Source organism: Aeromonas sp. S16(2024) (genome assembly GCF_041403065.1).
In the GTDB taxonomy this organism is placed as follows: domain Bacteria; phylum Pseudomonadota; class Gammaproteobacteria; order Enterobacterales; family Aeromonadaceae; genus Aeromonas.
Genome location: NZ_JBGLQX010000024.1, coordinates 1 through 57,671 on the forward strand (window position 1 = coordinate 1; position 57,671 = coordinate 57,671).

Annotated in this window: 45 protein-coding genes and 1 pseudogene (1 of these 46 running past the window's edge); 30 read left to right on the forward strand and 16 right to left on the reverse strand. The window is 63.9% G+C overall.

The annotated features are described in order from the left end of the window. From ACB030_RS16550 to ACB030_RS16560, 3 genes are all read left to right on the forward strand, one after another. The coding region (locus tag ACB030_RS16550) for a beta strand repeat-containing protein (RefSeq protein ID WP_371161282.1) at positions 1-3,073 on the forward strand (3,073 nt) is incomplete at its 5' end. Positions 3,074-3,159: 86 nt separating this feature from the next. Then, the gene (locus tag ACB030_RS16555) at positions 3,160-3,717 is read left to right on the forward strand and encodes a hypothetical protein (RefSeq protein WP_371161284.1); all 558 of its coding nucleotides are present in this window, start codon (positions 3,160-3,162) and stop codon (positions 3,715-3,717) included. Positions 3,718-3,773: 56 nt separating this feature from the next. Beyond that, a complete protein-coding gene (locus ACB030_RS16560; RefSeq protein ID WP_371161286.1) occupies positions 3,774-4,475 on the forward strand; it encodes an SIMPL domain-containing protein in 702 nt (233 codons plus the stop codon). 222 nt (positions 4,476-4,697) lie between these two features. Here ACB030_RS16560 and ACB030_RS16565 read toward each other — a convergent pair whose 3' ends face one another. After that, positions 4,698-6,074 carry an amino acid permease gene (locus ACB030_RS16565; protein ID WP_371161288.1) on the reverse strand — a complete coding sequence of 459 codons (1,377 nt, stop codon included), beginning with the start codon at positions 6,072-6,074 and terminating at the stop codon, positions 4,698-4,700. A 358-nt stretch (positions 6,075-6,432) separates the two neighbouring features. On the opposite strand from ACB030_RS16565, the pseudogene ACB030_RS16570 reads away from it, so the two are divergent. Beyond that, positions 6,433-6,721 (forward strand): annotated as a pseudogene (locus tag ACB030_RS16570) (hypothetical protein). Between the two features lie 110 nt (positions 6,722-6,831). Here ACB030_RS16570 and ACB030_RS16575 read toward each other — a convergent pair. Beyond that, positions 6,832-7,644, reverse strand: a complete 813-nt coding sequence (locus ACB030_RS16575) for a pyruvate, water dikinase regulatory protein (RefSeq protein ID WP_025327362.1) — start codon at positions 7,642-7,644, stop codon at positions 6,832-6,834. 307 nt (positions 7,645-7,951) lie between these two features. On the opposite strand from ACB030_RS16575, the gene ppsA reads away from it, so the two are divergent. Then, the gene (gene ppsA / locus ACB030_RS16580; protein WP_371161291.1) at positions 7,952-10,336 is read left to right on the forward strand and encodes a phosphoenolpyruvate synthase; all 2,385 of its coding nucleotides are present in this window, start codon (positions 7,952-7,954) and stop codon (positions 10,334-10,336) included. Between the two features lie 118 nt (positions 10,337-10,454). Continuing rightward, positions 10,455-11,915, forward strand: coding sequence for a molybdate ABC transporter ATP-binding protein ModF (gene modF / locus ACB030_RS16585; protein ID WP_371161293.1), 1,461 nt, complete (start codon positions 10,455-10,457; stop codon positions 11,913-11,915). A 29-nt stretch (positions 11,916-11,944) separates the two neighbouring features. On the opposite strand, the gene ACB030_RS16590 is transcribed toward modF, so the two are convergent. The 3 genes from ACB030_RS16590 to ACB030_RS16600 form a co-directional block, all read right to left on the reverse strand. Continuing rightward, on the reverse strand, positions 11,945-12,115 hold the full coding sequence (locus ACB030_RS16590) for a hypothetical protein (RefSeq protein WP_371161295.1): 171 nt from the start codon (positions 12,113-12,115) through the stop codon (positions 11,945-11,947). 17 nt (positions 12,116-12,132) lie between these two features. Then, positions 12,133-12,672 carry a hydrolase gene (locus ACB030_RS16595; RefSeq protein ID WP_371161297.1) on the reverse strand — a complete coding sequence of 180 codons (540 nt, stop codon included), beginning with the start codon at positions 12,670-12,672 and terminating at the stop codon, positions 12,133-12,135. Between the two features lie 84 nt (positions 12,673-12,756). Further along, positions 12,757-13,143, reverse strand: coding sequence for a VOC family protein (locus tag ACB030_RS16600; RefSeq protein ID WP_371161299.1), 387 nt, complete (start codon positions 13,141-13,143; stop codon positions 12,757-12,759). 342 nt (positions 13,144-13,485) lie between these two features. On the opposite strand from ACB030_RS16600, the gene ACB030_RS16605 reads away from it, so the two are divergent. Further along, positions 13,486-14,307, forward strand: a complete 822-nt coding sequence (locus tag ACB030_RS16605) for a MetQ/NlpA family ABC transporter substrate-binding protein (RefSeq protein WP_247626476.1) — start codon at positions 13,486-13,488, stop codon at positions 14,305-14,307. Positions 14,308-14,382: 75 nt separating this feature from the next. Here the strand turns inward: ACB030_RS16605 and ACB030_RS16610 are convergent, their stop codons facing one another. Continuing rightward, positions 14,383-15,105, reverse strand: a complete 723-nt coding sequence (locus ACB030_RS16610; protein WP_371161302.1) for a phosphatase PAP2 family protein — start codon at positions 15,103-15,105, stop codon at positions 14,383-14,385. Positions 15,106-15,397: 292 nt separating this feature from the next. Here ACB030_RS16610 and ACB030_RS16615 point away from each other — a divergent pair, with 292 nt between their 5' ends. The 7 genes from ACB030_RS16615 (at position 15,398) to dedD (ending at position 24,254) form a co-directional block, all read left to right on the forward strand. After that, on the forward strand, positions 15,398-16,519 hold the full coding sequence (locus tag ACB030_RS16615) for a 4-phosphoerythronate dehydrogenase (protein WP_371161304.1): 1,122 nt from the start codon (positions 15,398-15,400) through the stop codon (positions 16,517-16,519). A 154-nt stretch (positions 16,520-16,673) separates the two neighbouring features. Further along, positions 16,674-17,690, forward strand: coding sequence for an aspartate-semialdehyde dehydrogenase (locus ACB030_RS16620; RefSeq protein ID WP_139439503.1), 1,017 nt, complete (start codon positions 16,674-16,676; stop codon positions 17,688-17,690). A gap of 315 nt (positions 17,691-18,005) precedes the next feature. After that, the gene (locus ACB030_RS16625) at positions 18,006-20,084 is read left to right on the forward strand and encodes a FimV/HubP family polar landmark protein (RefSeq protein ID WP_371161307.1); all 2,079 of its coding nucleotides are present in this window, start codon (positions 18,006-18,008) and stop codon (positions 20,082-20,084) included. Positions 20,085-20,244: 160 nt separating this feature from the next. Beyond that, a complete protein-coding gene (gene truA / locus ACB030_RS16630) occupies positions 20,245-21,054 on the forward strand; it encodes a tRNA pseudouridine(38-40) synthase TruA (protein WP_205641980.1) in 810 nt (269 codons plus the stop codon). Between the two features lie 118 nt (positions 21,055-21,172). Further along, positions 21,173-22,036: an acetyl-CoA carboxylase, carboxyltransferase subunit beta gene (accD, locus tag ACB030_RS16635; RefSeq protein ID WP_025327347.1), complete on the forward strand. Its 864-nt coding sequence runs from the start codon at positions 21,173-21,175 to the stop codon at positions 22,034-22,036. A 2-nt stretch (positions 22,037-22,038) separates the two neighbouring features. After that, positions 22,039-23,298 carry a bifunctional tetrahydrofolate synthase/dihydrofolate synthase gene (gene folC / locus ACB030_RS16640; protein WP_371161310.1) on the forward strand — a complete coding sequence of 420 codons (1,260 nt, stop codon included), beginning with the start codon at positions 22,039-22,041 and terminating at the stop codon, positions 23,296-23,298. Between the two features lie 170 nt (positions 23,299-23,468). Then, positions 23,469-24,254: a cell division protein DedD gene (gene dedD, locus ACB030_RS16645; RefSeq protein ID WP_371161312.1), complete on the forward strand. Its 786-nt coding sequence runs from the start codon at positions 23,469-23,471 to the stop codon at positions 24,252-24,254. A 110-nt stretch (positions 24,255-24,364) separates the two neighbouring features. Here dedD and ACB030_RS16650 read toward each other — a convergent pair whose 3' ends face one another. The 4 genes from ACB030_RS16650 to ACB030_RS16665 all read right to left on the reverse strand — a co-directional run bounded on the left by ACB030_RS16650 (position 24,365) and on the right by ACB030_RS16665 (position 27,991). Continuing rightward, complete coding sequence (locus ACB030_RS16650) at positions 24,365-24,721, reverse strand: TusE/DsrC/DsvC family sulfur relay protein (RefSeq protein ID WP_043132186.1); 357 nt, start codon at positions 24,719-24,721, stop codon at positions 24,365-24,367. Positions 24,722-24,865: 144 nt separating this feature from the next. Then, positions 24,866-27,001: a YccS family putative transporter gene (gene yccS / locus ACB030_RS16655; RefSeq protein WP_371161314.1), complete on the reverse strand. Its 2,136-nt coding sequence runs from the start codon at positions 26,999-27,001 to the stop codon at positions 24,866-24,868. Between the two features lies 1 nt (position 27,002). Next, entirely contained in the window at positions 27,003-27,254 is a 252-nt protein-coding gene (locus ACB030_RS16660) for a hypothetical protein (protein WP_234570201.1), read from the reverse strand. An 80-nt stretch (positions 27,255-27,334) separates the two neighbouring features. Continuing rightward, complete coding sequence (locus ACB030_RS16665) at positions 27,335-27,991, reverse strand: Bax inhibitor-1/YccA family protein (protein WP_111874565.1); 657 nt, start codon at positions 27,989-27,991, stop codon at positions 27,335-27,337. A gap of 329 nt (positions 27,992-28,320) precedes the next feature. Here ACB030_RS16665 and ACB030_RS16670 point away from each other — a divergent pair, with 329 nt between their 5' ends. Then, positions 28,321-28,572, forward strand: a complete 252-nt coding sequence (locus tag ACB030_RS16670) for a DUF6719 family protein (RefSeq protein WP_371161317.1) — start codon at positions 28,321-28,323, stop codon at positions 28,570-28,572. A 134-nt stretch (positions 28,573-28,706) separates the two neighbouring features. On the opposite strand, the gene prpF is transcribed toward ACB030_RS16670, so the two are convergent. The 4 genes from prpF to prpB form a co-directional block, all read right to left on the reverse strand. Further along, a complete protein-coding gene (gene prpF, locus ACB030_RS16675) occupies positions 28,707-29,894 on the reverse strand; it encodes a 2-methylaconitate cis-trans isomerase PrpF (RefSeq protein WP_371161319.1) in 1,188 nt (395 codons plus the stop codon). A 123-nt stretch (positions 29,895-30,017) separates the two neighbouring features. After that, positions 30,018-32,648 (reverse strand): Fe/S-dependent 2-methylisocitrate dehydratase AcnD, encoded by a 2,631-nt coding sequence (acnD, locus tag ACB030_RS16680; protein WP_371161321.1) that lies wholly within the window; start codon positions 32,646-32,648, stop codon positions 30,018-30,020. Further along, positions 32,648-33,805, reverse strand: coding sequence for a 2-methylcitrate synthase (gene prpC / locus ACB030_RS16685; protein WP_371161323.1), 1,158 nt, complete (start codon positions 33,803-33,805; stop codon positions 32,648-32,650). Before prpC ends, acnD begins: the two co-directional genes overlap by 1 nt. A gap of 64 nt (positions 33,806-33,869) precedes the next feature. Next, positions 33,870-34,769: a methylisocitrate lyase gene (gene prpB / locus ACB030_RS16690; protein WP_371161325.1), complete on the reverse strand. Its 900-nt coding sequence runs from the start codon at positions 34,767-34,769 to the stop codon at positions 33,870-33,872. Positions 34,770-35,137: 368 nt separating this feature from the next. Here prpB and ACB030_RS16695 point away from each other — a divergent pair, with 368 nt between their 5' ends. From ACB030_RS16695 to ACB030_RS16750, 12 genes are all read left to right on the forward strand, one after another. Continuing rightward, positions 35,138-36,118, forward strand: coding sequence for a quinone oxidoreductase (locus tag ACB030_RS16695; RefSeq protein WP_371161327.1), 981 nt, complete (start codon positions 35,138-35,140; stop codon positions 36,116-36,118). 73 nt (positions 36,119-36,191) lie between these two features. Beyond that, positions 36,192-37,040, forward strand: coding sequence for a TauD/TfdA dioxygenase family protein (locus ACB030_RS16700; RefSeq protein WP_371161329.1), 849 nt, complete (start codon positions 36,192-36,194; stop codon positions 37,038-37,040). Positions 37,041-37,121: 81 nt separating this feature from the next. Continuing rightward, a complete protein-coding gene (locus tag ACB030_RS16705; protein ID WP_371161331.1) occupies positions 37,122-38,174 on the forward strand; it encodes a 3-keto-5-aminohexanoate cleavage protein in 1,053 nt (350 codons plus the stop codon). Between the two features lie 190 nt (positions 38,175-38,364). Beyond that, positions 38,365-39,687, forward strand: a complete 1,323-nt coding sequence (locus ACB030_RS16710; RefSeq protein WP_371161333.1) for an MFS transporter — start codon at positions 38,365-38,367, stop codon at positions 39,685-39,687. Beyond that, complete coding sequence (locus ACB030_RS16715; RefSeq protein WP_371161334.1) at positions 39,684-40,664, forward strand: DsbA family protein; 981 nt, start codon at positions 39,684-39,686, stop codon at positions 40,662-40,664. The genes ACB030_RS16710 and ACB030_RS16715 overlap by 4 nt, the downstream gene beginning before the upstream one ends. Further along, on the forward strand, positions 40,652-41,671 hold the full coding sequence (locus ACB030_RS16720) for a YeiH family protein (protein ID WP_371161336.1): 1,020 nt from the start codon (positions 40,652-40,654) through the stop codon (positions 41,669-41,671). Before ACB030_RS16715 ends, ACB030_RS16720 begins: the two co-directional genes overlap by 13 nt. A gap of 183 nt (positions 41,672-41,854) precedes the next feature. Beyond that, positions 41,855-42,550, forward strand: a complete 696-nt coding sequence (locus ACB030_RS16725) for a CoA transferase subunit A (RefSeq protein WP_371161338.1) — start codon at positions 41,855-41,857, stop codon at positions 42,548-42,550. Positions 42,551-42,647: 97 nt separating this feature from the next. Beyond that, on the forward strand, positions 42,648-43,277 hold the full coding sequence (locus ACB030_RS16730; protein WP_371161340.1) for a CoA transferase subunit B: 630 nt from the start codon (positions 42,648-42,650) through the stop codon (positions 43,275-43,277). 452 nt (positions 43,278-43,729) lie between these two features. Continuing rightward, positions 43,730-45,655, forward strand: a complete 1,926-nt coding sequence (locus ACB030_RS16735) for a DUF1302 domain-containing protein (protein WP_371161342.1) — start codon at positions 43,730-43,732, stop codon at positions 45,653-45,655. Positions 45,656-45,683: 28 nt separating this feature from the next. Beyond that, the gene (locus ACB030_RS16740) at positions 45,684-47,042 is read left to right on the forward strand and encodes a DUF1329 domain-containing protein (RefSeq protein WP_371161344.1); all 1,359 of its coding nucleotides are present in this window, start codon (positions 45,684-45,686) and stop codon (positions 47,040-47,042) included. 149 nt (positions 47,043-47,191) lie between these two features. Then, positions 47,192-48,250 carry a WD40/YVTN/BNR-like repeat-containing protein gene (locus ACB030_RS16745; protein ID WP_371161346.1) on the forward strand — a complete coding sequence of 353 codons (1,059 nt, stop codon included), beginning with the start codon at positions 47,192-47,194 and terminating at the stop codon, positions 48,248-48,250. Positions 48,251-48,319: 69 nt separating this feature from the next. After that, positions 48,320-50,827: an RND family transporter gene (locus ACB030_RS16750; RefSeq protein WP_371161348.1), complete on the forward strand. Its 2,508-nt coding sequence runs from the start codon at positions 48,320-48,322 to the stop codon at positions 50,825-50,827. Between the two features lie 76 nt (positions 50,828-50,903). Here ACB030_RS16750 and ACB030_RS16755 read toward each other — a convergent pair whose 3' ends face one another. Further along, the gene (locus tag ACB030_RS16755) at positions 50,904-51,956 is read right to left on the reverse strand and encodes an AraC family transcriptional regulator (RefSeq protein WP_371161350.1); all 1,053 of its coding nucleotides are present in this window, start codon (positions 51,954-51,956) and stop codon (positions 50,904-50,906) included. Between the two features lie 316 nt (positions 51,957-52,272). Here ACB030_RS16755 and ACB030_RS16760 point away from each other — a divergent pair, with 316 nt between their 5' ends. The 3 genes from ACB030_RS16760 to ACB030_RS16770 all read left to right on the forward strand — a co-directional run bounded on the left by ACB030_RS16760 (position 52,273) and on the right by ACB030_RS16770 (position 56,250). Then, entirely contained in the window at positions 52,273-52,857 is a 585-nt protein-coding gene (locus tag ACB030_RS16760) for an RBBP9/YdeN family alpha/beta hydrolase (protein ID WP_371161352.1), read from the forward strand. A 59-nt stretch (positions 52,858-52,916) separates the two neighbouring features. Further along, entirely contained in the window at positions 52,917-54,575 is a 1,659-nt protein-coding gene (locus ACB030_RS16765; RefSeq protein WP_371161354.1) for a fatty acid--CoA ligase, read from the forward strand. A 121-nt stretch (positions 54,576-54,696) separates the two neighbouring features. After that, positions 54,697-56,250 carry a methyl-accepting chemotaxis protein gene (locus ACB030_RS16770; RefSeq protein ID WP_371161356.1) on the forward strand — a complete coding sequence of 518 codons (1,554 nt, stop codon included), beginning with the start codon at positions 54,697-54,699 and terminating at the stop codon, positions 56,248-56,250. Between the two features lie 102 nt (positions 56,251-56,352). On the opposite strand, the gene ACB030_RS16775 is transcribed toward ACB030_RS16770, so the two are convergent. Continuing rightward, positions 56,353-57,671, reverse strand: the 3' portion of a protein-coding gene (locus ACB030_RS16775) for an ABC transporter substrate-binding protein (protein WP_371161360.1). The gene runs 274 nt beyond the window's last position; the window shows 1,319 of its 1,593 coding nt (coding positions 275-1,593); its start codon lies off the right edge, out of view; its stop codon occupies positions 56,353-56,355.

Consider the following 57,671-nt stretch of genomic DNA (forward strand, 5'->3'; position numbering starts at 1 on the left):
ACTCACCCCGCCGGCAGCCATTGGTCATTTCGATGACATTGGCAATGGCATCACGGTGACTGGGGTGAGTGGAGTCAGCTCGGCCTCGGTGGACCTGCAGATCCGTATCATCGACGATACGCCGCTGGCGGTAGATGATAGCGACAGCATTAAGGAAGGTCTGGGTAATGTGGCTGACGGTAACGTATTCACTGGTATGGGGGGGGCGGACAGCAATTTAACTGATGGCGTCTCTGACTCTATCGGTGCCGACACTGTGGCTGCTGGGACGGCCGTGACAGGCGCACGTACAGGCCTGGAAGGGGCGGGTGGTGCGCTATCTACAGTGACTGCGGCGGGTGTGTTGATAAGCGGTACATACGGCAATCTGTTGATCAAATCCGATGGCAGCTACACCTATACGCTGAAGACGGCCTCAATTCCGAACAATATTACGAGCGAAACCTTCACCTACCAGATTACTGATGGTGATGGTGATAACGACTTGGCTCAATTGAGTGTTGATTTTGTTCAAGATACGCGTATCCCAGTGCTTACCATCGGCAATACGACGGTGGACGAAGAGGGTCTGCCGGTGCGTGGCAGCGAGCCGGCAGGTTCGGCGGCGGCAGGCAACTCCGAGATATTCACCGGCAGCTTCACCGTCAACACGCAAGGTGAGAACCTCACAGCACTGACTATTGGCAGTGGGACCTACAACCTGGTCAGCGGCGGCAGCCAGACTCTGATAAACGATCCGCAGGGTACACTGATCGTGACCGGGGTGAGTGGCCCGAGCGCCGGTGTGTTCACGGTGAACTACACCTACACGCTCAAGGACAATGTGCTCACGCACAGCGTGCAAGGGGATGATGATACGGTCAATGGCCCGAGCTTCGTGGTGTCTGCCACGGATGCCACTGGTGACACTGGTACCGGCACCCTGCAGGTGGTGATCAGTGACGATGCCCCGACTGCGAATGCCGTGACCAACGCAGGCCAGGCTACGCAGGTCCAGAATACTAACCTGATGCTGATCCTCGATATTTCCGGCAGTATGGGCGATCCATCGGGGTATCAAGGCATGACCAGAATGCAGGTCATGCAGAAGTCGGCACTGGAGCTGCTCGATAAATACAGCGCCTATGGCAATGTGATGGTCAACATCATCACCTTTGCCACCTCTGCGGCCAACGCGACAGGTGTCTGGGTCACTGTCGATGCGGCCAAGACGATCATTCTTGGCCTCTCACCGACTAATTCAACCAACTACGATGACGCACTGAACGAGGCAATCAAGGCCTTTGGTGACAGCGGCAAACTCGTTGGCGCGCAGAATGTCTCCTACTTCATGTCCGATGGGTTGCCAAACGCGAATGCACTAAGCGGCGGCCCCGCCACGGTTCCCGACGGCAACAATTCTCTGGGAGGAGGAAATGGGATCGATGGTGATGGGGCGACGCTGAGTGGAGAGGCGAAGGATTGGGCTGACTTCCTGACGGCGAACAACATCAACTCCTTTGCGCTCGGGATGGGGTCTGGGGCTACTCAGTCGGCGCTCAATCCGATCGCCTACAACGGTGTCAGTGGTGCAAGCCCGGCGAACACCACCGCCGTGGTGGTGACGGACTTCAGTCAACTGGCGGCAACGCTCTTGAGCACTGTTGTGGCTCCGCCACTGGCCGGACAACTGATCGATGGGATAACAGCGACTACCGGGGCTGACGGTGGCTGGATCAATTCCATCACGGTTGCGGGCGTTACTTACACCTACAACCAGAAGACTGACTCAGCCAGCTCAAACACTGCAGCCGGTACCTTTAATACGGCGACCAACGAATGGTCCATTACGGTTGCCGGAGGCATCCTCAAGGTGGACATGGACAACGGTGTATATACCTATACTCCGCCGTCATCCATTCCGGTCGGTGGTATCAATCAGAGCTTTGGCTACAGCGTGATCGATAACGATGGGGATACTGCGTCCAGCACCTTGTCCATCATCGTCAATCCGGCGGTAGGTCCCACTGTGGTGCGTGATGACTTCATCATCACCAATCAGGATCCCTCTACCATCCCGGATTGGGCCCTGTTGGTGAACGATACGGGGCCGCTGGCGGCGACCCAGACGATCACCGGGGTCTCGGGGGCGCTCAGTGGCACGGTGACCGACAATGTGGGCTCGGTGACCTTCGACGATACCCCGGGCAATATCACACTCAGTACTTACGAGGGCTCGTTCAACTACACCAACAGCACGACCTCGGATACTGCCAAGGTGTTTGTGGATGTGCAGAGCGGTTCAACACTCACCGGGAGCTATCTCGACGAGATCCTGATTGGTGGATCTGGCAATGATACGCTCAACGGCAATGCCGGCAACGACATCCTGCTCGGTGGTGGCGGCAACGATGGGTTGAGCGGTGGAGATGGCAACGACATCCTCGTCGGCGGCGCAGGCAACGACACCTTGAACGGTGGCGCTGGCAACGACACTGCCAGTTACATCGACATCACAGGTGGCGTCGGTGTCACTGTGATGGTCAATGGCAACAACCAGGATACTGGTGGCGCTGGCACCGACAATCTGAGCAACATGGAGAACCTGGTCGGCTCGATGTTTGGTGACACTCTGACAGGTGATGGCAGTGCCAATATCCTCAGCGGCTTGGCTGGCAATGACACCTTGATAGGAGGCGGTGGCGACGATCTGCTGATAGGTGGTACTGGCAGTGACACCCTGACAGGCAGTGCTGGCAAGGATACCTTCAAGTGGCAGACGGGAGATGCCGGTGGTACCGACACCATCATGGACTTCACGACTGGGGTCAACGGAGATGTACTGGATCTGAGCGAACTGCTCAGTGGCGAGCACGCCAATGCGGCTACACTGGACCAATATCTTACCTTTGTATCATCAGGCCCGGGCACCAACAAATCGACCTTGACGATCGATCTGGATGGTTCGGGGAGTGGTACCACGACTCACAGTATCTTCTTTGACAATGTGGATCTGACGGCCAATTCGACACGGACCGATCTGCAAATCATTCAGGATCTGTTGAACCAGGGCAATCTCAAGGTCGACCCTTAATCAAACAATGGGGTCGGGTTTGCCCGGCCCCTGTTATTTGATGAAGTGGACGGCTAAGATAGCGGCAGTATCAGGAGAGGGTCACCATGCAGTCATTCAACTGGGTCGACATCGATGGCATTCGCTATAGCTGGGACGGGCAGGACAACATCGTCTGTACCGGCCGCTTTGGCTATCAGGCCGTGATGACGGGTGACAAGCTCAATGGTCTGGAGCTGGAGAGCGAAGATGGCGATGTGGCGGGGTTGCTCAATGTGGACTTTGCCGCCTCCAGCATCAGCTTCACGCCGGCAGAGGATGCCCCTTTGCCTCACATGGTGGTGCTGGTTGGCCATGAGTGGGGGCAGCAGGAGTATTCACTGCAGAGCCTGAGCGACAGCTCCTTGCAGGGGCTGCTCAGCCATGGTGAAGAGCTTGACTGGAGTAGCCTGGCGGTGGTGACGGCTTCCGAGCCTAGCATGCCATCGCAAGGTCACGTTCTGTCGTGGGATTCATTCCATTTCGAGGATGAGTCTCTGCTCGGGGCCGAGATGCCGTCGTCCGTGATCGCGAGCCACGGCAATCTGCTTGGAGGAGAGATCAGCATCAATATCGACATGACCAATCAGGTGCTGGAGCAGATCCCCCCATTGCACGATATATGAATCCCAATCGACGATGTGCATAATGGCCTCCATCTAATCGATGGAGGTTTTTTTCTATGTGGCGTTCCCTTCTTACCTTGTCTGCGCTCGTTGTCAGTGCTCCGCTGTTTGCCATCGAGGTGCCCGAGGCTCCCCATCTGGTGGTCAGCGGCTACGCGGAGCAGAAGGCTGAGCCCGATATGCTGACGCTCAACGTTGCCGTGACTGCGCTGGAGAAACAGGGCCTCAAGGCCAAGCAGCAGGTGGATACCAAGGTGGCCGCTTTCTTTGGCCAACTGGAGAGCCTCGGCATCAAGCGCAGCGATGTGGAGGCTGGCAATCTGGTGATCTCCCCCGAGTACCAGTATCCGCAGAACAAGCAGCCCGAGATGGTGGGTTACCGTGCCCAGCGCCAGTTGGCGGTCAAACTCTACCAGCTCGACAAGCTGAGCCAGCTGATGGATACCGCCCTCAAGGCGGGTCTGGAATCTGTCTCCCAGATTGAGTACGGCCTCAAATCGCCACAGGTCATCAAGGAGCAGGCGCGTCTTGGCGCTGTGGCAGATGCCACCAGCAAGGCGGAATCCCTGGCCAAGGCCTTTGGCATGAAGCTTGGCAAGGTGTACAGCGTCGAGTACCGCAACAGCTCCCCCATTCCTGTGTATAGCCGTGCCATGAAGGCGGCCGCGGCTCCCGCCGCCGACATGGCGGAGAACAGCTACCAACAGCAGCAGATCAGCATCACGGACAACGTGGAAGCCGTCTTCCTGCTGGAATGATGGACCCTTCAACCGGCCCTGACTTCTCCAAACCCGAGGCATCTGCCTCGGGTTTGTTGTTATAGGGCCTGTGCATGGACTCTGGGTGAACGCGCACAAGGGGGCGCGTCTTGTCTTTGCAGGTCAGGTGCGTAATGGGTTGTTTCATTCATGCCACAGGGAATTGGCGCATAAAAAAATGCCGGTCACTGACCGGCATTTTCGTAAGAGGAGCGGGGAGGCTTAGCCCAGATTGGTGGCCACTCGACCCTGGCGCTTCTGCTTGAACAGATAGCCCAGACCCAGCACCAGTACCCAGGCCGGGATCAGCTCGACCGAGATGCGGGTGCCGTCGTTCATGTACATGATCACCAGGATGGCGGCCATGAAGGCGAGGCAGAGGTAGTTGCCAAACGGGCTCCACAGCGCCTTGAACTTGGTGGTCACCCCCTCGGCAGCCTTGACCTTGCGGAACTTGAGGTGCGCCAGGCTGATCATGGCCCAGTTGATGACCAGGGCGGAGACCACCAGGGACATCAAGAGGCCGAAGGCCTTGCCCGGGATCAGGTAGTTGATCAGCACGCACAGCAAGGTGGCCGCCGCCGAGATGGTGATGGCGGTCAGGGGAACACCGCTCTTGTTGGTCTTGAGCAGGGCCTTGGGGCCGTTGCCCTGCTTGGCCAGGCCAAACAGCATGCGGCTGTTGCAGTAGACACAGCTGTTGTAGACGGAGAGCGCGGCAGTCAGCACCACCAGGTTGAGCACGTTGGCCACCAGGTTGCTGTCGAGCGCATGGAAGATCATCACGAACGGACTGCCGCCTTCGACCACCTTGCCCCAGGGGTAGAGGGAGAGCAGCACGGTCAGGGCGCCGATGTAGAAGATCAGGATGCGGTAGATCACCTGATTGGTGGCCTTGGGTATGCTCTTCTCGGGATTGTCCGCTTCCGCCGCCGTGATGCCGACCAGCTCCAGACCGCCGAAGGAGAACATGATGAAGGCCATGGCCATTACCAGGCCGCCCACCCCGTTGGGGAAGAAGCCGCCCTGGGCCCACAGGTTGCTGACCGTGGCCTCGGGACCGCCGGTGCCGGAGAACAGCAGGTAACCACCGAAGCCTATCATGCCGAGGATGGCCACCACCTTGATGATGGCGAACCAGAACTCCATCTCGCCGAACGCCTTGACGTTGGAGAGGTTGATGGCGTTGATCAGCACGAAGAAGAAGGCCGCCGACATCCAGGTCGGGATCTCGGGCCACCAGTACTGCACATAGATGCCGACTGCCGTCAGCTCGGCCATGCTCACCAGCACATAGAGCACCCAGTAGTTCCAGCCGGAGGCGAAGCCGGCGAAGTCACCCCAGTACTTGTAGGCAAAATGACTGAACGAGCCGGCCACCGGCTCTTCCACCACCATCTCGCCGAGCTGGCGCATGATGAGGAAGGCGATGAAGCCGCCGATGGCGTAACCAAGCAGCACCGAGGGGCCTGCCATCTTGATGGTGTCGGCAATGCCGAGGAACAGGCCGGTACCTATGGCACCGCCCAGTGCGATGAGCTGGATGTGGCGGTTTTTCAGGCCGCGCTTGAGCTCTTCGCCGTCTTGTTGAAGATCCATTCTTCCTTCCTTACGTCGCTGAATTCACTCGTCTCGCGCCTCGTCTGCCATGGCACCTCCTGTGCCCGGCGTGGCATCTTGTGCCGAAAACGTGACGAAATCCGTATTAATATCGTTACGGTTGGCCGCTAGCTGTTTTTTGTGGCGGCTACCAACCCGAGCAGAATAGTGATAATCGACCGCTTGTGCACCTGTTTTCCTCATCATTGGTTTGCTTTGTGGCCAATGTTCAGGTTTTTCATGATCTGGGAAGGGGTTTTGGAAGCGATTGCTGGTTTTATGGTCGATTGGTTTTGGTGCTATTGACCTGGAGGTGGTTTGGTGTGCTAGTAGCCTCTTTCAAGGAAGGACTCACATGATCGAAGGTATTGTCGGTGGCTTGCTGCTCGCCGCGCTCTGGCTGGGAGTCTGGATCTCCCATGTTGTTGACCATGGCAGCGGCCTGCTTGATGGTCTGGGGATGGCAGGGGGCAGATTATCTGGTGAACAACATCGCCATGGTGCTGGCGCTCGCCGCGGGGCTTGGTCTGCTACCCGCCTGCTGGTTGAGCGAGCGGGTGCGCAAACGCCACGGTTTGCTGCGTTTTCATGGCATCTTGATGAACAATAGAGAGCTCAACAAGCTCGGCTCCCGCACTCGCCCCTGATCCTCCTGACGCCGGCGGATCTGCTGGCGTCATTTCTCCCAGTCTTTCTGTTTCGTTATCTTGCCACTTGGCTATCGTTTCGCGCGTTTATCCTGCCTCTTTTATGTTATCTAGCAGAGTTGGCGGCGAAGACCGGTTGCCTCCAGTATCTTGGCGCTGATCTCCTCCACCGAGTGGGAGCTGGTGTCGAGGAAGCGGATCGCCTCCTGGCGAAACAGCCGCTCCACGCTCGCCAGCTCCTGCTCGCACTGCTCGAGAGAGGAGTAGCGACTGTTGGCGCGGCGCTGGTTGCGGATCTCGTGCAGCCGTTGGGGGGCTATGGTGAGACCGAACAGCTTGTGGCGGTTGGCCTTGAGCGGGGCGGGCAGCTCCAGCGAGCCCATGTCCTGCTCGATGAAGGGGTAGTTGGCGGCACGAATGCCAAACTGCAGCGCCAGATAGAGGCTGGTCGGTGTCTTGCCGCAGCGGGAGACCCCGATGAGGATGATGTCAGCCTCGTCATACTCCTTGGTGGTGATGCCGTCGTCATTGCTCAAGGCAAAGTTCACCGCCTCGATGCGATCGTCATAGAGCTTGCGGTTCTCCATGCCGTGGGTGCGGTGGAGCCTGGGCTCGGCCTTGATCCCGAGCTCCTGCTCGAGAGGGCTCACGAAGGTGTTGAGAAAATCGTGGCTGCTGGCCTGGGCCTTGAGTACCTCTTCCCGCACCAGGGGGTCGACTATGGTGTGAAACAGTATGGGACGCACCCCGGTCTGGCGAAATTGCTCATCGATGCGGGCCCGCACCTGGCGTGCCTTTTCCTGGGTCTCCACGAAGGGGATGGTGACCTGTTCGAAGACCAGCGGAAACTGGCTCAACACGGCATGACCGAACACCTCGGCGGTGATGGCGGTGCCGTCGGATACATAGAATACGGTGTGCACAGCGGACTCCTGTGGTGTGCTCCTGGGGGGTTGCGAGCATTCAGTATCTCTCGAAACCATATCTCTTTTGTCAACAGGTCTGCCATTCCCAAGTTGTGAACTCGCTTGCAAACCTGAGTCGTTACCTTTTTGTGTCGCCATTGTAGAATGTCTGTGTCAGACGGCCATCCCCAAATCTTGCTTGGGGATTTTTTTGACAATAAGTAGAAAACGTTTTCATGGTCGTTGGCAACACACACATACAAAAACACATGATTTGGCACAGCAGGTGCTCGGCACCCTGGCCCACCAACCTGGAGACATGCAAATGCAACAGTACGTACTCTGGTACGAACAGCTCGGAATGCAGGACGTTGAGCGCGTTGGCGGCAAGAATGCATCCCTTGGCGAGATGATCAGCAACCTCTCAGGTGCCGGCGTGTCCGTGCCGGGCGGCTTTGCGACCACCGCCTTTGCGTTTAACGAGTTTCTGGAGTTAAGCGGCCTCAACGGCAAGATCCACGACCTGCTCGACAGCCTGGATGTGGACGACATTGCCGCCCTCAACCGGGCCGGTCAGCAGATCCGTGACTGGGTGATCGACGCCCCGTTCCAGCCCGAGCTGGAGCAGGCGGTGCGTGATGCCTATGACAAGTTGAGCGCCGGCTTGGGTGATGGCATGAGTGCCTCCTTTGCGGTGCGCTCCTCCGCCACCGCCGAGGACATGCCGGACGCCTCCTTCGCGGGTCAGCAGGAGACCTTCCTCAACGTGCGCGGCATAGACTCTGTCATGACCGCCATCAAGCATGTGTTTGCCTCCCTCTTCAACGATCGCGCCATCTCCTACCGGGTGCATCAGGGCTATGACCACAAGGGTGTGGCCCTCTCGGCCGGGGTGCAGCGCATGGTGCGCTCTGACTTGGCCGCCTCCGGTGTCATGTTCACCCTGGATACCGAGTCCGGCTTCAACGATGTGGTCTTCATCACAGGCGCCCAGGGCCTGGGTGAGATGGTGGTGCAGGGGGCCGTCAACCCGGACGAGTTCTATGTCCACAAGCCGACCCTGAAGTCGGGTCGCCCCGCCGTGGTGCGCAAGACGCTCGGTTCGAAACTTATCAAGATGACCTACTCCGAGGATGCCGGTCACGGCCGTCAGGTGAAAATCGTCGACACCGTGGATGCCGAGCGCAACCGCTTCTGCATCACGGACGAGGAAGTGATGGCGCTGGCCAAGCAGGCACTCATCATAGAGCAGCACTATGGCCGCCCGATGGACATCGAGTGGGCCAAGGATGGTCAGGATGGCAAGCTCTATATCGTCCAGGCCCGTCCGGAAACCGTGCGCAGCCGCCAGGAGGCGAACACCCTGGAACGCTTTGCCCTCAAACAATCTGGCAAGGTGCTGATCGAGGGGCGTGCCATCGGCCACAAGATTGGCTCTGGCCCGGCGCGGGTCATCTCCTCCATCAGCCAGATGGACGAGGTGCAGCCCGGCGATGTGCTGGTTACCGACATGACGGATCCGGACTGGGAACCCATCATGAAGCGGGCCTCCGCCATCGTCACCAACCGGGGTGGCCGCACCTGCCACGCCGCCATCATAGCCCGTGAGCTCGGCATCCCGGCCGTGGTCGGCTGTGGCGACGCAACCGATCGCATCGAGACGGGTCAGCTCATCACCGTCTCCTGCGCGGAAGGGGATACCGGCTTCATCTACGACGGCGAGCTCGACTTCGACGTGGCGGTGACCGAGGTGGGCAACATGCCGCGCCTGCCCATCAAAGTCATGATGAACGTCGGCAACCCGGACCGCGCCTTCGACTTCGCCCAGTTGCCCAATGCCGGCGTGGGTCTGGCCCGTCTCGAGTTCATCATCAACCGCATGATAGGGGTGCACCCCAAGGCGCTGCTGGAGTTTGACAAGCAGAGCCCGGAGCTCAAGGCCACCATCACCAAGATGATCGCCGGTTACGACAGCCCCCGTGAATACTACGTGGCCAAGCTGAGTGAAGGGATCGCCACCCTGGCCGCCGCCTTCTGGCCGGAGCGGGTCATAGTGCGGATGTCGGACTTCAAGTCCAATGAATACGCCAACCTGGTGGGGGGCCGTGGCTACGAGCCCCACGAAGAGAACCCCATGATCGGCTTCCGTGGCGCGTCGCGCTACATCGCCGACAGCTTCCGCCCCTGTTTCGCGCTGGAGTGCGAGGCGATGAAACGGGTGCGCGACGTCATGGGCCTGACCAACGTCGAGGTGATGATCCCCTTCGTGCGCACCCTGGGCGAGGCGGAGCAGGTGGTGGAGATCCTGGCGGAGAACGGCCTGCGCCGTGGCGAACGTGGCCTGAAAGTCATCATGATGTGCGAGCTGCCCTCCAACGCCCTGCTGGCGGACAAGTTCCTCGAGCACTTCGACGGCTTCTCCATCGGCTCCAACGACATGACCCAGTTGACCCTGGGGCTGGATCGGGATTCGGGCCTCATCGCCCACCTGTTCGATGAACGCAACGAGGCGGTCAAGGCGCTGCTGGCGATGGCCATCCAGGCCGCACGCAAGGCGGGCAAGTACGTGGGCATCTGCGGCCAGGGGCCGTCTGACCACCCGGACTTCGCCGCCTGGCTGGTCGAGCAGGGCATAGATTCTGTGTCGCTGAACCCCGATACCGTGGTCGACACCTGGCTCTATCTGGCCGAGCAGCACAAGGCCGGCTAAGCCCGTCCCCCGCTTTTCAATGACACGGCGCCGCAATGGCGCCGTTTTTTTGATAGCGCCATTTTCTGGTACAAGGGAGAGGGAGCAAGGTGCTCCGCACGAATCACAGGACGACCCCATGACCTCATTGCAGTGGCAATCCGCCGCCCTGGCCCTTCGTGGCCACCACACTCTGGTTATTCCAGAACTTTGTCTCACCCCGCAGGACTGCTGGGCCTTCGTCGGCAGCAACGGCAGCGGCAAGACGGCGCTGGCCTCTGCCCTGTGCGGCGAGCTGGCCGTCCTTGCAGGGGAGGTGACTGGCCGGGTGAGGGCCGAGCGCCTCTCCTTCGAGTCGCAGCAGCGGCTGGGGGAGCTGGACTGGCGGCGGCGCAACACCGACATGCTGGGGGAAGAGGAGGAGGCAGGCTATCGGGTGTCGACCCTGATGCTGGAGGAGGGGGGAGAGGAGGTGCAAGCCCGCTCGCTGCTGGCGCGCTTCGGCATCGAGTCCCTGTGGGATCGTCCCTACCGTTACCTCTCGAGCGGGGAGGGGCGCAAGCTGCTGCTGGCCCGGGCCCTGCTGGGGCGGCCCGAGCTGCTGGTGCTGGACGAGCCCTTCGATGGCCTGGATCAGGACTCTCGCCAGGAGCTGATGGGGCTGCTGGCAGAGCTGGTCGGGGAGGGGCAGCGGTTGGTGGTGATCGTCAACCGCTTCGACGAGATCCCCCCCTTCGCCACCCACCTCGGCTTGCTCGGGGAGCTCAGCCTGCTGCTGGCGGGGGAGCGCGATGCCGTGCTCGGCAGCCGGGAGGTGGTCCAGCTGGCACGGGCCGAGGGGCAGAGTCCGCAGCTGCCCCCTCCGCTCCAGGCGCCCACGCCTTTGCCCCCCGGCCCCCGGGTACAGATGCGCGCCCTGCGCGTCGCCTACGGGGAGCAGGTCATCATCGACGGGCTCGACTGGACCATAGAGGAGGGAGAGCACTGGCAACTGGTGGGGCCCAACGGCGCCGGCAAGTCGACCCTGCTCGCCCTCATCACAGGGGATCATCCGCAAGGCTACAGCAATGATCTGCGTCTGTTCGGGCGGCGTCGGGGCAGTGGCGAGAGCATCTGGGAGATCAAGCGCCACATCGGCCTGGTGAGCCCGGCGCTGCACCTGGACTATCGCGTCAATTGCTCGGTGCAGGCGGTGATCCTCTCCGGCTTTTATGACTCCATCGGTCTCTATACCCGCCCGGGGGATCGCCAGCTGGCGCTGGCCAAGGAGTGGCTGGCCCTGCTGGGGCTGGCAGAGCAAGGGGCGCAGCCCTTCCACGCCCTCTCTTTTGGTCAGCAGCGCCTGGTGCTCATCGCCCGGGCCCTGGTCAAGCATCCGCCGCTGCTCATCCTGGACGAGCCCCTGCAGGGGCTGGATCCCTTGAACCGCCATCTGGTGCGGGAGATGGTGGTGCGCCTCATAGGGGAAGGCACCCAGCTGCTGTTCGTCTCCCACCACCCCGAGGATGCGCCCCCCGGCCTCAGCCACCGGCTGAGCTTCGTGCCAGATGGCGTGGGGGGTTATCGCTATCTGCAGGAGCGGTTGACGCAACGCGTGTAGGCTCTTCGGCAGACCACTTGGAAGATTTATCACGCACCGGACAGCAGAGGAGGGTAGCCCAGCAGCAGCCACCAGAGTACGTAGAAGAGCAGGCTCCCCAGCCAGAGCCAGGCCAGATAGTGACGGGTTGCCGCCATGCCCGTCACCGTCACCATGAACGCCGTCCCGAACGCCATCAGGGCAAACAGAAAGGGAGCCATGTTGTCCATCATGGCGCTTATTTCACCAGAGAGAGGACCTCCCGAAACGCCGGATGGCGGCAATCCCCCATCAGCTCGTAGAGGCACATCTCCACCGAGGTGAGGGATGCCCCCCTGGCCGCCAGCTGACCGATGGCGAGCTCCCGGTTGGCGGCGGTGCGGGACGACACAGCATCCACCACCAGAGAGACCCGGGTGCCGCTCTCCAGAAGCCCCAGCACGCTCTGGTAGACGCAGATATGGGCCTCGATGCCGCACACCAGCCAGTGGCCGACCCCGGTTCCGGCGAGGGCATCGGCGACCGTCGGCTCCCCCAGGGCGCCGAAGCTGTACTTGGGCAGTACAAGGGTGCCTGCCTGCAGCGGCTGCAACTCGGGCACCGTGGCGCCGAGCTTGTCCGGGTTCTGCTCCAGCCAGACAACCGGCAGCCCCAGCGTCTTGGCTCCCTGCACCAGTCGGGCCGTGTTGGCGATGAGCGAGTCGCTCCCCTCCACCAGGCGGGCCAGCTTGCCCTGGATATCGACCACCAGCAGGCCGGTGTTGCGGCTTTCAAGCATGATTTTCTCCTTTGTTTGTGGCGAGCTTCCTGGCCCCGAGCTCAAAGACGCCGGGCTCTTGCTGACAAGCTGCACGGCGCCCCTTCACGCGCTCGTCATGCCAGGGGGGTCAAGGTAGGCCAGGGCCTCTATGTTGTTGCCGTCCGGATCGAGCAGGAAGGCGGCGTAGTAATTGGGGGCATAGTGGGGGCGCAGCCCCGGCTGCCCGTTGCAGGCAAAGCCGGCCCTGACGCCAGCCTGGTGAAACTCATCCACCTGGGCCGCGCTGCTTGCCGCGAAGGCGAGATGGCAGGGGGCACCCTGTTGGCCCCGCTCTATCAGGAAGCCCACCTTGTCGTGACCAACCCGGCCGAAACCTGCGGCGTCTTTGTCTGCCCACTTGAGTGTTATCAAGAGAGGAGCCAGCACGGTTTCATAGAAGCGTCGGCAGTCGTCGACGCGCACCACCTTGATTTCAACATGATCGAACACGGCTACTCCTTGTGCTGTCTGTGGGCTGAGCAGGCTCTCGGCACCCTTATCGGACCCCGTGAAGATGGGTATCGAATGACCACAATAAGCCGGTTTTGCGTCAAGCGGGGAGAGGGCAAGCCGCATAACTGCGTGCTCCGTCAAAGATTTCTCATCCAGGGGGTGGATGGGCTTTGCCTCTCTTTGGCCAAGCTTGCCCGGTTTTGTTGCTTGGCGAAGGGGAAAAGCTCTGTTATGGTGTCCTTAATTAGCCGTTTGGATGGCTAGATGGTTGTGGTGTCGGCCTTCATGATGACACCCGCGGCCCCACCATTTTGATGATCATTTCGACAGGGAGTTTCTATGCAGCGTCGTTCCTTCTTCACCCTCTCCGCCCTCGCGCTGCTCGCCAGCAGCCTGCCGCTGTCAGCCTTTGCCATCGATGAGGCGAAGAAAGAGATAGTGATAGGCACTACTGTCGGGGACTTCGCCGACATGGTGACCGACTCCATCAAGCCGCAGCTCGAGGCCAAGGGCTACAAGGTCAAACTGGTGGAGTTCACCGACTACGTGACCCCCAACATCGCCCTGGCGGACGGGTCGCTGGACGTCAACTGCTTCCAGCACAAACCCTATCTGGAGAGCTTCTCCAAAGACCGGGGCCTCTCCCTGGCCCCCATCACCCAGGTACCGACCGGTCCCATGGGGCTCTACGCCGGCAAGCTGGGGGACCTCAAGGCCCTGAAAGAGGGCAGCACTGTCGCCATTCCCAACGATCCCACCAACCAGGCGCGGGCCCTGCTGATGCTGCAGGATCTGGGCTGGCTCACCCTCAAAGAGGGGATCAACCCCCTCAAGGCGAGCGAATTCGATGTGGTGAAGAACCCCCACGACATCAAGCTGGTGTTGCTGGAGGCGGCGCAACTGCCCCGCTCCCGTGAAGACGTGGACTTCTCCGTCATCAACGGCAACTTCGCCGCCTCGAGCGGGATCCCCTTCAGCACGGGTCTCTTCCTCGAGCGCAGCTATGACTTCATCAACTGGGTGGTGGTCAAAGGGGCCGATGCGGACAAGCCGTTCGCCAAGGATGTGGCGGCGGCCTACAACTCCCCCGAGTTCAAGGCCTATGCCGCCAAGCGCTTCGTCGGCTACAAGTACCCTCAGGGCTGGCAGAGCCAGGGCTGAGAGCAGAGCCAGGGCTGAGAGCAGCACCTGCAACGAAAAACGGGCACCAGGGTGCCCGTTTTTTCATCTGGGAGATCAGTAGCGGTGCAGCCACCAGCGGGCGGCGACGAGGGCGGTGAGGCTGCCAAGCAGGGCGCTCGCCAGCACGTCCAGGGGCCAGTGCATGCCGATCAGGGCGCGCGACAGGCCGATGCCGATGGCCCAGAGCGGCAGCAGCCAGACCCCGGCGGGGGCCCGGGCCAGCCAGATCAGCCCGAAGAACTGGGCCAGGCTCATGGCGGCTATGCTGTGGCCGGAGGGGAAGGCGTAGTTCACCTCCGTCTGCCAGTGGTGGCCGAGCCAGGCAGGCAGCGCCAGCAACTGGGTCGCGGCGTGGACCTGTTCGCTGCGAAGCGCACTGCTGCCGGCATAGAACTGGCGGATGGCGGGGATAAGCTCCTGACTCTCCAGCCAGAGCAGATAGGGCCTTGGCTCCTCGGTCAGCTGCTTGATGAGGCTCTTGATGATCCAGTCGCTCGCGAGCGCGGCAAAGAGGGCGCCCGCGAGGGCCAGCAGGGCGGTGTGGCCGAGCGTCAGCTTGTGTCGGGTCAGCAGCAGCAAGGCGGCGATGGTGATGGCAAGGCCGGGCAGGTCCACCATGCGGGTGAGGGCATAGGGCCACCAGAGCCAGTCCGATTGCAGGGCACCCGTCATGAAGGGCTGCCAGGGCAGGCAGACGAGCAGCAGCAGCGGCAGCAGCAGTATGGCGTTGAAACCAAGCACCCGGCGGCGTGGCAACGAAGAGGCATGAGTCAGCATGAGAGGGCTCGTAACAGGTGCACATGACAGGGCGGATGATAAAGAGGCGTCATTGTGCCAGCCCGTCCCCCCTGGTCAAGCCAGGGGGCGCGAGGGCAACATGTTGTTACATATGAGTGCGACGCTCCATCTGTGGATGCCCGGGAACCCGCTTCGACGCCCTGGCTCCCTGTCGCCCTAAGAGAGCGGCGCACTCTTTGCCCACGACAGCCCGAGAACAAGTCTCTGAAAATTCGGCCCGCTTGGGCTAGAATGGCGCGCCTGTGGCCGGTTGTGGATGAGAAGAGAGCCGATGAAGATCGTCGTTGATGAAAATATGCCCCATGCCTGCGAGCTGTTTGCCGAGTTTGGCGAGGTCGTCCCCCTGCCCGGACGGCAGATAGGGGCGGCGGATCTGCAGGATGCCGACGTGCTGCTGGTGCGCTCGGTGACCCGGGTCGATGCCGGGCTGCTCGCCAGCTGCCCGCGGCTGGCTTTCGTCGGCACCGCCACCATAGGCACGGATCACATCGACACCGCTCTCCTGGCCGAGCGGGGCATCCCCTTCTTCAGCGCCCCCGGCTGCAACAAGTATTCGGTGGGCGACTATGTGCTCTCGGCCCTGCTGTTGCTGGCGGAGCGCCATGAGCTCAGCCTCGATCGAATGAGCCTCGCCGTCATCGGCGCCGGCAACACGGGGGAGTGCGTGGCGGGCAAGGCAGAGGCGCTCGGCATGAAGGTGCTGCGCTGCGATCCGCCGCGGGCACGCACTGAGGGCGGTGCGGGTTTTGTCGATTATCAGACGGCCCTTGGGGCCGATATCGTCAGCTTCCATGTGCCCCTGACCCGCGAGGGGCAGGATGCCACCTTCCACCTGCTGGGGGAGCGGGAGATAGCCGCGCTGCCCGGGGGCCAGTTCCTTATCAATGCCTCCCGGGGGGAGGTGTGGGACAACCAGGCCCTGCTCGCCCGTCAGTTGGGTGACGAGCCATTGCGGCTGGTGATGGATGTGTGGGAAGGAGAGCCTGAGCCGCTCGCCGCCCTGGTGCCCCATACCGAGCTCGCGACCCCGCACATCGCCGGCTACAGCCTGGAGGGTAAGGCCCGCGGCACCTGGATGCTCTATCAGGCGCTCTGCCAGCAGTTGGGGCGCGTGCCACGCCAGGATCTGCAATCCCTGCTGCCCGCCCCCGAGGTGCGCGAGCTGACGCCGGGTCAGAGCGCCGATCAGGGGTTGATCAAGAAGCTGGTCCACCTCATCTATGACGTGCGCCGGGACGATGCCCGTTTTCGCAACCGGATCGGGCTGCCCGGCAGCTTCGATGGGCAGCGCAAGGACTACCCGGAGCGGCGTGAGCTCTCCTCCTTGCAGGTCAGCGGCCCCTTCGCCTGCGACAGGCTGGCCCGGCTGGGCTTTGCCATCTCGCAACAATAAACCGGAATTCATGCGGGGGGCTTCGATCACCAGATCGGGGTCACCCGTCTCGGCCCGGCACCCAGCCGGCCGACCATCAGACAGATCACGCTTGCCACCCCTGATGCCGACCCGGTCGGCCTCATCGGCGGGCAATACACAGGAGAGAACATCAGTGAGTCAACAATTCAACGTAGCGGTACTGGGTGCAAGCGGCGCCGTGGGTCAGGCCATGATCGAGATCCTGGAGGAGCGTGCCTTCCCGGTCGCCACCCTCTATCCCCTGGCCTCCAGCCGCAGCGCCGGTGACACCGTGCGCTTTGGCGGCAAGAACATCGAGATCAAGGATGTCGAGGAGTTTGACTGGAGCCAGGTGCAGATCGCGCTCTTCTCCGCCGGGGCCGAGGTCTCTGCCAAGTGGGCGCCCATCGCGGCCGAGCAGGGCTGCATCGTCATCGACAACACCTCCTGCTTCCGTTACGACGAAGACATCCCCCTGGTGATCCCGGAAGTGAACCCGGATGCCCTGGCGGATTTTCGCAACCGCAATATCATCGCCAACCCCAACTGCTCCACCATACAGATGCTGGTTGCCCTCAAGCCCCTGCAGGACGAGGTGGGCATAGCCCGCATCAACGTGGCGACCTACCAGTCCGTCTCCGGCTCCGGCAAGGAAGGGGTGAGCGAGCTGGCGGGCCAGACCGCCCATCTGCTCAATGGCCGTCCGGTGGAGCCGACTATCTATCCGCAGCAGATCGCCTTCAACCTCATTCCGCAGATCGACAGCTTCACCGACAACGGTTACACCCGCGAAGAGATGAAGATGGTGTGGGAGACCCAGAAGATCCTGGGGGATGCCAGCATAGCCGTGAACCCCACCTGCGTGCGGGTGCCTGTCTTCTACGGGCACGCCGAGGCGGTCCACGTCGAGCTGCACCAGCCGCTGGACGCCGAGCAGGTCAAGGAGCTGCTGCGCAATGCCCCCGGCGTCACCCTGTTTGACGACGATGCGGACTACCCGACCCCGGTGCGCGACGCCACCGGCAAGGACGAGGTGCTGGTTGGCCGGGTGCGCCAGGATATTTCTCACCCGAGCGGTATCAATATGTGGATCGTGGCCGATAACGTTCGTAAGGGCGCGGCGACCAACAGCGTGCAGATTGCCGAGCTGCTGGTGCGCGACTACCTCTGAGGCCGTCTTGCGGCCAGTGGCGGGGAGGGAGCCCCGCCCGAGGAGATGAGCCAGGGTCCCGGGATGTGACCGGGGGCGCACTCTCCAGTTTTAAGAATGTCGCGTGATATCAGTGGACTAGGTTTTTTTCTACACTCGGGTTCACGTCTGGGACTCACATCTGGCCTGGATCGGGTTCGCGCCTGATAGACGCCGGACGGGAAATATGTCGGATTGCTGGCTTGAGACCGGCGGCTGATTTATATTGAGCCGATTGTTTTGGGGTAACTATCCAGATTTTTCAATGTGATAGGGCCATCATACGAAGGAACGAATATGGGACATTCCCGCATAACGCTGGCAACGCTACTCGCATTGGGTCTTCTGGGCACGGCTCAGGCCGATGAGGCGGGGCGAGAGCCTTTCTTTGTCGAGCTCAAGGGCCCGGACGGTGCCGCGCCTCCTGTCGTTCAGCCTCAGGCCCAGCCCGTGGCACCGGCCCAGCCGGCTCCCAGGGCTCAGCCCACAGTGCGTCAGGCGCCCAGCGCGGCGGCGGGCAGCTATGGCCCTGTCCGTTCTACCGATACCCTCTGGAGCCTGGCGAGCAAGCATCGCCCCTCCAACCGGGTGACCGTCTACCAGACCATGGTGGCGATCTATGACAAGAATCCCAAGAGCTTTGCCGACGGCAACATCAACCACATTTTGGTGGGATCCCGCATTCTGCTGCCAAGCGCCGCCGAGGCGGGCCGCATCACGGACGCCGAGGCCCGCCGCCGCTTCAACAGCGACAACGCCAGCTGGAAGGGGCTGAGCCCCAAATACCTGGCCGAGAAGCAGCCCCATCCGGTGGCGACCAAACCGGCGGCCAGCGCGCCGGTCAAGGTCGTGGCCAAGGCGGCCCCCCTTCCGACCGCCCCCAAGGTGAGCGCGCCCCAGGCGGCGACCGAGGTGACGGCGATCGCCAAGGCGGTCGAACCGGCGGCGAGTGCCGCCGCACCAACCGCTGCCCCGGCCCCCTTGCCGGTCAGTGCCGCGACCGTGGTGGGCAAGCCCTCCACCGAGATGGCGCTGGCGCTGGAAGATGCCAACGCCCAGCTCGGTCAGGTCACCGAGATGAACCACAGGCTCAAGCTGCGCCTGCAGTCCCTGACCGAAGAGGTGGAGACCCTCAAGGCCCAGTTGCAGGATCAGACCGCGCTGCAAAAAGAGGTGGCGGAGCTCAAGGCCAAGCCGGTGCCGCCCGTGGTGGCCCCCGAACCCAAGCAGAACTGGGTGATGGAGCTGCTCGCCTCGCCGCTGAACCTCGCCATGATCATCCTGCTGCCCGTGCTGCTGGTGCTGGCGCTGGTGACGCTCTGGCTGCGGGCCCGCGCCCGCCGCGAGCTGGAAGAGCAGGAGAAGAGCCTGTCGGAGTCAACCTCCATGGTGATGGGGGAGGAGAGCAGCGAGTTTGATCAGCTGATGACGGTCGGCATCGCCGATGACGAGCCCATGCACCCCATGGCGGATCTCAATGAGCCGGCTGGCAATGGCAGTCAGGAGGGGGCCAATGCCCCGACGGACGTCGTCTTCAGCGATGACGAGATGTCCCTGTCCGCCTTCGATGTGGAGCCCGCGGTGACGACGGCCAACCGGGATCCGGATCTGGTGCCCGAGCTGGACCTGGCTCTCGACGGAGGCTTCGAGCTGCCCCGGGCCCCCGAGCTCGATCTCTCCGGCGAGTCCGAGACCAGGGCCCGGGCCAACGACGAGATCATGAGCGAGGAGGAGCTGCAAGCGGCCCTGTTCGCCGAGCTGGATGCCGATCTCGAGGCCGATCTCAGTCAGGCGCAGGCGCAGAGCAGAAGCCAGCGCGATGGGGCGCTCGCCAAGTTTGATCTCAGCGATCTCGAGACCGACTTCCACGAGCCTGCCACCGACGCCCGGGGCGACGACGCCTATGGCAAGGATGATATCGATGACATGCTGGCCGAACTCGGGCTTGAGCCCACCAAGCCGGCGGCGCCGGCCTGGGATCCCAACGAGCTGGCCCTGGCGGACTTCGAGGATGCCTTCACCGAGGCGGAGCCCCATCAGGGCGATCTGAAGCCCCGTGAGCAGGCGCAGGCGAACGACTACGTGGAGATAGACAAACTCCTGGCCGAGGCCAACGCCAGCAGCACGGAGCAGGAGCCCTATCAGGGCTTCTCCCTGGACGTGGGGCTGGATGGCTTCCCCGAGGTGTTGCCGGAGTCCACCGGGTTCGATGTGGATGCCGATGACGGCGGGGTGGGGGCCAAGCTGGATCTGGCCCGGGCCTACCTCGAGATCGACGACAAGGAGAGCGCCCGCGAGCTGCTGCAAGAGGCGGCGGCCCAGGGCAGCGAGCACCAGCGCAGCGAAGCCGAGAAGCTGCTCAGGCGCCTGGGGTGATCCCCTTTGCCGGTGATGAACACAGAGGGCAGCCCGCGGGCTGCCCTCTTTCATCCAGGTCGCTGGCACGGGATGCCGGCCCGAACTGGGACTTTTGGGCCCAAGGGCGTATAATCCGGCCCGTTTCTTTCATCCTTTCCCCACAAGACAAGATTCATCCATGCGAATTGCCCTAGGTATTGAATACGACGGCAGCCGGTATTTCGGCTGGCAGCGTCAGCGCGAAGTGATCAGCGTGCAGGCCGAACTGGAAAAAGCCCTCAGCCGCATCGCCAACCACCCCGTCTCCATCCAGTGCGCCGGTCGTACCGATGCCGGGGTGCACGCCACCGGCCAGGTGATCCACTTCGATACCGAGGCCAGCCGCGCCGAGGGGGCCTGGACCCTGGGGCTCAACTCCAACCTGCCGCCGGACATCGCCGTGCGCTGGGTCAAGGAGGTGGACGAGAACTTCCACGCCCGCTTCAGCGCCACCGCCCGTCGCTACCGTTATGTCATCTACAACCATAACTTCCGCCCGGCCATTCTCGGCAGCGGCGTCAGCCACTACCACGAGACCATAGACGCCGACCTGATGCACCAGGCGGGCCAGAGCCTGCTGGGTGAGCACGACTTCAGCACCTTCCGCGCCATCGCCTGTCAGTCCAACACCCCCTGGCGCAACGTGACCCACCTGTGCGTCAGCCGCTCCGGCCCCTACATAGTGCTCGACATCAAGGCCAACGCCTTCCTGCACCATATGGTGCGCAACATCACCGGCTCCCTGCTGCTGGTGGGGCAGGGCCTCAAACCGGTGGAGTGGATAGCCGAGGTGCTGGCGGCAAAGGATCGCAATCTGGCGGGGCCGACCGCCAAGGCGGGGGGGCTTTATCTGGTGGACGTGGACTACCCGGCAGAGTTTGCCCTGCCGCAGTTGCCGCTCGGCCCGCTGTGGCTGCCGGACTCGGCACCGGGTACGACCAGTTTTTAGTAACTGGGCCCGAAAATTTGTGGTTTAATGATCCGTCATTTATTGCCATCGAGCCGTAAGTCATTGAACAATCAAGGCCCGATGCGTTTTGTCAGGCACAAAAGCATTAAGGAATTCCATGAGCTGGCTTGAGAAGATCCTTCCCAAGAGCAAGATCACTACACCGCGTCGTCACAACATTCCGGAAGGGGTGTGGACCAAGTGTACCGCTTGCGAACAGGTGCTCTACCGGGCAGAACTGGAGCGCAATCTCGAAGTGTGCCCCAAGTGTGATCATCATATGCGGATCAGCGCCCGCGCCCGCCTCGAGAGCTTCCTCGACGAGCAGGGCCGCACCGAAGTCGGTGCCGAGCTGGAGCCGCAGGACATCTTGAAATTCAAGGATTCCAAGCGCTACAAGGATCGTTTGTCTGCCGCTCAGAAAGAGACGGGAGAAAAAGATGCGCTGGTGGTGATGAAGGGGACCCTCAAGGGGGTGCCGGTCGTCGCCTGTTCATTCGAGTTCTCCTTCATCGGTGGCTCCATGTCCTCCGTGGTCGGTGCCCGCTTCGTGCGCGCCGTCGAGGAGTGCATCAAGGAAGGCCGCGGCCTGGTCTGCTTCTCCACCTCAGGTGGGGCGCGGATGCAGGAGGCGCTCTTCTCCCTGATGCAGATGGCCAAGACCAGTGCGGCGCTCGATCGCCTCACCAAGGCGGGCCTGCCCTTCATCTCTGTGCTGACCGACCCCACCATGGGGGGCGTCTCCGCCAGTCTGGCCATGCTGGGTGACATCAACGTGGGCGAGCCCAAGGCGCTGATCGGCTTCGCCGGTCCCCGCGTCATCGAGCAGACAGTGCGCGAGAAGCTGCCGGAAGGCTTCCAGCGCTCCGAGTTCCTGCTGGAGAAAGGTGCCATCGATCTCATCATCGACAGGCGCGAAATGCGCAACCGTCTGGCTGGCCTGCTGGCCAAGCTGATGAACACTCAGGTCATCGAAGACTGAACATGAGTTCGCACATGCAACAATCTCAAAGCCGGTCGCTGGTCGACTGGCTTTCTTATTTGGAACAGATCCACCCGGTCAACATCGACATGGGGCTGGAGCGGGTCGGCGCCGTTGCCCGGCGCATGGGCCTCACCCAGTTGCCGTTCAAGGTGATTACTGTGGCGGGCACCAACGGCAAGGGTTCCTCCTGCGCCATGGCCGCCAGCATACTGATGGCCGCCGGTTACCAGGTGGGTGTCTACTCCTCGCCGCACCTGCTGCGCTTTACCGAGCGGGTGCGTATCGACGGGGCCGAGCTCTGTGACAGCGAGCACTGCGCCGCCTTTGCCGAGGTGGAAGCCGCCCGTGGCGAGATTGCCCTTACCTTCTTCGAGTTCGCCACCCTGGCGGGCCTGTGGCTCTTCTGCCGCGCCGCCCCCGATGTGCTGCTGCTGGAAGTGGGGCTGGGCGGCCGGCTCGACGCCACCAATGTGGTGGAGTCCGATGTGGCCATGATCACCTCCATTGCGCTGGATCACTGCGACTGGCTGGGTGATACCCGCGAAGCGGTAGCGGTGGAGAAGGCCGGGGTGTATCGGGCGGGCAAACCCGCCATCAGCGGCGAGCCCAACCCGCCGGTCACCATCGCCAGCGAAGCGGCGCGCCTTGGAGCCTGTCTGCGTCAGGTCGGCCGCGACTTCCACGGCGATGAGCACGATGCAGACTGGGATTACCATGGCCTGAACCACTGGCTGGGGCTGCCCAAACCGGCCCTGCCGCTGATGAACGCGGTCACCGTGCTGGCGGCGCTGGAGTCCCTCGGCTTACCACTGCCTGAGTCTGCCATCCGTGACGGGCTGGCCAATGCCCGGCTGGCGGGGCGGATGCAGCGGCTGCAAAGCGATCCGCTCGTCATCGTCGATGTGGCCCACAATCCCCATTCGGCTGCCTATCTGGCGAGCCAGCTGCGCCAGATCCCCTGCAAGGGCAAGCGCCGCGCCGTGGTGGGCATGCTGAAAGACAAGGACATGGCAGGGTCGCTGGCCGAGCTCGATGGCCTCATCGACCAGTGGTTTCTGGCAAGTCTCACGGGTCCGCGCGCCGCGACGGCAGAGCAGCTTGCCGCCGCTCTCGGGGACGGGCAGGGCCCGGCGGCGACCTTTGATGGCGTGAGCGCGGCTTATCGGGCTGCCCTGGCCGCATCGAGTCCTGATGATATGGTCATCGTCTTTGGTTCGTTTTACACTGTCGCAGACGTGCTGGCCGGGCAGCCGGCCTGATGAATCCGGCCATCATCGTTGTCCATAAAAAGCAGCAGGATCTAAGCAACATGGGTGGAAATTAACTTGGCTGCGAGGTTGCAAAATAGCATGGCTGCTGGGGACCGTTCATCGTGGATGTCCGCACGATTGCAGGCCGTTGAGTCTAAGTAACATGGGTGGAAATTAACTTGGCTTCGAAGTTTCAAAATAGATTGGTGGGGACCGTCATCCTGGTCGCCCTGGTTGTCATCTTTTTGCCGGATCTGATGGACGGCAACAAGCTGGAGCAGAAGGAAGAGGCGTTTGCCAAGATCCCGCTGCGCCCCGAGCTTGAGCCCGCCAAGCCCGCCTTGCAGGTCTCTGCCGCCAGTACCCTGCCGGCCGATCACCTGGCGAGCCAGCAGCAGGCCTCTGCCGCCACCCAGTGGCAGGTGGAAGAGATCGGGGATACGGTGACCCTGGCCGCCAATCAGGCCTCTGCTGCCGCCCAGGCACAGCCAGCGACCCAGGCTGCGGCCAAGCCTGAGCCCAAAGCCGTGCCCAAGCCCGAGGTGGTGGCCAAGAAACCGGTGGAGCAACCCAAGCCCAAGCCGGTGCCCCCCAAGCCGGTCGAGGTGAAGAAGCCGGTGGAGAGCAAGCCGCAGGCGGGCCAGATCAAGTCCATGGACGATCTCATCGCGAGCAAGATGACGACCCAGGCGGCCACCCCGGCACCCGCGGCGGCGGCCCCGGCCCAGGGCAGCTGGATCCTGCAGCTTGGTGCCTTCAAGAATGCTGACAGCGTCAATGCCCTGGTGGGCAAGCTGCGGGCGGCCGGCTACTCGGCCCAGACCTCGCCGAGAACGCCGGTGCAGGGGCAGATCAACCGGGTCTTTATCGGGCCGGATGTCTCCAAGGCCAAGCTGCAGGGCATGCAGAGCAGGATAAGCCAGATGACGGGGCTGAGCGGCTCTGTGGTGGCCTACAACCCCTGATGGGGGTTTGACGAACGCCGAATAAAAAATACCGCGCCTCATTTCACAGATGGGCGCGGTATTTTTTTGGTATTTGTTGATGGTCTCTCAGCGAGGCGCGGGGCAGCTCTTTAGATGCACTTCACCGGCTTGGGCAGGCCGGCGATCTTGGTGGCCTGCTTGGCAGGTCCCTCGGGGAACAGCTTGTAGAGGTAGCGGCTGTTGCCCTTCTCGGGGCCGTATTGTTTCTCCATCGCCTTGACCAGGGCGCGGATGGCGGGGGAGGTGTTGAACTCCAGATAGAAGGCCCGCACGAAGCGCACCACTTCCCAGTGCGGCTCCTCCAGCACTATGCCCTCCTGCTCGGCCAATACCAGCGCCAGTGCCTCGCTCCACTCTTCGCTGTGGCGCAGATAGCCCTTGGCATCGGTCTCGATGAGTTGGCCGTTGAAATGCAGCTGATGGTGTTCGGACGGGTGCTCTGACATGGAGGCTCCTCGGGCTGTCGGGATTGGGCGGGCATGGTAGCGCCTTGATCTTCGGCGAGCAACCGGCTCAGGCGCACAATTCACCGGGCAGGGTCGTCGCCCCGCCCGGTGAGCGCTCGCTGTACTGGTGCCTTTCTTCGCCCGTCAGGCGTTGCCTTGCCGGGTGAGTAGATGGCCGTCGTTGGCCAGCATCAGCAACTCGTCCGCCAACTGGCTGATGAGATTGAGCTGCTGGGTCAGCATCAGCTGCTCCTCGCTGCTGTCCGGGGCGATGGCCGGGCATGATCCCTCGAGCCGGGCCGGCATCTCCCCCGCCAGATGGCCGGCGGCCCGCTCCAGGGTATGGCTGATGTGGCGGCTGATCTCGTCAAGGCCCTCGATGGGCTCCAGCCTGTCACGATGGGCCCCCAGCGCCGAGATGTAGGAGAGCAGGGCGTGGTTGCGCCAGGTGAGGGTGAAGCAGAGATCGAGGAAGCGGCGGCGCTTGCTCGGCTCCACCAGCATGCTCTGCCAGGCCATGGCCAGCTCGCTGTCGGCGAGGTGAGCACACTTGCGGGCCACCCGGTAGTCGAGGGACTCGTCGCGCTGGCGGTGCAGGCTGGCGAGTACCGCCGACAGGTAGCGGGCGTTGGCGGAGAGGGAGTTGGCAATCAGGGTCGGCAGCCGCTTGTATTGCCAGTCCGGCCAGAGCCAGGCCACCAGGGCATAGGAGAGCAGGCAGCCGAGCAGGGTATCGAGCAGGCGCGGCCCCAGGATGGCGAAGCCGATGCCATCCAGCAGGTTGAACGCCATCAGCACGTAGAGGGTGATGAAGCAGACGGCGGCGCTGTAGTTGCTGCGCACCTGGGTGAAGAACAGGAAGGCGGCCAGCCCCATGATCCCCAGTTGCAGGTGCAGCTCGGGGAAGAGCCAGAGCACGGGCACGCCTATCAAGATGCCGGCGAAGGTGCCGAGCATCCGCTGCACCAGGCGGCGCCGGGTGGCGCTGTAGCTCGGCTGGCAGACGAACAGCACCGTCAGCAGTATCCAGTAGCCCTTGTCCAGACTGAACGCCTGCAGTATGCCGTAACCCACCACCAGCCCCAGCGACAGTCGCAGGGCGTGGCGAAACACCATGGAGTCCGGGGTCAGGTGCTGCTTGAGCAGGGTCAGCAGGGGCAGGGCGACCGGCCGCGCCAGAGGCGGCAGGCTGGCGGGCGGTGCGGCGGGGTTTTGCAGCTCCTCGGCGCTCGCCAGCAGCTCGTTGATGCTGGCGAGGTTGCGGCGCAGGAACTTCATCGGCGTCAGCAGGGTCTTGGGATAGTGCTGCTTGAGATGGGTGAACTCCAGCTGGTCGCCAAGGGCCTCCAGGGTCCAGTGGATGCGCTTGTGATGGGCATAGGGCTTGTGCACCAGGATGGCGTAACCGAGCCGCTGGCACGCCTCCGAGAGCTGCAGGAACACCTCCTGGAAGCCGTCGAGGACGATGCCCTGCTTGAGCTCCGCTTCCAGCTTGCTGTAGGGGTAGTGACTGGAGGTGGCCCGCTCCTGGATCTCCAGCGCCAGCAGGTAGAGCCGCAGCAGGCCGGCCAGCTCGGGCGCCGCCTGATGGCGGGTACTGAGGCGGGCATTGAGCGCCGTCTTGGTCAGATTCAGGGCATTGACCAGGTTGATGTTGAGCTGGGCCAGGTTGTGGCGAATGGCCTGGGCGCCGTGCTCGTTGGCCGGGAAGAAGCGGGACTTTTCCAGCAGGTAGCGGCCGAGGGCGAAATAGCTCTGGGCGAGCTGCTCGTGCAGTGTCTTGTAGGGCAGCAGCCAGAGCCAGACCAGCGACACCAGGCCGTACCAGAGGGCGCCGGCACCGAGCGCCAGCGGCTGGTAGAAGAGATCCGGCGCCTTGGCGGCCCCCAGCATGGTGTAGATGGCGATGAGCAGGGAGCCGAAGCTGATGGTGGCGTAACGTTGCCCGAGCGCCCCCACCATCACGAAGATGAAGGTGGAACCCGCGAGCCCCAGGGCAAACAGCCAGGGGGTGGGGAAGAGGTACTGCACGCACAGGGAGGCAAACAGGAAACAGACCAGCGTCATGGCGAGGTTCTTGACCCGGCCCCACAGGCTGTCATCTGTCTCGGCGATGGCCCCCGCCACTACCCCGAGGGAGAGCAGCACGGTGAGCTGGATGTCACCGGTGGCCAGGGCGAAGGCGAGCAGCCCCAGGATGGCCAGCAGCACCTTGAGGGCGAAGTAGATATGGCTGTCGGTCAGCAGACGGCGCAATAAACCAGAGAAATCCATGGGCATGCTAGGCACCACCCTTGAGCGAAATGAAATGGATATGGCTGTCGGTCAACAGGCGGCGCAGCAAACTGGAGAAGTCCATGGGCATGCCAGGCACCACCCTTGTGTGAAATGAAATGGATGTGGTGTCGGTCAGCAGACGGTGCAGCAAACTGGAGAAGTCCATGGGCATGGGATAGACGCAACCCTTGAGCGAAACGAAAGCGACAGCATAACTCGTCGGCAACGAAGTGGCCCTGATTTGGATCAGGGCCACTTTGCTTCATATCCTTGATTTGCAACTTATCCTGACAGAAACAGGTGCCAATAAAAACCCCGCCGAAGCGGGGTTTTTCATCAGTTGCGGTTGCCGCCAAGCAGGCTCAGCAGACTCAGGAAGATGTTGTAGATGGAGACATACAGGGTCACGGTGGCGGAGATGTAGTTGGTCTCGCCGCCGCGCACTATCTGCTGGGTGGTCAGCAGGATGGCGCCGGAGGAGAACAGCATGAACATGGCGGACAGGGCCAGGCTCAGGGCGCTCATCTGCAGGAAGATGTTGGCGACCATGGCCACCAGCAGCACCCAGAAACCGACGAACAGCATGCCGCCGATGAAGGAGAGGTCACGCTTGGTGGTCAGGGCGTAGGCCGACAGACCGAAGAAGGTGAGCGCGGTGCCGCCAAGGGCCGTCATCACTATCTCGCCGCCACCGTTGTTCATGTACATGTTGATGATGGGACCCAGGCTGTAACCCATCAGGCCGGTCAGGGCGAAGGTGAACACCAGCCCCATGCCGTTGTCACGGTTCTTCTCGGTCAGGAACATCAGACCGTAGACTCCGACCAGGAAGATGGCCCAGTGCAGGGGCGGCATGTTCATGACGGTGGCAACCCCGGCAACCACGGCAGAGAAGCCAAGAGTGAGGGAGAGCAGCATATAGGTATTGCGCAGCACCTTGTTGGTGTCGCGCACGGCACCCTGGGTGCCAGTGTAGATAGAACGGGTATCCATCTTGATGTCCTCTTGATTTCCGGGGTGAGGCGGCAGATTCCGCTTCGTTAACGCATTGTATGCACTGAATGTGTGGATGACGAGCGCTGATTTCAAGCGCCCCCCCAACTGTGTCGGCTCCTACTATTCCAGAGCAAAGATGTATTGCGCATGAACAAGCACCCTCAACCAGGCTGAGGCCCTGTGATTGTGCCGATCCTTGCTGTGTCTGGAATCGTCACAGCACTGCCCTGGATGGCTGTCGGCCCTGGGGGATGGCTGGCACACTGCCAGTGTGCACGGGAGCTGTGTGCCCGTGTGCATAAGCGGATCACGACAGGGAGTGGCCTATGGCTGTCAGATGGAAGAGCGTGCTGTTGTCAGGGGGCTTGCTGCTGGGCCTGGTGTCGGGGTGCGCCCATTTAGCGCCGACCCCCATCACCAATCTGAGCCAGGATCCCGCGCCGGGCAAGCTCCCTTATGGGAAGGTTGCCTATGTGGACGACGGCAAATGCCCGGCTGGCCAGGTGAAGCGGTTGATCGGTGGCGATGGGAAGAAGAGCATACCGCGCCATGTGGAGTGCGTGGCGCGCCCGCAATAACGGGTGGATAAGCAGGGGAGTAGCCTTGCCTGCGAGCAGGGTGGAGTAGCCCCCAATACGAAGGTCACCACAAAAAGGCCCGGGCAACTGCCCGGGCCTCTTTCATGTTGGTGGTGTGCAGGCTTGTTGCGGGGCTAGAAGGTATCCCCCGGCACCCGCACCCAGCCCTCCATCAGGATGCGGGCGGAGCGCGACATCACCGCCTTGGTCACCGTCCACTCGCCATCCACCTGTCGCGCCTCTGCCCCCACTCGCAAGGTGCCTGATGGGTGGCCGAAGCGTACCGCCTCGCGCTCGCCGCCACCGGCCGCCAGGTTCACCAGGGTGCCGGGGATGGCCGCAGCGGTGCCGATGGCCACGGCGCAGGTGCCCATCATGGCGTGGTGCAGCTTGCCCATGGAGAGGGCCCGCACCAGCAGATCGATCTCGTTCGCCTGCACTTGCTTGCCGCTGGAGGTGAAGTGGTCTTGCGGCGATGCGATGAAGGCGACTTTCGGGGTGTGCTGGCGGGTCGCCGCCTCGGCGGGCGTCTTGATAAGCCCCATGCGCAGGGCGCCGGCAACCCGGATGGCCTCGAAGCGGGCCAGGGCCTCGGGGTCGCCGTTGATCTGCTCGCGTAGCTCAGTGCCTTCATAACCAATCTCTTCGGCGTTGACGAAGACGGTGGGGATGCCGGCGCTGATCAGGGTGGCCTTGATGTTGCCAAGGCCGGGCACCTCGAGATCGTCGATGAGGTTGCCGGTGGGGAAGAGGGCACCGCCCTCCTCCCCATCGTCGGACGGGTCGAGAAACTCCAGCACGATTTCGGCGGCGGGGAAGCTGACCCCGTCCAGCTCGAAGTCACCGGTCTCCTGCACCTGACCGTTGGTCACCGGCACCTGGGCGATGATGGTCTTGCCGATATTGGCCTGCCAGATCCGCACCTCACAGGTGCCGTTGTCCGGGATGCGGGACGGATCCACCAGTCCGGCGTGAATGGCGAAGGCGCCGGCGGCGGTGGAGAGGTTGCCGCAGTTGCCGCTCCAGTCCACGAAGGGCTTGTCGATGGCGACCTGGCCGTAGAGGTAGTCCACGTCGTGACCCGGCTGCTGGCTCTTGGCGAGGATCACGCACTTGCTGGTGGAGGAGGTGGCGCCCCCCATGCCGTCCATGTGGGCCGAGTAGGGGTCAGGGCTGCCGATGACGCGCAGGAAGAGTGCATCCCGAGCCGGTCCGGGTTGCTGGCAGCGTTCGGGCAGATCAGATAAGCGAAAGAAAACCCCCTTGCTGGTGCCGCCGCGCATATAGGTGGCCGGGATTTTCACTTGAGGTTCGTAGGCCATAGAAATCGTCCTGATTTGGATTGATGGCTTGCGGGAGTGGGCGCGAGACCCCCCTCCCGGCCTCCCCCTTGAAAAAGGGGAGGCGTATCAGCCCCTCCCTTGTCAAAGGGGAGGGGTTGGGGCTTAGCTTGCCGCCTGTTGCGCCGTCGACGCCAGGAAGTCCTGGGCGAAGCGTTGCAGCACGCCGCCCGCCTCGTAGACCGAGACCTCCTCGGCGGTGTCGAGGCGGCAGGTCATGGGCACCTCGAGCGTCTCGCCGTTGCGCCTGTGGATCACCAGCACGAGATCGGCGCGCGGCTGGCGCTCCCCCACCACATCGTAGGTCTCGGTGCCGTCCAGCCCAAGAGTGAGGCGGCTGGTGCCCGGCTTGAACTCCAGCGGCAGCACCCCCATGCCAATGAGGTTGGTGCGGTGAATGCGCTCGAAGCCTTCCGCTGCTATCACCTCCACCCCGGCGAGCCGCACCCCCTTGGCTGCCCAGTCGCGGGACGAGCCCTGACCGTAATCGGCGCCCGCCACGATGATCAGCGGCTGCTTGCGGGCCATGTAGGTTTCGATGGCTTCCCACATCCGCATGACCCGGCCCTCCGGCTCGACCCGGGCCAAGGAGCCCTTCTTCACCGCGCCGTTCACCACAGCCATCTCGTTGACCAACTGGGGGTTGGCGAAGGTGGCGCGCTGGGCAGTCAGGTGATCGCCACGGTGGGTGGCGTAGGAGTTGAAGTCCTCCTCCGGCAGGCCCATCTTCGCCAGGTATTCCCCGGCCGCGCTGCTGCGCATGATGGCGTTGGAGGGGGAGAGGTGATCCGTGGTGATGTTGTCCGGCAACAGCGCCAGCGGTCTCATCCCCTTGAGGGTACGCTCACCCGCCAGCGCCCCTTCCCCCTCTTTTTGCCAATACGGTGGGCGACGGATATAGGTGCTCTGCGGACGCCAGTCGTACAGGGGCGCCACCTTGGGGCCACTCTCTTCCTCTATGGTGAACATGGGGATATAGACTTGGCGGAACTGCTCCGGCTTCACCGAGGCCCTGACCACGGCATCGATCTCGTCATCTGACGGCCAGATGTCTTTCAGGCGAATTTCCTTACCGTCCACCACTCCCAGCACATCCTTCTCGATGTCAAAACGCATGGTGCCCGCGATGGCGTAGGCCACCACCAGGGGCGGCGAGGCGAGGAAGGCCTGCTTGGCATAGGGGTGGATGCGGCCGTCGAAGTTGCGGTTGCCCGAGAGCACTGCGGTGGCGTAGAGATCGCGGTCGATGATCTCCTGCTGGATGGCCGGATCCAGCGCGCCGGACATGCCGTTGCAGGTGGTGCAGGCGAAGGCCACTATGCCGAATCCGAGCCGCTCCAGCTCGCTGTCTAGCCCCGCTTCTTTCAGGTAAAGCGCGACTGTCTTGGAGCCCGGTGCCAGGGAGGATTTGACCCAGGGCTTGCGGGCAAGCCCGAGCCGATTGGCGTTGCGCGCCAAGAGGCCGGCGGCAATCACGTTGCGCGGGTTGCTGGTGTTGGTGCAACTGGTGATGGCGGCGATGATCACGGCCCCATCCGGCAGCAGGCCGTCGGCCTCCTGGGTGCGGACCTTGTCCAGATCCACGGCGATGCCGCGCGCGGCGAGATCGGCCACCGGCAGGCGGCGGTGGGGGTTGGAGGGGCCCGCCAGGGTGCGCACCACTGTCGACAAGTCGAAGTGCAGCACCCGCTCGTACTGGGCGCTCGCCAGAGCGTCGGCCCAGAGACCCGCCTCCTTGGCATAGGTCTCCACTAGCCTGACCTGGTCGCCGTCCCGGCCGGTGAGGCGCAGGTAGTCGAGGGTCTGCTGGTCGATGAAGAACATGGCCGCGGTGGCGCCGTACTCAGGCGCCATGTTGGAGATGGTGGCGCGATCGCCGAGGGTGAGGGCGGCGGCGCCCTCGCCACGAAACTCCAGGTAGGCGCCGACCACCTTCTGCTGGCGCAGGAACTCGGTGAGCGACAGCACCAGATCGGTGGCTGTGATGCCGGGCTGCGGCTTGCCGGAGAGTTCGACGCCGACGATCTCTGGCAGCCGCATCCAGGAGGCGCGCCCCAGCATCACGTTCTCGGCCTCTAACCCACCGACCCCGACGGCTATGACGCCGAGGGCATCCACGTGGGGGGTGTGGCTGTCGGTGCCGACGCAGGTATCCGGGTAGGCCAGGCCGCGATCGGCGTGGATGACAGGGGACATCTTCTCCAGGTTGATCTGGTGCATGATGCCGTTGCCCGGCGGGATCACCTCTATGTTCTTGAACGCCTGCTTGGTCCAGTTGATGAAATGGAAGCGATCCTCGTTGCGGCGATCCTCGATGGCGCGGTTCTTGGCAAAGGCGTCCGGGTCGAAGCCACCGCACTCCACGGCCAGGGAGTGGTCGACGATCAGCTGCACCGGCACCACAGGGTTGACCTGGGCGGGATCCCCCCCCTGATCGGCGATGGCATCGCGCAGGCCGGCGAGGTCCACCAGGGCGGTCTGGCCCAGGATGTCGTGGCACACCACGCGCGCCGGGAACCAGGGGAAGTCGCGATCGCGCTTGTTATGGACGATCTGGCCGAGGCACTCGGTGAGGATGGCCGGATCGCACCGGCGCACCAGATTCTCGGCGTGCACGCGGGCGGTGTAGGAGAGCCTGTCCCAGACGCCGGGGGCGATGGCGTTCACCGCCTCCCGGGCGTCGAAGTAGTCAAGCTGTGTGCCGGGCAGGGGCTTGCGATATTGAGTGTTTACCATCACTTGCGCTCCTTGAGCGGCACGAAGGTCAGATCTTCCGGGCCGACATAATTGGCGCTCGGGCGGATGATCTTGCCGTCGATGCGCTGCTCGATGACGTGAGCGGACCAGCCGGAGGTGCGGGCGATGACGAACAGCGGGGTGAACATGGCGGTGGGCACTCCCATCATGTGGTAGCTGACGGCGCTGAACCAGTCGAGGTTCGGGAACATCTTCTTGGCCTCCCACATGGTGGACTCCAGTCGCTCGGCGATGTCGAACATCTTGGTGTTGTGCTGCTCCAGACTGAGCGCGCGGGCCACCTCTTTAATCACCTTGTTGCGGGGATCGGAGACGGTGTAGACCGGGTGGCCGAAACCGATGACCACTTCCTTCTTCTCGATGCGGGCACGGATGTCGGCCTCGGCCTCGTCCGGATTGTCGTAACGCTTCTGGATCTCGAAGGCTACCTCGTTGGCGCCGCCGTGCTTGGGCCCGCGCAGGGCACCGATGGCGCCGGTGATGCAGGAGAACATGTCGGAGCCGGTGCCGGCGATGACGCGGCCGGTGAAGGTGGAGGCGTTGAACTCGTGCTCGGCATAGAGGATGAGGGAGGTGTGCATGGCGCGCACCCAGGAGTCACGGGGCTTCTCACCGTGCAGCAGGTGCAGGAAGTGGCCGCCGATGGAGTCGTCGTCGGTCTCCACATGGATGCGCTTGCCGTTGTGACTGAAGTGGTACCAGTAGAGCAGCACTGAGCCTAAGCAGGCCATCAGCTTGTCGGCGATGTCCCGGGCACCCGGGTGATTGTGATCGTCCTTCTCCGGCGACAGACACCCCAGCACCGAGACGGCGGTGCGCATCACATCCATGGGGTGGGCGGAGGGGGGCAACTGCTCCAGGGCTGTCCTGACCCCGGTGGGCAGGCCGCGCAGGGCCTTGAGCTTGGCCTTGTAGGCGGCGAGCTCGGCCACATTGGGCAGATGGCCGTGCACCAGCAGGTGGGCTATCTCTTCAAACTCGCAGCTGGTGGCCACATCCAGGATGTCATAGCCACGGTAGTGCAGATCGTTGCCGGAGAGGCCCACGGTGCACAGGGCGGTGTTGCCGGCGGCGGTGCCGGAGAGGGCGACGGATTTCTTCGGCTTGAAGCCGGTGGTTTCGGGCAGGGCGCTCATCACATGTTTCCTCATTCAGTCCGTTGAAGCGCCGGCCGCCAGCATGAGACGGCCGGTCGGCGTGTTATTCCTTGGTAGACAGGTCCTGGGTGAACAGCCTGTCCAGGGTCTGCTCGTAGTGGTGGTAGCCGAGGAAGTCGTAGAGGGACTCCCGGGTCTGCATGGTGTCGACCACGGCGCGCTGGTGGCCGTCGCGGCGAAGCTGCTGATAGACGTTGAGGGCGGCCTGGTTGGCGGCGCGGGCGGCGCTCAGGGGGTAGAGCACCATGTCGACGCCGTGGGCCGCGAGGGCTTCCTTGTCAAACAGCTCCGTCTTGCCGAACTCGGTCATGTTGGCGAGGATCGGCACCCCTGCCGCCTGCTTGAAGCTGTCGTACTGGCCCAGCTCGGTGACCGCCTCGGCGAAGATCATGTCGGCGCCGGCGGCCACATAGGCGGCTGCGCGCTCCAGGGCCGAGCCCAGCCCCTCCACCGCCAGGGCGTCGGTGCGGGCCATGATGACGAAGCTCTCGTCCTGGCGGGCATCCACCGCCGCCTTGATCCTGTCCACCATCTCGGCGATGGAGACCACCGCCTTGTTCGGCCTGTGGCCGCAGCGTTTCTGGGCCACCTGATCCTCCATATGCACGGCGGCGACCCCGCCACGCTCGAAGGCGCGGATGGTGCGGGCGATGTTGAAGGCGCCGCCCCAGCCGGTGTCTATGTCCACCAGGAGCGGCACCTGAGTCGCGGCCGTGATGCGTTCGGCATCGATGAGCACGTCGTTCATGGAGGTCATGCCGAGATCCGGCAGGCCGAAGGAGGCGTTCGCCACCCCGGCGCCGGAGAGGTAGAGGGCCTTGAAGCCGCTGCGCTCGGCCATCAGCGCCATGTAGGCGTTGATGGTGCCGACGATCTGCAGGGGTTTCTCATTGGCCAGCGCGGTGCGAAAACGCGTCCCGGCCGAGAGGGACAAGTTAGACATAGTGACTCCTTTCATGCTGCTCATGTTTTGCTGTGAATAGAAGCATCTCACACTACGTTGACGTTAACGTCAATTATGCTTAAGTCCAAGGCCCGTCACTGAGCGGGCACAGGCGGCTGCTTCCTGAATAATTCCTTTTAATTCAACTAAATACCTTCACGTTCCAACACCTGCTCGGCCATGTCACCTCGCCGTCATGGGGGAACAGGGCCGATTCTGTCGTCTTCCACGAGGGGGGGCAACGGATTCGAAGGGGGGTGTCATGAGATGAAAAGTGGCTGTCGCCCGATGCAAAGCGGCCATTCACCCAACCCCCTAGATTCAATCCGGACGATGCATTTCATTCACGAACGGATTGGAGAACAGAGATGGCCAACGCCATACGCTTTTATGAAACCGGGGGCCCGGACGTGCTGCGCTACGAAGAGGTGGCGGTGGGCGAGCCCGGTCCCGGCCAGGTGCGCCTGCGCCATGCCGCGGTCGGCCTCAACTATGCCGACACCTATTTTCGCAACGGCACCTACCCCATCCCCATGCCCAATGGCCTCGGTGTCGAGGCAGCCGGGGTGGTGGAGGCGGTGGGCGAGGGGGTCGGCAACGTGGCGGTGGGCGATCGCGTCACCTACACCGGCTTTATCAACACCCTCGGCGCTTACTCTACCGAGCGTTTGATCCCGGCCGCCCCCCTCATCAGGCTGCCGGACAGCATCAGCTGCGAGACCGCCGCCGCCATGACCATGCGGGGTCTCACCTCTGCCTACCTGATGCGCCGCATCCACGCCTTCAAGCCCGGTGACAGCATCTTGCTGCACGCGGCTGCGGGTGGGGTCGGCCTCATCGTCGCCCAGTGGGCCAAGCTGCTGGGGCTGACGGTGATAGGCACCGTCTCGAGCGACGCCAAGGCCGAGCTGGCCCGCGCCCACGGCTGCGATTTCACCATCGACTACAGCCGTGAAGATGTGGCCACCCGGGTGCGCGCCCTGACCGGCGGCGCCGGGGTCGACGTGGTGTTTGACAGCGTCGGCAAGAGCACCTTCATGGGTTCGCTCGATTCTCTTAAACGCCGCGGCCTCATGGTCTGCGTCGGCACCGCCTCCGGCCCCATCGAGGGTTTCAACCCGCAGCTGCTGGCCATGAAGGGCTCCCTCTACCTGACCCGTCCGGCTTTGGCCGACTACATCGCCGATCCCGCCGAGAAGGAAGTGCTGGCCGGCGAGCTGTTCGATCACGTGGCCAGCGGCCGGATCAAGATAGAGATCAACCAGCGTTACGAACTGCAGGATGCGGCGCAGGCCCACCGGGATCTGGAGGCGCGCCAGACCACGGGCTCCTCCGTCTTCATCATCTAGGCCAAGGATCCCAGGCCAGCCCGAACTGGAGGGCGGCGCCTGTAGCACTGACTTGTCATTCAGGGAGAGAGACATGCGTGTAGAACAACTGACCTGCCACATCGGCGCCGAACTGAGCGGCGTCAACCTGGCGGACGCCGTTCACGATGAGGGGCTGTTCGCCGAGATCCGTGCCCTCCTGCTCAGGCACAGGGTGCTGTTCTTGCGCCGGCAGGAGATAAGCCGCGCCGATCACCTGGCCTTCGCCCGCCGCTTCGGCGAGCTGGAGGATCACCCGGTGGCGGGCAGCGATCCGGACAACCCCGGCCTGGTGCGCATCTACAAGTCCCCGGAGCTACCCAACGATCGCTACGAGAACGCCTGGCACACCGACGCCACCTGGCGCGCCCAACCACCCATGGGGTGCGTGCTGCGCTGCGTGGAGTGTCCGCCCGTGGGGGGCGACACCCTCTGGGCCAACATGGTGGTGGCCTACGAGCAGCTGCCGGGGGAGATCAAGGAGAAGATCGCCGGCCTGCGTGCCCGTCACAGCATAGAGGCGAGCTTCGGGGCTGCCATGCCCATAGAGAAGCGGCTCGCCTTGAAGACGCAGTTCCCGGATGCGGAGCACCCCGTGGTGCGCACCCACCCGGAGACCGACGAGAAGATCCTCTTCGTCAACGCCTTCGCCACCCACTTCACCAACTACCACACCCCGGCCCATGTGCGCGTCGGCCAGGACTACAGCATGGGGGGCAGCGATCTGCTGCGCTACCTCATCAGCCAGGCCTATATCCCCGAGTATCAGGTGCGCTGGCGCTGGCAGCCGGGCAGCATCGCCATCTGGGACAACCGCAGCACCCAGCACTATGCCGCCATGGACTACCCCCCCAGCCATCGCAAGATGGAGCGGGCCGGGATCATGGGGGATACCCCCTTCTGATCAAGCCCCGGGCCCCGGGCCCGGAGGATGTCACCACCCCAGGCGCTTCATGGAAGGCCACCCAATTTAAGGAATGAACAGATGCAATTTTTTGACGATTCCCTGCACCCGGAAAACATGGAAAAGGTGGTCATCACCGTGGCCCCCTATGGCCCTGAGTGGGCCCCTGGCGACTTCCCGGAAGACATCCCGGTGACCATGGAGGAGCAAGTCCAGAAGGCGGTCGACTGTTTTGATGCTGGCGCCACCGTGCTGCACCTGCACGTGCGCGAGCTGGACGGCACCGGCTCCAAGCGGCTGTCCAAGTTCAACGAGCTGATCGCCGGGGTCCGCAAGGCGGTGCCCGACATGATCATCCAGGTGGGGGGCTCCATCTCCTTCGCGCCGGAAGGGGAGGGCGAGGCGGCCAAGTGGCTCTCCGACGACACCCGCCACATGCTGGCGGAGCTGACCCCGAAACCGGATCAGGTCACGGTCGCCATCAACACCACCCAGATGAACATCATGGAGCTGCTCTATCCGGAGTACCTGGCAGGCACCTCCCTGGCGAACCCCGCCTACCAGGCGGCCTACAGCGAGATGACGGTGCCGGCCGGCCCGGCCTGGGTGGCCGAGCACTTGAAGCGCCTGATGGCGAGCGGCATCCAGCCTCACTTCCAGCTGACCGGCATGCACGCCCTGGAGACCCTGGAGCGGCTGGTGCGCAAAGGGGTCTACATGGGCCCGCTGAACCTCACCTGGATCGGCATCGGCGGCGGTTTTGATGGCCCCAACCCGTTCAACTTCATGAACTTCGTCCACCGTGCGCCGGACGGAGCCTGCGTCACCGCCGAGTCGCTGCTCAAAAACGTGCTGCCCTTCAACATGATGGCCATGGCCATGGGGCTGCATCCCCGCTGCGGCATAGAGGACACCATCATAGGCCAGCACGGCCAGCGCATGAGCTCGGTGGAGCAGATCCGCCAGTGCGTGCGGGTCGCCCACGAGCTGGGCCGCGAGGTGGCGAGCGGCAAGGAGGCGCGCGCCATCTACCGCATCGGCGTGCAGTACGACAGCGTGGAGGAGACGCTGCTGGCCAACGGCATGGCGCCGAACCGGACCCTGGGCCAGAAAGGGGTGCCACAGCGGTCCTGAGCCAGATGGGTCGCCGTAACGCTGGCGGGGCGGCGACCCCCCGACTCTGTTTGCCAAACGGCCTTGCGCCTTGCACTATGCAGCACGCAGGGTAATTGAGTGATGAGTCAATATTGTCTGGTCGGTGGCCTCTGCCGCCGGTCCGTTGACCGAAAAACCGAACCCAATTTGCAGTAGCACGAGGGATTGTATGGCTACGTATCATATCGATGACGACCCAGAGGCCGGCAAGGTTGCCGTGCCCCGTCGTTATGCCTGGATAGTGTTTGCGCTGACCTTCGGTCTGCTCATCTCCGATTACATGTCGCGCCAGGTGCTCAACGCCGTCTTCCCCATGCTCAAGGGGGAGTGGGCGCTCTCCGACACCCAACTGGGGCTGCTCAGCGGCATAGTGGCGCTGATGGTCGGGTTGCTGACCTTTCCCCTCTCCCTGCTCGCCGACAGGTTCGGCCGGGTCAAGAGCCTGGCCATGATGGCCGCGCTCTGGAGCCTGGCGACCCTGGGCTGCGCCCTGGCCCAGGACTATGAGCAGATGTTCATCGCCCGCTTCCTGGTGGGGGTGGGGGAAGCCGCCTACGGCAGCGTCGGCATCGCCGTGGTGGTCTCTGTGTTCCCGCGGGAGATGCGGGCCACCCTCTCCGGCGCCTTCATCTCCGGCGGCATGTTCGGCTCTGTGCTCGGCATGGCCACCGGGGGCGTGCTGGCGCACTTCCTCGGCTGGCGCTGGGCCTTCGCCGGCATGGCCCTGTTCGGCCTGGTGCTGGCGGCCATCTATCCCCTCATCGTCAAGGAGGCGCGGATCTCCCAGGCCAGCCGGGCGGCGCGGGGAAGCACAGAGGCGGGCCGCAATCCCCTGCGCAGCCTCTATTCCAGCCGCTCGGTGATCTCGGCCTATGTGGGCAGCGGCCTGCAGCTGTTCGTCGGCGGCACCGTCATCGTCTGGATGCCGAGCTATTTCAACCGCTACTACGGGCTGGACACGGACAAGGCGGGGCTCATGGCCGCCATCATAGTGCTGTGCAGCGGCGCCGGCATGATCCTCTGCGGCATGCTGAGCGATCGGCTGTGCCGCAACCGGCCGGATCGCAAGATAAGCCTCGCCATCGCCTATTGCCTCGGGAGCTGTCTGCTGCTCTCCCTGGCGTTTGCCCTGCCGGCCGGGTTGCCCCAGCTGCTGCTGATCGGTCTGGGGATGTTCATCGCCACCGGCACCTCGGGCCCCGCCGGTGCCATGGTGGCCAACCTCACCCACGCCAGCGTGCACGGCACGGCCTTTGCCACCCTGACCCTTGCCAACAACCTGCTTGGCCTCGCGCCCGGTCCTTTCATCACCGGCAAGGTCTCCGACCACATCGGCCTGGACAACGCCTTCCAGCTGGTGCCCCTCATCAGCATCGCGGCGGCCGCCGTCTTCTTCTACGGCAAGCGCCACTACCACAAGGACGTGGCCAGGCTCGACGGTGACGTCCGCCAGATCATCACGGGCCCCCAGGGCAGCGAGGTGGGGGCATGAGGCTCAGCATCGAGGTCTATATGGATTTCATCTGCCCCTGGTGCCTCATCGGCAAACGCCAGCTGGCGCAGGCCCTGACCCAACTGCGGGCAGAGCGGCCCGAGGTGCGGGTCGATGTGCACTGGCGCGGGGTGCAACTGCTGCCCGCGCTGCCGGTGCAGGGGGAGGATTTTCACGACTTCTACCTGCGGCGCCTTGGCAGCGAACAGGCCATGGGCCTGCGTCAGGCCCAGGTGCGACAGGCGGCGGCCAGCGTCGGCGTTGCGCTGGACTTTGGCCATATCCCCCGCATGCCGAACACGGCCGATGCCCACCGCCTGTGGCAACGGGCCTGCCAGCTGGGATCGCCGGCGCAGCTGGACGCGTTGCTGGAGTGGCTGTTTGCCTGCCACTTCCTGCACGGCGGGGATCTGGGGGATGGCGCTACCTTGCTGGGGCTGGCCGAGGCGGCGGGCTTTGGGTCCGCCGATCTGGTGAGCAGCCTGCAGGGGGACGGGACTCCCTTCCACTGCGATCTGCCCGGGGCGGCCCAGCAGGGGGTGCCCAGCTTCGTGATGGGGGAGGGGCTGACTCTTAGCGGGGCCCAGCCGGTGGCGAAGCTGCTGGCCAGCCTGCGCCAGGCGCTGGATGCGGCGGCCGGGGCGTCGGCGCGAGTCTTGGTGCCTGCCGAGCGGGTGCCTGAACCGGGCAAGCGGATCCTCATCGAAGCCCGGGGCAAGAGCCTGGTGCTGTTCAATGTCGATGGCCGCTTCCACGCCATCGACGACAGCTGCCCCCACCAGGGGGCTTCCCTGTGTGGCGGTCGGCTGGAGGGGGAGCTGATCCAGTGCCTGGCCCACGGCCTGCGCTTCAACCTGACGACGGGGCTGCTGCTGAACTCGACCCGGCTCAGGGTCGGCCGCTACCCGGTCGAGCGGGAGGGAGAGGGGCTCTCCATCCTCATCGCCCCCCGGGAGGTCAGCCCATGCTCACCCTGACCATGACGGATCGCTATCAGCGGGTGCGGACCCTGGCCCCCGGCATGGCGGTCAGCATCACGGTGGCGGCGGCCGCCACCTTCCTCTCCGAGCACTACGGCGCCCCCGTGCTGTTGTTCGCCCTGCTGCTCGGCATGGGGCTCAACTTCCTCTCCGCCGAGGGGACCTGCAAGGCGGGCATCGAATTCACCGCGCGCAGCGTGCTGCGGATCGGGGTCGCCCTGCTCGGCATGCGCATCACCCTGGGCCAGATCGCCGAGCTGGGCTGGATGCCGGTGCTGCTGGTGGTCACCCTGGTGGTGGTCACCATCAGTCTCTCCGTGGTGGCGGCCAGGCTGATGGGATTCCAGCGGCTGTTCGGCATGCTGACCGGGGGGGCGACCGCCATCTGCGGCGCCTCCGCCGCCCTGGCCCTGGCCGCCTCCTTGCCCAATCACCCCCAGAAGGAGCGCGCCACCCTGTTTACCGTGATCGGGGTCTCCGTGCTCTCGACCCTGGCGATGATCCTCTACCCCATGATCGCCCGCTTCTTCGAGCTGACGCCGGTGGAGGCGGGGGTCTTCCTCGGCGCCACCATTCACGACGTCGCCCAGGTGGTGGGGGCCGGCTACAGCATGTCCACCGAGACCGGGGACGTGGCCACCGTGGTCAAGCTGATGCGGGTCGCCATGCTGCTGCCGGTGATCCTGGTGGCCGCCATGATCACCCGCAGGCAGGGGGCGGATGGCCCCTTGGGCAAGCGTCCGCCCCTGCTGCCCCTGTTTGCCGTCGGCTTCCTGGTGCTGGCCTGCATCAACAGCACAGGCTGGGTGCCCGTCCCGTTGCAGGAGGGGGTCAACGGCCTGTCACGCTGGTGCCTGGTCATCGCCATCGCCGCCATCGGCATGAAGACCCAGCTCAAGGAGCTGGCGGCGGTCGGCATCAAGCCCATCCTGCTGATGGTGGGGGAGACCGCCTTCCTGGTCGCCCTGGTGCTGACCCTGATGCATTGGGGCATCAAGCCTTAGAAAGGCCGCGTTCGTCCGAATACGCGACCCTATTCGAACCTACAAACTCAATTGGCTGCGTAGGTTCGATTAGCCGCGTAGCGGCGTAATCGGACGATCACGATACGAGATCAATCAAAAAAACCGCAATAAACAAAAGTGCCCCCGTGGCCAACGGACTAGCCAGAGAGCAGAGAGGTAGTTATGAACAAGGTTTATCCCAGCGCCCAGGCCGCCCTGAGCGGCCTGGTGCAGGACGACATCACCATCGCCTCGGGGGGCTTCGGCCTGTGCGGCATCCCCGAGCAGCTCATCGAGGCGCTGAAGGGGAGCGGCAAGGGGGGCTTCACCATCATCAGCAACAACTGCGGGGTAGATGAGTTCGGGTTGGGGCCGCTGCTCCACAGCCGCCAGATAAAGAAGATGATCTCCTCCTACGTGGGGGGCAACAAGGAGTTCGAGCGCCAGTACCTCGCGGGGGAACTCATGCTTGAGTTCACCCCCCAGGGGACGCTCGCGGAGAAGCTGAGAGCAGGCGGCGCCGGCATCCCGGCCTTCTTCACCCGCACCGGCTACGGGACGCTCATCGCCGAGGGCAAGGAGACTCGCCAGTTCGACGGCGAGTGGTATGTGATGGAGCACGCCCTGACGGCGGACCTGGCCCTCATCAAGGGGGCCAGGGCCGACAAGGCGGGCAACCTGATGTTCAACAAGACGGCGCGCAACTTCAACCCGCTCTGTGCCAAGGCGGGGCGGGTCTGCGTCGCCGAGGTGGAGGAGATAGTCGAGGTGGGGGAGCTGGCCCCCGACGACATTCACCTGCCCGGCATCTATGTGCAGCGGCTGGTCCTGAGCCCCAACCCCGAGAAACGCATCGAAGTGCGAACAGTGAGGAGCTGACGATGGCCTGGACCCGTGAAGAGATGGCGCCGTGTTGCGCACAAGTGCTGCCGGCAGCGTTCGTTTTACAGCATTGCGCACTGAGGAGCAGATAGCGATGGCCTGGACCCGTGAAGAGATGGCGCAGCGCGCCGCACAGGAGCTGCAGGACGGCTTCTACGTCAACCTGGGGATCGGCCTGCCGACCCTGGTGGCCAACTATATCCCGGATGGCATGGAGGTGTGGCTGCAAAGCGAGAACGGCCTGCTTGGCATAGGCCCCTTCCCGAGTGAAGAGGCGCTCGATCCCGATCTCATCAACGCCGGCAAGCAGACCATCACCACATTGCCCGGCAGCAGCTTCTTCGACAGCGCAGAGAGTTTTGCCATGATCCGCGGCGGCCACATCAACCTGGCCCTGCTCGGGGCCATGCAGGTCTCCGAGCGCGGGGATCTCGCGAACTGGATGATCCCGGGCAAGCTGGTCAAGGGCATGGGGGGCGCCATGGATCTGGTGGCCGGGGTCAAGCGGGTGGTGGTGCTGATGGAGCACTGCGCCAAGGGAGGCGAGCACAAGATACTGGAGTGGTGCTCCCTGCCGCTGACCGGGGTCGGGGTGGTGGATCGCATCATCAGCGATCTCGCCGTGCTGGATGTGATCCCCGGGGGCCTTCGCCTGGTGGAGCTGGCCCCCGGCATCGAGTTCGCGCAGTTGCAGGCCGCTACCGGCTGCGCCATAACGCGCTGATCATCTGGCTTTCGGCGGGGAGGGGGCCTGGGCCTCTCCCCGCCGTTTTTATGTCTGACACCCCGCTTCCCCTTCGCCGAAACGCTTCCCCCACGCATGCAGCCCATCCCGCCAGACAGGTGAACAGGCCCGGATCCGGGGTTGTCTGACACCGCTTCCGGCGCCCTTTGCCATCCGCCACCTGCGCTGTCATCAAATGAAAAGTGGCTGACGTTCAATGGCAAGCGTGGCCCGGGAGGGAGGCCTTACAGTCGGCACACAAGAGAGAAAGAGCGGGCTCATCAGAGCGAGCGACACCCCGGGACCGATGCAAAAACAGAGCTGCATCCTCGAGAGCCAGACAAGGCGGTGCGCCATCAGCCAGGTCATCTCCCTTGCATCAAAGCCAACGGAAACGGCGACTGAACAGATAACAACAACGACATCAGATGACGACACTCGGAGAGACTGTAATGGATTACAAGCACACGAGTCATGGTGGCGGGGCCCTGCGCCTGCGCCTGCTGACGACGGCCATCGCGGCCGTCCTCATGCCCACCGTTCAGGCGGTCGAGGTCGATACCGGGAGTGAAGAGTGGTCCGTTCGCTTCGACAACACCGGCAAGTTCAACTACGGCATACGCACCGAGAGTGCCGATGAGCGGATGCTCGCCACCCCGAACAACAACGACGGGGACTACAACTTCAAGGATGCCGGGGATACCGTCACCACCCGCTTCGATCTGCTGACCGAGCTGGACGTGGTGAACAAGGGCAACACCGGCTTTCGCATCAGCGCCGCCAGTTGGTATGACTATGCCTACCGCGACGTCGGTGCCGACGAGAACCCCCTCATCAACGGCAACAGCGCCAGCTCCGGCATCGTCGGGCTGCCCCCGGTGGCGGGCAACCGCCATCTGAGCGACTATGCGGATCGCTACTACCATGGCCCCTCCGGCGAGCTGCTCGACGCCTTCGTGTTCCACAACATGGAGCTGGGCGACGAGTCCCTGCTCGGGGTCAAGATAGGGCAGCACAACCTCTTCTGGGGGGAAACCCTGCTGAGCCCGGTGCACTCGATGAGCTATGGCCAGTCGGGCCTGGATCTCGCGAAGCTCGCGGCCTCCCCGGGGACGGAAGCGAAAGAGCTGTTCGTGCCCCGCAACCAGATCTCCGCCTCCTTCACCCTGAACCCGGAGTGGACCTTCGCCGCCCAGTACTTCCTGGACTGGAACGCCGCCCGCCTGCCGGAAGCCGGCACCTATTACGGCAGCTCGGATCTGGTGGGCTTCGGTGCCCACTCCTTCCTGCTGGGCCACACCGGCGGGCCGGGTCTGGCCGGACCGAGCGGCACCCTCAGCAACATTCGCCGTGGCGCCGACATCGAGCCGGGCAAGCACGGCGACTGGGGCATCATGGCCAAGTGGTCCCCCGAGGCGCTGGATGCGACCCTGGGGGCCTTCTACCGCCGTACCGCCGACATCCTGCCCCAGGCTGTGCTCGATGCCCGTGGCATGACCATTCGCGGGGCGGCGCCCCTGCCGGCCGGGGCCGTGCCGAACCTGCGCCAGTCCATCGCCAACACCAGCTACGCCCTGGCCTATGGGGACGAGATCGACATCTTTGGCCTCAGCCTCTCCAAGGATGTGGCCGGGGTCAGCGTCGGCAGCGACCTCAACTATCGCCAGCAGATGCCCCTCTCCAGCATCCCGGCCCTGCTCAGTGCCACTGGGCCCGGGGGACTGGCCAACGGTTTCGGGATCCCGGCCCCCGTGCTCGGCCCCCGTCATCCGGACACCGGGGTGATCACCGATGACTCCGATGGTTACAGCGCCACCGGCGATACCCTGCACTGGACCCTCAACGGCCTGATGACCTTCGCCGACACGGCGCTGTTCGACGGCGCCGCCCTGCTCGGGGAGCTCTACTGCAGCAACCTGCTGAGCCTGAATGACCACAACAAGGCGCTCTACAAGGGGGAGGACAGCTACACCGGCATCGACAAGCCCACCCGGGACAACTGGGGACTGGCGGTCAACTTCACCCCGACCTGGTATCAGGTCCTGCCGGGGGTCGACATGACCATGCCGCTCTCGGTGAACTGGGGGCTGGCTGGCATCTCCCCGGTCCAGGCGGGCGGGGCGAAAGACACCGGCAGCTATGCGGTGGGGCTAGGCGCCACCCTCTACAACCAGTACTTCGTCGATCTGAAATACGTGGACTCCTTTGGCAAGTCTGCCGAGTGCAATGACGGTGCCGAGGACGGTGCCACCCCCAATGCCCTCGATGGTGCCCAGCGCAACACCTGTTATGCCGGTGGTTACGCCTCCTTCTCCGGTGGCGGCGCCACCACGGAAGACAGAGGCGCCATCTACCTGACCCTGAAGAGCACTTACTGAGTCAATCGACCGAGTCGGAGAACGAGATATGACATTCAACAAGACCATGCTGGCCGCCTCCCTCACCCTGGCCCTCGCGGGCCAGGCACTGGCCGCCGTCTCCAGCAGCGAAGCCGCACAGCTCGGCACCAGTCTGACCCAGGTGGGCGCCGAGGCGGCCGCCAACGCCGATGGCAGCATCCCCGCCTACAGCGGGGGCCTGACCACGCCCCCCGCCGGCTTCAAGGCCGGTGACAGCATGCGCCCGGATCCCTATGCGGGTGAGCAGCCGCTCCTGGTCATCACCGGCAAGAATGCGGCCCAATACCAGGGGGCGCTGACTGCCACCACGGCGGAGCTGCTCAAGCGCTTCCCGGACTTCAGGGTGGACCTCTACCCGACCCACCGCAGCGTGGCGCTGCCCCAGGCGGTGCTGGACAACACCAGGCAGAACGCGCTCAGCGCCATCACCCTGGCGGGGGGCATGGCGGTGGACAAGGTGTTGCCGGGCATTCCCTTCCCCATCCCCAAGAGCGGGGCCGAGGCGATGTGGAACTTCCTGCTGCGCTACCAGGGGGTGAACATCGCCACCAAGTACGACTCCTGGAACGTGGACGCCGCCGGGGTGGCGGCCCTCTCCACCACGGGGCAGGCCTTCATCAACTACGCCATCTACGAGGACATGAACAAGCCCATCTCGGCCAGGGACACCTACTACCAGATGAAGCTCCATTACACGGGTCCGGCCCGCCGCGCCGGCGAGGCCATCATGCTGCGCGACGCCGCCAACCCCCTGGAGCAGCCGCGCAAGGCCTGGCAGTACCTGCCTGGCCAGCGACGGGTCAAGCTGGCGCCTAACCTGGCCTACGACACCCCGAACCCGGGCACCTCGGGGGCGGGCACCTATGACGACGTGTTCGTGTTCAACGGGGCGCTGGACCGCTTCGACTGGAAGCTGGTGGGCAAGCAGGAGATGATCGTGCCCTACAACACCTATCGGCTGACCTATCAGTCCGATGCCAGGGCGCTGACCACCCCCAACTTCCTGTCACCGGATCACGTGCGCTGGGAGAAGCACAGGGTCTGGGTGGTGGAGGGCAACCTCAAGGCCGGTGAGCGCCACATCTACGCCAAGCGGCGCTTCTACCTGGACGAAGACAGCTGGGTGGCGCTGGCCTCCGATCAGTACGACGCCCGTGGTCAGCTCTATCGCGGCTCCTTCGCCTTCCTGAGCCAGAGCTACGACAAGCAGACCCCGGACGCCACCCCCTTCATGATCTATGACCTGGTGGCGGGCAGCTACAACATCAACGGCGTGGTGGGCCCCCATGGCGGCATCAAGTACGGCGATTCGCTGTCCAAGGCGAAGTGGTCGCCGGAGTCCCTGGCTGGCGCCGGGATCCGCTAAGCGGTAACAGGCCGTGCTGATCCCCACTGACCCCCTCCCGACCTCCCCCTTCAAAAGGGGGAGGTGAATCGCACCCTCCCCTTGCCAAGGGGAGGGCCGGGGTGGGGTTGTTGCGGCCATCCGATGGGTTTCGAAGACAAGGAAGTGGTATGGGTTTATTCAACAAGTTGGCGCTGTGCTGCGCCCTGCTGATGCAGGGTGCCGTGCTGGCGTCTGAATACATCGACGTGCTGGACTTGCCAGCCAAGCCGAGTGGGCTTGCCGAGCGCAGCCCCCTGCTGGATCTGGCCCGAGCCGGGTCGCGGCTGGTGGCGGTGGGGCAGCGGGGTCACATCCTCTATTCCGACGACGAGGGGCGGCGCTGGCAGCAGGCCAGGGTGCCGGTGAGCTCGGATCTCACCGCCGTCACCTTCCCCACTCCCGAGCAGGGCTGGGCCGTAGGGGGGGACGGGGTGGTGCTGCACAGCCAGGATGGCGGTGCCAGCTGGCAAAAACAGCTGGATGGCCGCCAGATTGGCGGGCTGGTGAGCGCCTTCTATGCCGCCAAGGCCGGGGCTGAGCCGGACAACGAACAGTGGGCCGCGCTGGTGGAAGAGGGCCAGCGGCTGGTGGAGGAGGGGGCCGACAAACCCCTGCTCGACGTCTGGTTTGAGGACGACAGGGTGGGCTACGTGGTCGGGGTCTTCAACCTGATACTGCGCACCCAGGATGGCGGCCTGCACTGGACGCCGATGCTGGATCGCACCGAGAACCCGGACGGGCTCCATCTCAATGCCATAGCCCCCGCCGGTGACGCCCTCTATCTGGTGGGCGAGCAGGGGCTGCTGCGCAAATGGGAGCCGCAGACGCAGCGCTTCGTCTCACTGCCCAGCCCCTATGACGGCAGCTTTTTCGGCCTGATCGGCCGCTCGGATGAGGTGATCGTCTATGGCCTGCGGGGCCATGCCTATCGCAGCACGGATGGCGGCCAGCAGTGGGTGCGGCTGGCCAGCCCGCTGCCCATCAGCATCAGCGCCGCGATGGAAGGGGCCGATGGCCAGTTCCGCCTGTTCACCCAGGCCGGCCATATGCTGCTGCAACGGGGCAACGAGCCGTTGACCCTGGCCCCCCTGGCCGAGCCATTGCCGGTGGCGGGCGCCGCCCTGACCGCCGATGGCACCCTGGCGCTGGTGGGCAGCCGCGGGGTGCGCACTCTTGGCGTCAAATAAGGTTTGTCAAAGCAGGCCGTCACCGGATGACGGCCCAATAACGATAACGAGGATCCAGAGATGGGCCATGTGAAGCAAGATTCGATGCCGGTGATCCGCGAGCTGAGCGCGTTCGACAGGCACTCAGGCAACCTGCTGGAGCGGCTGGTGTTCAACCACAGGGCGCTCTTCATGCTGGCGATGACGCTGGCGACCCTGGTGCTTGGCTACATGGGCGCGACCCGCCTGGTGCTGGCGCCCAGCTTCGAGAAAATGATCCCCCAGAGCCAGCCCTACATCAAAAACTTCCTGGAGAACCGGGACTCCCTGCGTGGCCTCGGCAACTCGGTGCGGGTGGTGGTGGAGCATACCCGGGGGGACATCTTCGACCCCGACTATTTGAGCGTCCTCAAGCGGGTCAATGACGAGCTGTTCCTGACCGAAGGGGTCGACCGGGCCTGGATGAAGTCCCTCTGGAGTCCGGCGGTGCGCTGGACCGAGGTGACCGAGGAGGGCTTCCAGGGCGGGCCCGTGATGCCGGATGCCTATCAGGGCTCGGCCTCTGACATCGAGCAGCTGCGCCAGAACATCAACAGAGCCGGCATAGTCGGCAGCCTGGTGGCGAACGACTTCAAGTCCAGCATGCTGATAGTGCCCCTGCTGGGCAAGGCCTCGGCCACCGGCAAGCCCCTCGATTACCATGCCTTCTCCCAGCGCATCGAGCAGTTGCGCAGCCAGATTGAATTTGACGGCAAGCCCCACCAGGCGGGGGAGGAGGGGACGGGCCAGTACAGGATCCGGGTGATCGGCTTTGCCAAGCTGGTCGGCGATCTCATCGACGGCCTCATCCAGGTGATCCTCTTCTTCGCCCTGGCGGTGGCGACCTCCCTGGTCATCATCTTCCTCTACACCCGCTGCGTGCGCAGCACCCTGCTGGTGGTGGGCTGCTCCCTGATCGCCGTGGTGTGGCAGCTCGGCATCATCGCCTGGCTCGGCTACGCCATCGACCCCTACTCTGTGCTGGTGCCCTTCCTCATCTTCGCCATCGGCGTCTCCCACGCGGCCCAGAAGATGAACGGCATCATGCAGGACATCGCCCGCGGCACCCACCGCCAGATAGCGGCGCGCTACACCTTCCGCCGCCTCTTCCTCGCCGGGGTCACTGCGCTGCTGGCCGATGCGGTGGGCTTCGCCGTGCTGATGCTGATCGACATCCCCGTCATCCAGGATCTCGCCATCACCGCCAGCATAGGGGTGGCGGTGCTCATCTTCACCTCGCTGCTGCTGATGCCGGTGGCCCTCTCCTATGTGGGGGTGGGCCGCAAGGCGGCCGAGCGGGCGCTTGAGATAGAGACCCACGCCGCCGCCAACCAGGGCTTTGGCCGACTCTGGGCACTGCTGGATCGCTGCACCGAGCGCAAGTGGGCCACAGTGGTAGTGATCCTCGGCCTGGCGATGGGCATCGGCGGTTACCTGGTGAGCCTGCAGCTCAAGATTGGCGATCTGGACAGCGGCGCCCCCGAGCTGCGCGCGGATTCCCGCTACAACAGAGACAACGGCTACATCACCGGTCACTACGCGCTCTCGAGCGATCTCTTTGCGGTGATGATCAAGACGGCGCCCGAGGGGTGCCTCGACTACCGGACCCTGATCCTGGCGGATCGCCTGGGGTGGGAGTTGCAGCAGCATCCCGGCGTGCAGGCCACCAGCTCCCTGGTCAATGCGGTGCGCCAGATCACCGCCGGCACCTATGAGGGCAACCCCAAGCTCGCCAGCATCCAGCGCAACCAGAACGTGCTGAACTACGCCGCCCAGCAGGCCTCGGTCAACAGCCCGGAGCTGTTCAACACCGACTGCTCCCTGATGCCGGTGATCGCCTACTTGAAAGATCACAAGGCCGAGACCCTGAGCGGCGTGGTGGCCATCGCCGAGCGGTTTGCCCGGGAGAACGGCACGGCGGATCGCCAGTTCCTGCTGGCCGCGGGCAGTGCCGGCATAGAGGCGGCCACCAACATGGTGGTGCACGAGGCCAACCGCACCATGCTGCTCTACGTCTACCTGGCGGTGACCCTGTTCTGCCTCATCACCTTCCGTAGTTGGCGGGCGACTGTGGTGGCGCTGGTGCCCCTGATGCTCACCTCCGTGCTGTGCGAGGCGCTGATGGTATTCATGGGGATTGGCGTCAAGGTGGCGACCCTGCCGGTGATTGCGCTCGGGGTCGGCATAGGGGTGGACTACGCCCTCTACCTGCTGAGCGTGCAGCTGCACCATCAGCGCCAGGGCATGTCGCTGGTGGACGCCTATCGCCAGGCCGTGGCCTTCACCGGCCGGGTGGTGGGGCTGGTGGGCATCACCCTGGCCGCCGGCGTGGTGGCCTGGGTCTGGTCCCCCATCAAGTTCCAGGCCGACATGGGCATACTGCTCACCTTCATGTTCCTGTGGAACATGCTGGGGGCCCTGATCGGGGTGCCGGCGCTCTCCTGCTTCCTGCTCTCCGGGACTGGGGCCGTGCCTGCCCAGACGCGGGAGCGGCAGGAGGGGGATGCCAAAGAGGGGGCCAAGCCCTGCCGGCCCCCGGTGGGGGCCGACGTCAGCTAGCAATAGCCGTGGCACAGGAAAAAGAGAAGGGAGGCGCCATGCCTCCCTTCTCTCGTCTGGCGAATGGCGCCGGTGTTCAGCCGTAGGCGAGGCCGGTGGGTGCGGGCTGGGCCACCTTGGGCAGGCCCTTGTGGCGGGAGCGCCAGGTGGCCGGCGGCATGCCGAACTGGGCGCTGAACCAGCGGGTGAAGGAGCTCGGCATGGAGTAACCCAGCATGTCGGCGATGTGGCCCAGCGAATAGCCGGAGTTTTGCAGGTAGCGCATCACCAGATCCCGGCGAACGTCGTTGACCAGCTCGCTGAAGGTGACGCCGCTCTCCTCCAGATGGCGCTGCAGGGTGCGCACGTTCATCCCCAGGGTGCGGGCTATCTGCTCTATGGTGGCGCGCCCCATGGGCAGCAGCAGATAGATGGCCTTGCGCACGTCCGTCATCAGGGATTGCTGGGTCTCCACCAGCAGGGTGTCGAGGTACTGGCGCGCATGGCGGGCCATGGCCTGGTTGGCCAGGGGGTTTGGAATATCCAGATCGGCGGCCTGGCAGACGATGCCGTTGAACTCGCTGCCAAACTCCAGCTTGCAGCCGAACAGCCGCTTGTGGATGGAGAGATCCGCCGGTGCATCATGGGTGAAGTTGACGCTGATGGGATGCCAGTTGGCGCCGACCCCGACCTGGGCCGCACAGAAGCGATACATGACGCCGACCGCGAGCTCGGTGGCCTGGCGCGACGGCATGGGGGCGTCTGTGATGATCTCCTCGCGAATGATCACCGCCTTGCCCGCCTCCTCGATGAAGATGGCCAGGGCATTATTGAACAGGTGTATGTACTGCACTATGACCTGCAAGGCCTCGCGCAGATTGGGCTGATAGCTCAGCAGCAGGCTGATTTCGCCAAAGTCCGACAGCTGGCGATGCTCCGCCATGCGCAGACCCAGGCTCTGGCAGTTCCCGGTGCGGGCGGACAGCTCGAGCAGGTTGACTATGGTGGAGACGGGGATGCGCTGATTGGGCACATCCAGAATGGAGGCGCTGAGGCCCGCTTGCGACAACAGGTTGGGGGTATTGAGGCCCAGTTGGCGGGCGACATCGAGATAGTTGGTGAGGGTGGCGGCTCTGGCAAGGAGGGTCATGATGCAATTTCCATGGCGACAGCTCATCTGCCGGTTGCTTGTTGTTAACTGTTTTTTATCATTTCATTTACAAGTTGGAAAGTGCTTATTAACTGATCTATTAGTCGCAGGTGCCATGTGATGACCCTGCGTGCCAGCCCGCCTCATGGCCTTTCGAGTCCGGCTCTCTCCCGCCCCCTGGTCCTCAGGTCACCCGGCTTCTGTCATATAAAGACAACTCCATGGCATCCAAGGTAAAGCAGCCGGGAGCCTGGCACCTTACTGTGGTCCTGATGTCATCCGGCCGTCGCCGGAGCGCCTGAACAGGGGAGGAGAGATGAAGGCATTTCAGCCCGAGGCCACAGTACTGATGGTGCCCGGCCTGCGTGACCATGTGGCGGATCACTGGCAGACCCTGCTCGCCGAGCGGCTTGAGAAGGTGGTGACAGTGCCGCCGCTCGCCTCGGACAAGCTGAGCTGCCGGGCCAGGGTCGAGGCCATAACGCAGGCGCTGGCGCGCATCCAGGGCCCGGTGATCCTGGTGGCACACAGCGCCGGGGTGCTGATGCTGGCTCACTGGGTGGCGCAGCAGGGCGCGGCCCGCCATCGTCACCCCATCCGGGGCGCCCTGCTGGTGACGCCGCCGGATCTGGACGCCAGCTGGCCATCCCATTACCCGAGCCCGGAGGCCATGCAGGCCGGAGGCTGGCACCCGCTGCCCCGCATGAAGATGCCGTTCCCGAGCCTTCTGGTGATGAGCCAAAACGATCCCCTGGCGAGCCCGGAAGCCGTGCGTGCCCTGGCCCTGGACTGGGGGAGCGAGCTGGTGGATGCCGGGGCCGTGGGACACCTCAACCCGGCGAGCGGATTTGGCCCCTGGCCCCAGGCCGAGGCCTTGCTCGGGCGTCTCGACGCCCGCTAACTCAGATGGCGAGGGGAGACAGGCTCCCCTCGCCCAGACACGAATCGGAAGGAGTCCGTATGGTGAAGACAAGGATCATACCGCCAGCCCAGGGAGCTCATGCTTATCCCTTGCTGATCAAGAGCCTGCTGTTATCCGGAGTGCGCCAGCACCCGGGCCGGGAGATCGTCTACGCAGATCGGCTGCGCTATGACTATCGCACCCTCAACCAGCGTATCCACCGCCTCGCCAACCTGCTGACGGCCTCGGGCATAGGGCCGGGGGACACGGTCGCCCTGCTGGACTGGGACAGCCACCGCTCCCTCGAATGCTTCTTCGCCGTGCCCATGATAGGCGCCGTGCTGCACACGGTGAACGTGCGCCTCTCGCCGGAGCAGATCGCCTTCACCATGCACCACGCCGAGGATCATCTGGTGCTGGTTCATGACGACTTCCTGCCCATGATGGACTCCATTCAGGAGAAGCTGCCCACGGTGCGCGGCTATATCCGGCTGACCGATGGGGAGCTGCCCTCCACCGCACTGCCCCTGCTCGGGGAGTACGAGACCCTGTTGGCCGGGGCGGACAGCCACTTCGACTTCCTCGATTTTGACGAGCATTCGGTGGCAACCCTGTTCTACACCACGGGCACCACCGGGGATCCCAAGGGGGTCTACTTCAGCCACCGCCAGCTGGTGCTGCATACCCTCAACGAACTGGGCACCCTGGCGGCCCATGCGGGCCAGTCGCTGCTCTGCTCAGACGACGTCTACATGCCCATCACCCCCATGTTCCACGTCCATGCCTGGGGCGTCCCCTATGTGGCGACCATGCTGGGGGTGAAGCAGGTCTATCCGGGGCGTTACGAGCCGGACAAGCTGGTGCGGCTCTATCGCGACGAAGGGGTTAGCTTCTCCCACTGCGTGCCGACCATATTGCAGATGATCCTCGACTGCGAGGAGGCGGCAAAGACCTCCCTTGCGGGCTGGAAGATGCTGCTGGGGGGCAGTGCGCTGCCGCTCGGACTGGCGACCCAGGCCCACCGACAGGGGATCCTGGTGCACGCCGGTTACGGCATGTCGGAGACCTGCCCGCTGCTGTGCGTGGTGCACCTGGCTCCCGAGGAGCTGGCGCTGCCCATGGCCCAGCAACTGCCGCTGCGGATCCGCACCGGCAAGCCCATCGGCCTGGTGGACTTGCGCATCATCGACGAGCAGGGCCGGGCGCTGGCCCACGATGGCCAGACCATGGGGGAGATAGTGGTGCGTGCTCCCTGGCTGGCCCAGGGCTACCTGAAAGAGCCGGGCAAGGGGGCCGAGCTCTGGGAGGGGGGCTGGCTGCACACGGGGGACATGGCCTCCATCACCCCGGACGGCACCGTGGAGATCAAGGATCGCATCAAGGATGTGATCAAGACAGGGGGCGAGTGGATAAGTTCGCTGGCGCTGGAGAGCCTCATCAGCGCTCACGCCGCCGTCCATGCGGTGGCCGTGATCGGGGTGCCGGACCCGCAGTGGGGGGAGCGTCCCCTGGCCCTGGTGGTCGGCAAGGAGGGGGCGCATCTGGATGCGCAGGCCATCAAGGCTCACCTGCAGGGGTTTGTCGACAGCGGTCGCATCAATCGCTGGGCCATACCGCGCCAGATCCGCATAGTGCAGGAGATCCCCAAGACCAGTGTCGGCAAGGTGAACAAGAAGCTGATCCGGGAGCGTGAATGCCGTCCGGCGGCGGAGAACTGAGGGCGCCGTCATGGCTTCAGATGACTGTCTCTCAGCCACCCTCACTGCCTGAGGGGCCGCATTGGCCGGGCTGTCATGGCTTGACTACGCTAACTGAGTTATCAAACAAGAGGCGTGCGCCATGAACAGAACCCAGATTCATCTCGTTGATGAAGAGGTGGATTTTCCGTCCAGTGAACAGTTGGTCTCCACCACGGATCTGCAGGGGGTCATAACTTATGCCAATGACCACTTCTGCCGGGTGGCGGGATACAGCAGGGCAGAGATGATAGGCCAGCACCACAACATGGTGCGCCATCCCGACATGCCCAAGGCGGCCTTCGCCGATCTCTGGGGCAAGCTCAAGCAGGGCAAGCCCTGGCGCGGCATGGTGAAGAACCGCTGCAAGGATGGTCGTTACTACTGGGTGGATGCCTATGTCACCCCCATCTTCGAGCAGGGGCGGATAAGCGGTTATCAGTCGGTGCGAAGCCGCGCCGAGCCCGAAATGAAGGCCGTCGCTGCCCGCACCTACGGGCGATTGAGGGCGGTGGAGCGGGGGGATCGCAAGGCGAGCCTGAGCCTGCGCCCCGTGCGCCATGGGGTGGCCATCGCCGGGCTGCTGTTGATGCTGGCGGTGGGCGCCTATCTGACCGGGCCCCTGGGGGCCCTGTTCATGCTGCTGCCGCTCTTGTGGCTCGGCCTCCTCTATCGTCATACCCTCATCACCACCCCCCGTTACCTGAGCCAGCTGGCCGAAGAGTATGACAGCCTGACCCGGCTCATCTACTCGGGGGATGAACCCAGCGCCATCGCCGATTTCCACATCAAGCTGCTGCAGGCCAGGATCCGCACCGTGCTCGGGCGGGTGGACGACGCCACCCTCTCCCTGCAGGATCTGGCGGTCCATCTCAAGACCGCCTCCAGCGAGGCGAGCGCCGACATTGCCGAGCAGGACATCCAGACCCAGCAGGTGGCGACCGCCATCACCGAAATGGCGGCGACGGCCCACGAGATAGCCCGCAACATCCAGGAGACCGACAACCAGATCGCCCAGGCCAAGGTACATTGCCAGCACACCGATCAGCAGCTGGAGGATACCCAGCACAGGGTCACCGAGCTGGCCACCCAGGCCGAGCACGCCTTCACGGCGGCGGTGGCGCTGGCGGAGGAGTCGGATCGCATCGGGGTGCTGATGAACGAGATCCAGGGCATCGCGGATCAGACCAATCTGCTGGCCCTCAACGCCGCCATAGAGGCAGCCCGGGCGGGAGAGCAGGGGCGCGGTTTCGCCGTGGTGGCGGACGAGGTGCGTACCCTCTCAACCCGTACCCACAGGGCGACCGAGCAGATCCAGGGCAGCATAGGGCAGATCCAGCGCACCCTGAATGGCTGGAAGGGGATGATGCAGCAGAATCTGGAGCAGACCAAGTCCTGCGTGACCCTGACCCGGCAGGGGTCACAGAGCCTGCACCAGGTGCTGGCCGAGATAGACAGGGTGGTGGATCTGTCGACCCAGATCTCGGCGGCGGCCGAGCAGCAGCAGGCGGTGGTGGAGGACATCAGCCAGAACGTCAACGTCATCTCCCAGCACTCCCACACCAACAGCAACAAGATGCACGACATGGATGCCTCGAGCGACATCCTGCTCACCAAGGCGCGCCAGCTCAAGTCCCTGGGGCAGACCTTCGGCTGATGCCTGCCTCGATCCCGGCACACACAAGCAGGCCACCCCGGGGTGGCCTGCTTGCATTAGCGCATTGCGTTGGGGCGGGCTTGAGGCGCCCTCGGGCCGCCGTCAGCTCGATTGCTCCGCCAGCGCAATGAAGCCGCCGCTCTTGTCGTAATACATGGCCCTGTCCGCCTGGATCAGCCACTGCTCCGGGCTCCAGCCACCCTGATAGTGGCTAACCCCTATGCTGATCCCGACCTGCATGGCCTGACCATTGACCACGAAGGGGGCCTGCATGGCGTGCCGGATCACCTCGGTCACCTCCTCTGCCTGAGCACAGCTGTATCCGGGCAGCAGCAGGATGAATTCATCCCCCGCCAGCCGGGCAAAAAAGCACTGGTGGCCGATGGCATCGTGGAGCCGCCTGGCCAGCTGGCAGAGGATGGCGTCCCCCTGGCTGTGGCCGAAGTTGTCATTGATGCGTTTGAAGTCATCGAGATCGCAAAACAGCAGGCAGCCGGGATCATCGAGTTGAACTTGCTCCTGCAACTGTTCCATCAGGTTCAGGCGATTGGGCAGGCCGGTGAGGGGATCGAGACGGGCCAGCTGCAGTATCTCCTGCTCCCGCTGCTTGCGCAGGGTCACCTCCCGATTGAGCCGTTTGTTGCTGACCAGCAGATAGAGGGAGAGCAGCAGGATGAGAGCGCCAACCCCCAGGCTCAGCAAGAACCAGGGGCGCCAGAAGATCCACTGCGCTGAGGGGGCCTGATAGAGAAAACGGGTCAGCGGCACGGCACTCGGGACCAGACCTATCTCGACCAGCTGCTGCATGATGTGGGCGAAGCGATCCGGATTCATATACCCGATCTCCACATAGAGCGGCTGTATCATCTCCTTGCTCATCTGCAGCTCGTACTCCATGTGGGCCTGACTGCGGTTGACGGCATACTCCTTGCGCAGCAGGTCGATGGCCTCGGCCGGGTGGGCGAGGGCATAGTGCCACCCCTTGAGGCTGGCGGCCCGAAACTTTGCCACCCGCTCCGGGTTGATGCGCTCCTCGGCCTGGGTGGTGAACAGGATGTCGCTGTAAAAATCGATGCCGTAGTTGCGGGGATTGATGACGGAGACCGAGACGCCGCGCTCCTCCAGGTAGAAGGGCTCGTTGCTGAGATAGGCGTTGAAGATGTCGATCTTGCCCGCGATCAGATCGTCTATGTTGACCGAGGTGGGCACAGGGATGAGCTGGCGTTCGTGCAGCCCCTGATAGTAGAGGGTGGCGAGCAGTTCGGCATCCTGATGGCCGGGAAACATCATGATCCGTTTGCCACGCATGTCCGCAACGGTGAGAATGCCGCTGTCGCGACGGGCCAGGAAGATGGAGGGGGAGTGCTGAAAGACGCAGGCGAGCGCCAGCAGGGGTTCGCCATTGGCGTAGCTGGTGAGCA

Coding starts and splice junctions, on each gene's coding strand:
- accD (WP_025327347.1), top strand. CDS start 21,173: ATGAGCTGGCTTGAGAAGATCCTTCCCAAGAGCAAGATCACTACACCG.
- modF (WP_371161293.1), top strand. CDS start 10,455: ATGACCTCATTGCAGTGGCAATCCGCCGCCCTGGCCCTTCGTGGCCAC.
- ACB030_RS16625 (WP_371161307.1), top strand. CDS start 18,006: ATGGGACATTCCCGCATAACGCTGGCAACGCTACTCGCATTGGGTCTT.
- ACB030_RS16565 (WP_371161288.1), bottom strand. CDS start 6,074: ATGGATCTTCAACAAGACGGCGAAGAGCTCAAGCGCGGCCTGAAAAAC.
- prpF (WP_371161319.1), bottom strand. CDS start 29,894: ATGGCCTACGAACCTCAAGTGAAAATCCCGGCCACCTATATGCGCGGC.
- ACB030_RS16730 (WP_371161340.1), top strand. CDS start 42,648: ATGGCCTGGACCCGTGAAGAGATGGCGCAGCGCGCCGCACAGGAGCTG.
- ACB030_RS16715 (WP_371161334.1), top strand. CDS start 39,684: ATGAGGCTCAGCATCGAGGTCTATATGGATTTCATCTGCCCCTGGTGC.
- ACB030_RS16705 (WP_371161331.1), top strand. CDS start 37,122: ATGCAATTTTTTGACGATTCCCTGCACCCGGAAAACATGGAAAAGGTG.
- ACB030_RS16650 (WP_043132186.1), bottom strand. CDS start 24,721: ATGTCAGAGCACCCGTCCGAACACCATCAGCTGCATTTCAACGGCCAA.
- ACB030_RS16610 (WP_371161302.1), bottom strand. CDS start 15,105: ATGCTGACTCATGCCTCTTCGTTGCCACGCCGCCGGGTGCTTGGTTTC.
- ACB030_RS16760 (WP_371161352.1), top strand. CDS start 52,273: ATGAAGGCATTTCAGCCCGAGGCCACAGTACTGATGGTGCCCGGCCTG.
- ACB030_RS16590 (WP_371161295.1), bottom strand. CDS start 12,115: ATGGCTCCCTTTCTGTTTGCCCTGATGGCGTTCGGGACGGCGTTCATG.
- ACB030_RS16665 (WP_111874565.1), bottom strand. CDS start 27,991: ATGGATACCCGTTCTATCTACACTGGCACCCAGGGTGCCGTGCGCGAC.
- ACB030_RS16770 (WP_371161356.1), top strand. CDS start 54,697: ATGAACAGAACCCAGATTCATCTCGTTGATGAAGAGGTGGATTTTCCG.
- ACB030_RS16755 (WP_371161350.1), bottom strand. CDS start 51,956: ATGACCCTCCTTGCCAGAGCCGCCACCCTCACCAACTATCTCGATGTC.
- yccS (WP_371161314.1), bottom strand. CDS start 27,001: ATGCCCATGGATTTCTCTGGTTTATTGCGCCGTCTGCTGACCGACAGC.
- ACB030_RS16555 (WP_371161284.1), top strand. CDS start 3,160: ATGCAGTCATTCAACTGGGTCGACATCGATGGCATTCGCTATAGCTGG.
- ACB030_RS16700 (WP_371161329.1), top strand. CDS start 36,192: ATGCGTGTAGAACAACTGACCTGCCACATCGGCGCCGAACTGAGCGGC.
- prpB (WP_371161325.1), bottom strand. CDS start 34,769: ATGTCTAACTTGTCCCTCTCGGCCGGGACGCGTTTTCGCACCGCGCTG.
- ACB030_RS16595 (WP_371161297.1), bottom strand. CDS start 12,672: ATGCTTGAAAGCCGCAACACCGGCCTGCTGGTGGTCGATATCCAGGGC.
- ACB030_RS16745 (WP_371161346.1), top strand. CDS start 47,192: ATGGGTTTATTCAACAAGTTGGCGCTGTGCTGCGCCCTGCTGATGCAG.
- ACB030_RS16725 (WP_371161338.1), top strand. CDS start 41,855: ATGAACAAGGTTTATCCCAGCGCCCAGGCCGCCCTGAGCGGCCTGGTG.
- ACB030_RS16740 (WP_371161344.1), top strand. CDS start 45,684: ATGACATTCAACAAGACCATGCTGGCCGCCTCCCTCACCCTGGCCCTC.
- ppsA (WP_371161291.1), top strand. CDS start 7,952: ATGCAACAGTACGTACTCTGGTACGAACAGCTCGGAATGCAGGACGTT.
- ACB030_RS16560 (WP_371161286.1), top strand. CDS start 3,774: ATGTGGCGTTCCCTTCTTACCTTGTCTGCGCTCGTTGTCAGTGCTCCG.
- ACB030_RS16735 (WP_371161342.1), top strand. CDS start 43,730: ATGGATTACAAGCACACGAGTCATGGTGGCGGGGCCCTGCGCCTGCGC.
- ACB030_RS16670 (WP_371161317.1), top strand. CDS start 28,321: ATGGCTGTCAGATGGAAGAGCGTGCTGTTGTCAGGGGGCTTGCTGCTG.
- ACB030_RS16710 (WP_371161333.1), top strand. CDS start 38,365: ATGGCTACGTATCATATCGATGACGACCCAGAGGCCGGCAAGGTTGCC.
- truA (WP_205641980.1), top strand. CDS start 20,245: ATGCGAATTGCCCTAGGTATTGAATACGACGGCAGCCGGTATTTCGGC.
- ACB030_RS16605 (WP_247626476.1), top strand. CDS start 13,486: ATGCAGCGTCGTTCCTTCTTCACCCTCTCCGCCCTCGCGCTGCTCGCC.
- ACB030_RS16765 (WP_371161354.1), top strand. CDS start 52,917: ATGGTGAAGACAAGGATCATACCGCCAGCCCAGGGAGCTCATGCTTAT.
- acnD (WP_371161321.1), bottom strand. CDS start 32,648: ATGGTAAACACTCAATATCGCAAGCCCCTGCCCGGCACACAGCTTGAC.
- ACB030_RS16615 (WP_371161304.1), top strand. CDS start 15,398: ATGAAGATCGTCGTTGATGAAAATATGCCCCATGCCTGCGAGCTGTTT.
- ACB030_RS16695 (WP_371161327.1), top strand. CDS start 35,138: ATGGCCAACGCCATACGCTTTTATGAAACCGGGGGCCCGGACGTGCTG.
- prpC (WP_371161323.1), bottom strand. CDS start 33,805: ATGAGCGCCCTGCCCGAAACCACCGGCTTCAAGCCGAAGAAATCCGTC.
- ACB030_RS16720 (WP_371161336.1), top strand. CDS start 40,652: ATGCTCACCCTGACCATGACGGATCGCTATCAGCGGGTGCGGACCCTG.
- folC (WP_371161310.1), top strand. CDS start 22,039: ATGAGTTCGCACATGCAACAATCTCAAAGCCGGTCGCTGGTCGACTGG.